The organism is Corynebacterium sp. LK10 (genome assembly GCF_008042455.1).
In the GTDB taxonomy this organism is placed as follows: domain Bacteria; phylum Actinomycetota; class Actinomycetes; order Mycobacteriales; family Mycobacteriaceae; genus Corynebacterium; species Corynebacterium jeikeium_D.
The window spans coordinates 230687-288357 of sequence record NZ_NOVT01000002.1; the positions used below are offsets into that span (position 1 = coordinate 230687).

Here is a 57671-nt window from a genome sequence, read left to right on the forward strand (position 1 = left end):
GAACCATCCGAACTCGATGGTCTGACCAGGTACGAGACTGAGGAAGTCCGCCAAAGCAGAACCACCGACACCCAAACCGGAGAGCACCGAGATACCCGACCAGATGGTGGCAACCCAGACGCCCAGGCGGTAGGTGTAATGCAGCTTGAAGGAGTAGGAAATGACCGGGTCGAGAAGAGTCAGTGCAATCAGCGTGATAGCCGGCGGGTAAATAAAGGTGATGATTGGCGCGGCAATCGCCAGTACCTGAGACAGCCCCTGTGTTGCCATTACGAAGGACATGACCGTGAAGATAATCGCCCATGCCTTGTAACTGATGCCCGGAAGTAGCAGGTTGAAGAACTCGCTGGTGGCGGCAATCAGGCCGACAGCCGTGGTCATACATGCGAGCAGAACGATGAGGCCGAAGACGATTTGTCCGACCTGGCCCATGGCCAGCTTGGAAGCCTCTGCGAGAATGCCCGAGCCGTTATCGAAGGAGGCGGCATTCGGCAGCACCTGGCCGACATAGCCCAGACCCAAGTAGATGATGGCCAGCAAAATGCCGGCGAACAGGCCTGAGATCATTGTGCCGCGAACCATACGCTTGCCCTCTGGGACACCGCTGACGCGGAGGGCAGAAATGACAATGATGCCGAATGCCAGGCCGGCGATGGAGTCCATTGTGAGGTAGCCCTCGACCAGGCCGGAGGCAAATGGGGTAGAGGAGTACTTCTCAATTGGCGCAGCCGGAGCGGCATCGAATTTGAATGCCGACATTCCAACCAATACAACCAAGAGAATTAGCAGAGCCGGGGTGAGGATCTTGCCCAGTTTGGACACAATTTCATTCGGATTCCACGCAAGTGCTAAGGCGATACCGAAGAAAACAAAGTAGAAGGCCGCAGCGACGGCCAGTGAATCACTGCCGAAAATCGGCTGGACACCGGTTTCGTACGACACGGCACCGGTACGCGGCAGAGCGTAGAAAGCACCGATGGAAAGGTATGCGATTACCGGGAAGCCTAAGGAAAAGATGCGGCCCGCGCGAAACGCTAGGTCACGCAGGTTGTTGCCTGAAATGGCGATGGCGATGATGGCCAGAACTGGCAACGCCACACCGGTGAGCAGGAAGCCGGTGATTGAGGGGCCAAAATTGGTACCGGAATCCACTCCGAGCTTCGGCGGGAAGATGAGGTTGCCCGCGCCGAAGAACATCGAAAACAGCATGAGAGCTGTAACAACGATAATGGAAGCGAAAGACTTCGGGGACTCCACTCCGCTCGACTTGGTCATGAGAATTGTGTTCTTTCTAAATTAGTGTCGCCCGTAAGGTCAAGGGCGATGCTGCAAGCTGCTGTGGCGACGCCGTTGTTGCCTGTGCTGCGGTGGCGCAAACGCCCGTTACAACAGCGCAATTGCAGTTCGTGTGCCCATGTAGATGAAAGGCCACGATGTCGAAAACTGACACTCTTAATGTGAAATTGTGAATTTTCACGGGCTGGGTGGAGCCTGATGCGTGAATTAAGTTGCGGCTTGTATGAGCCGTCTTTATTGGAATTATTAAGGGGCTTCGACGGCGTTGGTGGTGCCGACGAAGGCACTCTATTTATCCTAATGGGGCGTTCGAGAGAGAGAAAATCAAGAAATTTCCCAGAAAATTTGCTGCCTGTGATGGGGCAGCGAACATAAGAGAAAGAGCCTGGCGCACACGTTTACGCTGACAGCGTGTGTACGCCAGGCTTAGTGCTAATTCCGTCGCTCTACAGCAGATCCTTCACCTTCGGATCCACCAGCGCGGTCACTGCGGCCTTCGCATCGGCCGCAGTTTCGGCATCGACAGCGTATGCTGCCATCTGCTGGCAGGTAGCGCGGTCGTGGAGGCGGAGAGCGGCGCGGACGGCCGGCACCTTCTTGGAAGCCATGGACAGCGAGCTCACGCCGAGGCCCACCAGGACCAGTGCCAGCAGCGGGTCACCGCCGGCTTCACCGCAGACACTAATGGGCTTGCCGGTAGCATTGCCGCCCTTGCATGCGGACTTAATCATTTGCAGCACAGCCGGCTGCCATGGCGATAGGAGATCCGCCAGAGCCCCCTGCATACGGTCGGCCGCCATAGTGTACTGCGACAAGTCGTTAGTACCAATGGAGGCAAAGTCCACAATGGACAGCAGCTGCTTCGCGCGAATTGCTGCTGCGGGGACCTCAATCATGATGCCGACCTTCGGCAGGCCACGCTCCCGTGCCTTGTCTGCAAACCACTTTGTTTCTTCGACCGTTGCGATCATCGGAGCCATAACCCGCAGGTCAGCCTTACGGCCGGTGGCGTCAAACGCAGCGGCGAGTGCATCCAGCTGCGTATCCAGCAAATCTTCCCGAACCTGCGACAGGCGCAGTCCGCGGCGACCCAGCGCCGGGTTTTCTTCCTCGCCTAGGTCGGCAAAGCTCAGCGGCTTATCCGCACCCGCATCCAGCGTGCGCACAACCACGCGTCGCTCACCGAATGCCTTCAGCACACGAGTGTAGGTTTCCGTTTGTTCCTCCAAACTCGGAGCCTTGTCGCGGTCGAGGAAAAGGAACTCAGTACGGAACAGGCCGGTGCCCTCATTATCTTGCGCTGCTGCAGACTCACCATCTTCCGCCGTACCAATGTTGGCCAGCAGATTCACGGGGTACCCATCAGCGGTCTTGCCTGCGCCCACAGACTGTGCCAGGGCTGCTTCCCGGCGTCGAGCGCGCTCTTCTAACGCGGCGACCTCATCGGCGGTCGGATTCGCAATTACCTCACCGGCGCCGCCGTCAATGGCGACGAAGGTACCGGCCTCGAGTTCCATGACGCCCTTCGCCTTAACGACGGCTGGAATGCCCAGCTGTGCTGCGAGGATAGCCGTGTGACTGGTCGGCCCGCCACCGGCGGTGGCAATGCCTACGACAAACTCGGGGTCAAGACCCACGGTTTCGGCGGGCGCGAGATCGTCGGCAAGCAGAATAGTTGGGGTGGAAACATCCGGGACGCCCGGTTTTGGCAGGCCACGCAGCTCGCAAATTGTGCGGTCGCGAACATCGTAGAGGTCGGTGACACGTTCAGCCATGTAGCCACCGAGACTGGTTAGGAGCTGCGCGTAGTCTTCAACGGCATCGTGAACGGCCTGGGTGATGCCGGAGCCTGCCTTGAGTTTCTTCACCACGGCCTTGGCGAGCGCCCTATCGGAAGCCAGTTGCGCAGTGGCCTCCAGAATCGGGCGTGCCTGCGGGCTGGAGTGCTCAGCCTGCTTCTTCAGCGACTCTGCGACGTTGGCCATCGCCGCGCGGACGCGCTCACCATCGGCGACGGGATCGGTCGACGACGGCTCTTGAGTATCAACTCCCGGGGCGGGGAGTACCTTTACTACTTCAGCGCTGGCCGTACCGGTCGAGACACCGATGCCATAGATGACAGTGTGCTGCTCGTTCATTGCTTCCGATCTCCTTTTCGGGACCTCTGCGGGGATACTCGTCGGTCGTGGTGTGCCGTGGTGTTATCCAGGAGCGTTCTAGCTGGGCTTACTCGGCATCAAGGTCGCGCTCGAGCATGGCTGCAAGCTCGTCCAGAGCTGCAGCTGCGGAGTCGTCCTCGCAGCTCAGCGTGACTTCGTCGCCGTGCTTAGCGCCGAGGGTCATGACCTCCAGGATCGAGGCGGCATCGGCCTCTTCGTCGTCAAGGGAAATGACAATGTCGTAGTCGTACTCAGCAGCAGCCTGAGTGAACAGGGAAGCCGGGCGAGCGTGCAGGCCTACGGAGGAACCGATGGTAGCGGTACGAGTAATCATGGTTGAATCCTTTCGGGTCGAATATGTGAAATTTTCTGACTCAGGCACAGTGCCTGTACACCCCACCGCTGGTGCTTGCTTAGCATCAACGTCGCGCACGCTCCGGGAAACCCTGGAGGCGGTGGGAGATACAGCCGCTGCCTGCACAATGCGTGCAATGTGCAGGGTGAGGTAGGAAACTTCGTCTTCCGTCAGCCCCGACCCCAGACGCAGTTCAATGACTGCGGAGATACGCTGTGCGCAGCGAAACGCCTCTGGGGCGGAGTCACGGATGGCCTGGCCAATAGCGGAGGAGTGATCTTTCAACTGCTCATGCTTGGCAATCCGGACGAACAAGTAGCGCAGGTGCGTGATGAAGCGCCCTACATTGACAGTCTCTGGCTCCAGCGTGATACCAAAATCACTTTCAATGATTGTGAGCAGCTGCTGCAGCACGCCCGTCATGGTGTAGGTGAAGCTCAAATCACCCGTGGCAAACCCGGCGTTGACCAGGTGCAACGTAATAGCCACTGCTTCGGAACGGGGCAATGGTGCTATACGACGGTCATTGAGAGCGTGATTGATATGCGACAAAATCGCCTGCGCCTGCGCGTATTCTTCACTATAAAGTTGGCTGACTTCCGCGAGCAGCGGGTAATCTGCTCGCTGCCCGTTAGCTGCCCTCATGATGGCGAAACCAATGTGATCGGCTAACGCCACAAGGAGGGAAGCGTTCTTCGTCATCGATTCCGGCAGGCCGGCTGCGGTTACCGCATCGGTCACAAGAGTCATGTGAGCCAGCGGAATTTCTGTGAGCATCGTGGCAATATGGTCCGGATCACGGCCTTCCGCTGGGACAAAGATGCGAACAACTTTGCTCGAATCAACCGGCTGCCCCGGGCGGGCCTTGAAGCCAATGCCGCGGCCGGTGATGATTTTCTCGCCGGTCGCGTCCTTGGCCAGGACCACGTTGTTATTGAATACTCTCAGGATTTCCATGTCGGTAACCGTGAACTCCTCCATAAGTTGAGGGATTTCAGGCCGGTATGCCTTCTAGAAATCAATTATGGCTGAACTTCGATGACCGTGTCGCCGGCTTGGACGGAGATGCCGGTGACCGGGGAAACCTCGGTCAGCTTCTTGGTATTGGTGATGGTCATCAGTGTCGTGGTTGGGTAACCAGCTTCCTTGACCTTGTCGAAATCGACCTCGGCAAGTACATCGCCGGCCTCGACGTGCTGCTTCTTGGAAACCTGGACATCGAAGCCTTCACCGGCCATCTTGACTGTGTCGATACCGACGTGGACGAGTACCTCTACACCGTCATCGGTCTTAATACCGAAGGCGTGACCGGTCTTTGCCACAGTCATCAACGTGCCCGATACGGGTGCGACCACGGTAGAACTGGTTGGCTTGATACCGACACCGTCACCGAGAGCACCGGAGGCAAAGACCGCGTCGCCGGCCTCGGCAAGGCTGACAACCTCACCGGCAACCGGGGCCTGCACCTGTACAGGCTTGGTATCAACGGCAGTTGCGACACCACCGGCGCCAGCTGCCGCAGCAGCCGGTGCGGCAGCCTCGGCGTTGGTACCAGCGTCACCGGAAGCCTCAGCTGGAGCCGAATCGGAGCCACTGGTGGCAGCGTGTGGGGTGGCGTCGCTGGGTTCGTCGTCAAGCTCTGCGGCGCGTGCGGCCTCGGCCTCAGCCTTCTCTTCCGGCGTGCGGTAGTCGGTGAGAATGATGGCGAACATGGCGACGAAGAATGCCACGGCGACGGAAATCAGGTAGACCCACATCGGTTTGAACACGACAGTGGTGATGAGGGAGGTGAAGACGAAGGCGTTGGTTGTCACACCACCGAACGGAGCCGACAGGATGGCGATAGTCAGACCGCCGGCGAAACAGCCGAGCAGCATGCGCGGGTAGATCCGCTTGAAGCGCAGGTGAATACCGTAGAGGGACGGCTCGGAGATACCACCGAAGAGACCGGCAGCGAGTGCACCCGTTGCAGTTTGGCGCATCTGAGTGTCGTGGTCGCGCATGGAAAGAACCAGCACACCGGCAGTTGCTCCGAAGCAGGCGAAGTTCCAGGCACCCATCGGGCCTTGGATGAAGTCGTAGCCGAGAGTCTGGATATTGACCAGCATCAGCGCATTCAGTGGCCAGTGCAGACCCAGTGGCACCAGGAACGGGTAGAGCATCGGGATGAGAATTGCGAACACAAACGGTGCGTTCGAGTTCATCCATGCCAGGCCGGAGCCGATGCCGTTACCCAGCCAGATTCCCAGTGGGCCGATGAGGAAAGCGGTCAGCGGAATCATAATCAACATGGAGATAAACGGCACGAAGACCATCTGCACATTCTCCGGGAAGACCTTCTTCAAACCGTGGTAGACCACTGCCAGGATGGCGACCATGATCAGCGGTACAAAGACCTGTCCGCCGTAATCATTGAGCTGCATTGGCAGGCCGAAGATGTTGGCGGTGAAAGTTTCGGTACCGAGTTCCTCGTTGACTGTCTTGATGGTGTCCGAGAAGCGATCGGTATCCTGCAGACTCATAAACTCCGGCGTCATTAGGGCAGCCATGATGGCTGCGCCCAGCCATGGATCTACCCGCAGCTTCTTCGCTGCGTTGTAGGCGACCATGATTGGCAGGAAGTAGAAGACGCTGCGCCACATGGCATCGACGAAAATCCAAGTAGCGGACTTATCCTCAGCGCGGAAGTCGACGATGTTCAGACCGTCGAGAACCGCGGCAATAGCGATAATCAGCGATGCGCCCAACAGCACACCCAGGATTGGGCGGAACGAATCGGAGAGGTACTCGAAGAAGTTGTCCAACCAGGAGTACTTGCCGCGTGCCTTCGAGCGAGCTTCTGCCTTAACGTCTGCGTCGGACTTAGTGGCGACTGCGCCGGCGCCCTTCATTTCCGGTAGATGCTTAATTGCCGTGTACATCGATTCGACGCCACCGCCACAGATGACCTGGTAGCGGTTATCGCCCTGGTGAACGACACCGAGTACGCCCGGCACCTTGTCAATCTTGTCCTCGTTAATCTTGGAGACATCACCGAGTTCAAAACGCAGACGCGTCGCACAGTGCGTCATGCTTGTGATGTTTCCGGGTCCACCGAGGTTTTCAACTATTGCCCTCGCGCTGGAATCTTTTGACGACCCCATCGTGACCTTCCTTCACAGTAAGCAGGGCCGTTAAACGCAAAAAGACCCGAGGCACCACAAACTGTGGGCCTCAGGTCTTGCCTCAAAAGAGTAACAACCCTGGGTTGATATCTATTAACTTCGACCCTACTCCGCTTTACATAGTTTTGACAAGGTAGTAATTCAAGCTCAAATTTCACATTTGGGGATAGCCTGGATTGTCTGTGGACAACCGCATGCAACCTATTTCGCGCTCAGTGCGGAAGTCGTAAGGTGGCAGCTATGAGGATTGGAGTTTTAGGTGTAGGAGCTGTCGGCGGCTGGTTTGGCGGTCGCCTCGTGCAAGCGGGTTATGATGTCGTCTTTCTCGCCCGCGGCGAGACCCTGACACGTCTTCGTGAGGTGGGGCTCACGCTTATCGACGAGCACGGGGAACGCAGCATTATCCCCGTCAAAGCAGCCGACAATTGGGGTGAACTCACTGCCGATGGCGTCGACGTCGATGTTGTGATTGCGGCAACCAAGGCGCTGCCGGGCAACGATCCTTTCCCGCAAGTTCCGGCTGGTGCAGCAGTGGTGACCACCCATAACTCGGTGGAAATCCCTTATTTGGCAGCGGGGCGGTTCGGTGAAGACAAGGTGTTCCCGGGTGTTATCCGCGGTTTCTTTATCCACACTGGCCCGGCAGAAGTCACCTTCCGACCAGGACCGATGAGCCTGAACATCGGCACATTCGATGACTCCACTAATGACCTGGTCGGGGCAGTTATCGAGGCATTGCACATGGCTGGGCTCGGTGGCGAACAGCTCCCGGATATCTGGGTCGATATCTGGGCAAAAGCGATGTTCGTGGCTAACCTCGGTGCCCTAGGTGCCCTGGCTGATAGTCCGATTGGTTACTTGCGTTCGGAAATGCGCGACAGCTTGACGCGGATGTTTGAAGAAACCGAGGCAGTCGGTCGAGCCTGCGGCGTTGCGCTGCCAGAGGACATCGTGTCGCGGACCTTGGCCTTTACTGATGATCAAGGGTACGACAACACCTCGTCGATGCAGCGCGACTACACCGCGGGACTTACCAATGAGCTCGATGCCCAGATTGGCGCGATCCGCCGGATGGGGCAGAAGGCGAAAGTGGAAACGCCGACGCTGGATCTGGTGTATGGCGCTCTGGTTGGGCGTCAACACAAGCATATGAATTAAGAGCTGCGGTGCTCAGCTAAGTCAAACCGGAATTGGGGGATTGGAAAGACTGATGAAAATTGGATCGGACTACACGGAAAACAATGGGCTCATCATCGGTGAGGATGGATTGGCTCGACCGGCATGGGCTGCTCACAGTGAGCTGCTGAGAGAGTACTACGACACCGAGTGGGGGATGCCGGTGCGCGATGAGCAAGGACTATTCGAACGGCTCAGCCTGGAGGTATTTCAGGCGGGGTTGTCGTGGGAGACAGTGCTGAAGAAGCGGCCCGCGTTTCAGGAAGCCTTCGCGAACTTCGACCCCGATGCGGTTGCTGATTTCGATGACGAAGATGTCGAAAGATTGATGAATGATGAACGAATCATTCGGAATCACAGGAAGATTACCGCGGTAATCAATAACGCCGCCGCGACTATTGCCTTGCGTGAAAACGGCGGCTTAGCCGAGTTGATGTGGTCGTTTAAACCGGAGAAGTCTCCCGAGCCACGTTCAATCGAAGAGGTGCCCAGCTTCTCCGAGGAGTCCGAGGCGCTTGCCAAGGCATTGAAGAAAGCTGGTTTTAAGTTCGTAGGCCCCACCACGGTCTTTGCATCAATGGCTGCCGTGGGGATTGTCGATATCAACATTGTTGGCGCACATCGGCGCGGTGCCTCTGGCGTTTTTGACTAGGGGGGGGAAGAGGAGCTTGACTAGTTAGGGGGAAAGAAAAAGAGCGTGCCAACCGGCACGCTCAAAATCTTTCGGTTCGTGTCGAACTACTTGTTCTCGTAGGAGTCGGAGTAGTTCTGGCCGTCCTCAGAGGTCCACTTCATGGTGTCCTTAGTGAACGGCTGCTCCCAGCCGTTTTCAATCTCCGACTCCGGTGCGGTCGGCAGACCAATCTCGTTTTCCAGTGCACCGTTGGCAACCCAGGTCTCGCGAATCTTACCGATCAGCGGCTGTGCACCATTAGTCTCTGGGGACTCAACGAAGGTGACGTTCTCGTATTCAGCGGCAACCGCGTCGCCGACCTTCTTAGCGGACTTGAACTCGCCAGCCTCAGAATCGTACGGGGAGGTGAAGGAAGAAGCTGCCTCGGTGATGGACTCAGGCAGGTCAGCCTCTGCCACATCCTCGCCAGCAGCGTCGCCCAGCCCCAGACCGTTCATAGCCTCGTTAGCCTTGTCCTTAGCGCCATCAGCAGCCTCGCCAGCCTTGTCCTTAGCGCCATCAGCAGCCTCGCCAGCCTTGTCCTTAGCTCCGTCCATAGCGTCGCCAGCCTTATCAGTGGCGTCGGTTGCTACCTGGCCCGCCTGATCCTTGGCGTTGTTAGCAGCATCCTGTGCGTCATCGGAAGAACATGCAGCCAGGCCGCCGAGAAGAGCGGCGGAGCCAACGATTGCGGTAGCGATACGGGTCATCTTCTTGTTCTGCATTTCAAAACCACTTTCTTGAGAGCTAACTAAGTTACCTATTCAATTATTGGCATCTTCCACTATTTGTCCGAATTAAATTCAAAGAGAAATTGACAATTCTTTTGAATATCGGACATTCGAAGATGGTGTGGCTTCAAAGCCGTACAGAAAGAACACTAGGTAATTCTGGGGCCTGTGCAAGTCAAATGGCGCGAATCTGTGCGCTCTATGCTCTATTTGTTACCGAATTTGCGTGATTGCGAAATTGGAATAGTGCTGGTGAGGGCGTTGCGAGTAACGGAAAGGTATCAATCTTATTAAGCTTGACGTTTATTGCTTATTTTCTTTCCCTGCGGGGTTGGAGCCGCGAGCATCGTCGTCAAGCGTGTACTCGCCATCTGGCAGGACGAACCAGGCCAAGAGGTAAAGAGCTAGGAACCCAGCGCCAATCTTCCAGCCAATCATCGATCCAACGCAGGGAAGGATGATGTAGACCATTCGTGTGAAAGTGATATCCCAGCCTTGGCTTTCCGCGATTCCTGCGAGGACGCCACCGAGGAGGCGGTCATTACGCGAGCGGTAAATTTTCTTGGTGGGTTTTTCGGGAGCGGCGTCGCTCATTAGATAAATACTCCAAGGTATGGCTATTTAGGTATTTTTCGGTCGACCGCGCTTATACGTAAGTTTCCTTCGGCATGATGATCCATGCTGCGAGATAGAGAAGAAACTGCGGACCAGGCATCAGGAAAGACGCGACAAATATAACGCGCAGCAAAGTCGCATCCCAGTTGAAATACTCAGCGAACCCACCGAGCACACCGGCAACCATTTTGTTATTGGTGGAACGGGTCAGTGACTTGTTGTTCATAACAATCAAGGGTAGCCCCAATCCGTTTAGTTCGCAGTGGTGCTAGCTCTACTAAATGTGCCGACTAAAAACAGCGTGTCCCAGCTAAAAACACCGCTACCCCAATACGGTTAGGTGGGGTAGCGGTGTGGGCGTCGTTAAGCGAGCTTTACGGGGCGAATGCTAGCAGTCGTAGTAGAGCTCGAACTCCTGCGTCGTCGGGCGCAGACGTGCCGGCATAATCTCCTGATCGAACTTGTAGCGGATATGCGCGTCGATGAGATCCTGTGTGAAGACATCGCCGGCGAGCAGGAACTCGTGGTCCTCCTCCAGCGCCTTCAGCGCACCCTCCAGCGAATGCGGGACGGTGGGGACGTCCTTGAGTTCCTCTGGTGGCAGCTCGTAGAGATCCTTGTCAATCGGCTTGCCAGGCTCGATACGGTTCTTGATGCCGTCGAGACCAGCCATCATTGCGGCGGTGAAAGCCAAGTACGGGTTGCCCGACGGGTCCGGAGCGCGGAACTCGATGCGCTTGGCCTTCGGGTTTGCGCCGGTAATCGGGATTCGGATGGCGGCCGAGCGGTTCTCCTGGCTGTAGACCAAGTTGACGGGAGCCTCGAATCCCGGAACCAGGCGGTGGTAGCTGTTCATCGTCGGGTTGGTGAAAGCCAGGACTGCACCGGCGTGCTTCAGGATGCCGCCAATGTAGTAGCGCGCCATGTCGGACAGGCCACCGTAGCCGTTCTCATCGTGGAATAGTGGCTTGCCATCCTTCCACAGTGACTGGTGGATGTGCATACCAGAGCCGCCATCGCCGGCCAACGGCTTCGGCATGAAGGTAGCGGACTTCTGGTTGAACTTGGCGGTGTTCTTCACCACGTACTTGAAAGTCTGCATGTCATCGGCGGCGTGCAGCAGAGTATTGAAACGATAGTTAATCTCCTGCTGACCGCCCGAACCCATCTCGTGGTGGGAGCGCTCAACATGGAAGCCAACATCCTGCAGGTGCTCGCCGATTTCGTCACGAAGATCCTGCATGTGGTCATACGGAGCAGTAGGGAAGTAGCCGCCCTTGGTACGCACCTTGTGGCCGAGGTTGCGCGATCCGTCCGGGTTTACCTTCACCCCGGAGTTCCACCAGCCCTCAACCGAATCCACCTCGTGGAATGACTTGTTTGAACTGGAGTCGTAGCGGACGGAGTCGAAGATGTAGAACTCTGCCTCAGCGCCAAAATTACAGGTATCGGCGAAGCCCAGTTCGTTCAGGTAGTTCTCGGCCTTACGGGCAATATTGCGCGGGTCGCGGCTAAATGGCTCGCGGGTGTGCGGGTCATGGACGAAGAACTTCATGTTCAGCGTCTTCGATTTGCGGAACGGGTCGATGAAAGCCGTGTCCAGGTCGGGCAGCAGCATCATGTCGGAGTTATCCACCGAGGTGTAACCCGCAATGGACGATCCGTCGAAGGCAAGGCCCTCGTAAGCGGAGTCCTCATCAAACTCGGATACCGGAACGGTTAGGTGCTGTTCGATGCCGGGAACGTCGGTGAACTGGACGTCTACCCAGCGAATGTCATTGTCCCGGATGTATCGTTGGATTCCTTCCGGAGTTGTCTGGTCACTGCTGGGTTTGAACTTACCCATTGGTAAAACTCGCCTACTTCGCGTCTAGCTTGTTGAGCTTACTAATCGTGTTGTCGAACTTACTGGTCACTATTACTTCAGCAGCGGAACATCCCACAGGTTCAGCTTGGTGCCGATGCCCTTTGCCAGGGCGTTGTCGTAGACATCGGTGGCCCAGGCGACGTCCTCGACTGGCATGCCTCCGATGGAGTAGCAGAAGATTTCCTCGTCGTTCTGGCGACCCGGGGCCTTACCGGAAGCGATATCGCCGATGTTGACAAGCTTCTCGGCGGGAAGAGTGCCCTCTTCCTTCATGTCCCACCAGCGGTTACCCGGAATACCGAGCAAGCGCTCATAGGTCACGTCTGGGCCGTTCTCGTTGAACCACTCTTCGTACAGGCCGGTGTAGTCAACGACGAGGTTGCAGTCGTCGGAACGCACGAAGTCGTCGTCGAGGCGTGCAGCGGCTGGCATGAGCAGCAGCGCGCCGGGCTTCAGGTACTCCTTCTTGAAGTACGGGAAACCGGACGGGCCATCGGAGGAAGTCGAGGTGCCGGCGATGAGGATGTCGGAGTCGCGGATGGCCTCTTCTTCGGTCTCGACGATACGGACCTCTTCCAGCTGCGGGAACTCGTTCTTAATCCAATCCACAGCCTTCTGGGTCGAAGCCTGGGAGCGGCCCTTGACCTTAACCTTCTTAATGCTCGGACGCTGCGACATAGCGGAGCCGAGAATGGTGCGGCTCATAACACCCGGGCCAATGATGCCAACGACCTCGGCGTCTTCGACGGCAAGGTGCTTGACGCCGACACCCGGAACAGCGCCAGTGCGGTAGGCCGACAGGAGGTTTGCCGACATGACAGCCTTCGGGGCACCCGTAATTGCATCGTTGAGAATGAACAGGTGGATCGAACGTGGCAGGTCGTTCTGGCGGTTATCGGCATTGGAGCCGTACCACTTCACACCTGCGCCGTTGAAGCGACCACCGAGGTAAGCGGGCATTGCCATGAAACGACGGTCAGGGCCATTTGCCGGCATACCCTCATGGATTGGGTTATCCGGGAAGTTGATCTGGGCACCGTGGGAGTTAGCGGAAGCGCCGGCCATCCGGTAGTCGCCGTCGGCCAGCAGAATCAGGGTTTCTTCCATGGTCTCAACACACTTGGCGAAATCCGTGACACCAGCTTCAACCATGTCAGGTTCGCTGAGGTAGAGAAAATCAATGCGAGTTGAGTTTTCTGGGTTGGCAGCGTTTTCGTTAGTCAAGAATGCTCAAATCCTTCTTAATGTTCATCGGCCACCCTATGCGGCGGCTGGGCTTAAGTTATTCCAGATGCATGCTCTCCAGAATCAATCAAATCGCCTCGGCGTGGGCTCTCGAGTCGCCATTTCCGAGGGGTATGGCGTACCACCATACGGAAAAACCACAGCGTAGGGGCGTTTACGCAGTTTTCAGCACGACATTCCCGCTTTACGACGGTCACAGCGACAGAGCCCAACTTCCGTCAATAAGTTGCCCGTAATAACTACTTCGACATGCACAATTGATACTTTTTGAGAACGATTACAGATGAGTGAATTATCCTCCCACGCATCAATGTTTATGAACTTTGTCACATGTCATTAAGTTGCGACACATTTCTGGTTCAACGGGCGTGATTGCCTGGCGTCCTACCTTCGCAGCATGCCCCATCCGCTCTTGGTGTCCGCCCCCTTGCGGTGTCCCTCGCATCCGTCCCTCGTGTTGTCCCTAGCGCCCCTCGCACTTATGGCCAGTTTTCTGGCACTATCGATGATTTTCCTTGACTTATCGACGATTTTTCGTCACTTATCGACGGCTGTCCGGCACTTATGCGCACGGTATCCTCCCCACCCTGTCACTTGTCGATGCGCTGTTCACTTATGGCCACGCTATAGCGCATCGACAAGTGAATATTGCATCGATAAGACTGGGGCGGAGAGTGTGCAACTCTACTCGTGCAGGGGTCGCGGCCCTTTTGTGGTGGTGTATGACCCTGTTCAGGGGAGTGGCCCGGAACCGCGCACAAATTCGTGCTCACATACGCGCGCGTATGCGGGCCCAGGCGCCCGCAGCCAGCATGACCGCAATGAAAAACCGCCTGACCACATTAACTGTGGTCAGGCGGCATCTAACAAGCTCGTTGGGCGGCCATGAGGAGCAATGGGGGGGGGTGCTTGCTGTGGCCGTCGTGAAGCGAAAACTTTAGCAGTCGTAGTACATTTCGTATTCCTGCGGAGTCGGGCGCAGGCGAACCGGTTCGATCTCGTTTTCGTACTTGTAGTCGATGTAGGTCTGGATGAGGTCCTCGGTGAAGACATCGCCCTCGAGCAGGAACTCGTGGTCGTTGCGCAGGGCCTCGAGCGCGGCCTCGAGAGAGGTCGGAGCCTGTGGGATGTCGGCGGCTTCCTCCGGCGGGAGCTCGTAGAGGTCCTTGTCGACCGGAGCGTGCGGCTCGATGCGGTTCTTCACGCCGTCCAGTCCGGCCATCATCATGGCAGCGAAGCCAAGGTACGGGTTGCCCGACGGGTCCGGGGCGCGGAACTCGATGCGCTTTGCCTTCGGGTTGGAGCCGGTGATCGGAATGCGAACAGCGGCAGAGCGATTGCGCTGCGAGTAGACCAGGTTAATCGGAGCCTCGAAGCCCTTGACCAGGCGGTGGTAGGAGTTCAGGGTCGGGTTGGTGAAGGCCAGTACCGCACCTGCGTGGTGCAGGATGCCGCCGATGTACCAGCGAGCGATGTCCGACAGGCCTGCGTAACCGGCCTCATCGTGGAACAGCGGCTTGCCGTCCTTCCATAGCGACTGGTGAGCGTGCATGCCCGAGCCGTTGTCGCCAGCCAGCGGCTTCGGCATAAAGGTGACGGACTTGCCCTCTTCCCAGGCGGTGTTCTTGATGATGTACTTGAAGGTCTGCAGGTCGTCTGCAGCGTGCAACATCGTGTTGAACTTGTAGTTGATCTCCTGCTGGCCACCAGTGCCGACCTCGTGGTGGGCGCGCTCCAGGTCGAAGCCGGCGTCAGCGAGCTTCAGGCACATCTTGTCGCGCAGGTCCTGGTAGTGGTCGTACGGAGCGGTAGGGAAGTAGCCGCCCTTCAGACGGGTCTTGTAACCCAGGTTTGCAGAGCCGTCCGGGTTCTGGTCCTTGCCGCGGTTCCACCAGCCTTCGATGGAATCAACTTCGTAGAAGCCGCGGTTGGTGTCGGTCTCGAACTTGACGTTGTCGAAGATGTAAAACTCCGCCTCAGCGCCGAAGAAGCAGGTGTCGGCGATGCCGGTAGAGATGAGGTATTCCTCCGCCTTCTTCGCGACGTTACGCGGGTCGCGGGAGAACGGCTCGAGGGTAAACGGATCGTGGACGAAGAACTTGACGTTCAGAGTCTTTGCCTTGCGGAACGGGTCAATGCGCGCGGTGCTCAGGTCGGGCAGCAGTGCCATGTCGGACTCGTCGATGGAAGTGAAACCACGAATCGAGGAACCGTCGAATGCCAGGCCTTCGGCCATCGCGTCCTCGTCAAATGCGGATGCCGGGATGGTGAAGTGCTGCTCGATGCCGGGAACATCCGTGAAGCGGACGTCTACGAACTCGACGCCCTCTTCCTTGATATACGCGACTACTTCCTCGGGAGTTTTGAAGGACATGTGCGGTCTCCTTAGTTGGCCTTGTTTAGTACGCAGCAGGGAATTCTTGCACGCTGTTTCGTGCACCTGCCACGCTGTCAAGGACTGGCCGGTTGACGCCTTCAAGCTTAACGAACCACGCATTCATTCTGGAATTAGAACCACGAATTTCTGGCATGGCGCGTGAGGAATTCGCCAATACGGAATGGGTTACGCAAATAGGGAGCGGATTATCTGTTTATGGAAACACGGCAATATACTGCGCATTCATGTCACACACGCTTTACGACGAGCCTTTAGCTCCCATGCTGATAAGAAAATGGAAAAGGCGACGCAACATCGCCCCCGGATTACCCCCGCACGCGCTGAATGGCTGTCCCAGCCCGTGATTTGATAGCCGGATTGCTGCACTAGACTATGAACCCATGGAAGAAAAGCACAGTTGGCTAGATGGCCCTCAGATTCCGGGAGAGTTCGATAATCCGGACAAGCTCTCGGACTATCCCGGCCAGGCATTGGGTCTTGCCCCCGATGGCCCAGGATCGCAAGCGACGTTGATGCGTCGCGTCGGCGGCATTCTCATTGACTGGATTATTTCCTTGATGATTGCCGGCGCTTTTTCGATGTTCTTCGGCCCGAGCGAGGCGCAGATTGACCAGTTCGGGGATTCGTTTATCGCCTGGCAGTCATTCCTTGCGACCTATTCGCCAGTTGTCTTCCTCATTATTGGCACGGTGTCGGTTTGGCTGTTCGCCCGCACTCCGGGCCAGTGGATGATGAAGATGGGTGTCGCTCGCGTGGACAAGCCCGGCGAGCGAGTTGGCTTTGTTCGTGCCTTCTTCCGCAGCTTGCTTACTCTTTTCTTGCTGCCGCCAGCAATCACCGACTCGGATATGCGCGGCATGCACGACCGTGCCACTGGCACGGCCGTCATTTTGGGTTAGCGCTATAGCACCAACACAACCAGGACCTGGGCGAGAATAATCTTCATGATCATGGCCATTGGATACACCGTTGTGTATCCCATTGCCGGCAACTCGTTCTTGGCCTGGTCGTTGACGTATGAGAGCACTGCCGGGTGAGTCTGCAAGCCCGAGAGGATACCCGCAGTTTGGCCGAATGGAATCTTCAGCACACGGTGACCGACAATGAGGGTCAACAGTGCGGAGCTAAACGCGATGATGGCGGCAAGACCCAGAACTGTCAGTGATGCCGGGTCAGACAACGCAGCCTGGAATCCCTTACCGGCAGTGGTGCCGATACCTGCCAGGAACAGTGCTAGACCCATGGTGCGGAACGCCAGGTTGGCCGAGTAGGGGATAGGCCAGACCAACGGGCCAGTGCGACCGACAGCACCCAGAATCAGCGCCACAACCAGTGGACCACCAGCGGATCCCAGGGCGAGCGAGCTGCCGCCCGGAAGCGGAATCTTGATGAGACCCACCAAGACACCCAGCGTAAGCCCAAGGGTGAGGGGCAAGAGGTTGACGTCGGAAAGCTTCTTGTAGGAGTCGCCGAAGAACTTTGTTGCGTCCTTGATTTTCTCTGGCGGTGCAACTACGCGGACGCGATCACCAAGCTCTAGGCGCATGTTTGGCTCTGCGACGATGTCGTGGTCGCCGCGGCGAATACGCGTAATGATTATGCCGTCCATGCGAGTCTGAAGTTCCGCAATGGGTACACCGACCACGTCAGATGCAGAGACGAAGATGCGACGGAAGTCCAGGCGACCGTCGTGTGTCGGATCACCCGGCATAAGCTCGCCAATGTACTCGGCGGCACGAGCAATTTCTTCCTCTGTACCGACGACGGAAATAATATCGCCGACGGAGACAGTGTCACCCGGAGACGGAATGTAGAGGTGGCCCTTGTACTCAATGCGTGAAACCGTAATGTCCAAACCGAACTTCGACGGAAGGTCAGTGATGGAAGGCAGGTCGTCCTTGAGAATCTTGATGTCCCGAGTATGCAGCGGAAGCGCGGCAACACCTGCGTCAATAGCTTCCTGGTCGTGATCGACGCGGAAGACCTTCGACATAATACCGATAGAAGCAATCACTGCCAGCACGCCGATTGGGTAGGCCAGGGAGTAACCAATCACCGGCATATCGTGCGCAGCGGCCAGCTCGCCCTTATCCGAAATGAGGCTAGGAAGAGCATCGACGATTGCTGCCATAGCCGGGGTGTTGGTCAGGGCGCCTGTGAAGGCGCCTGCGCCTTCCACCGGATCGATAGGCAAAAACTTGATCAGCAGGAAAGACTCGATGGTGACAACTGCGAGCACACCAATGCCGAACAGGTTGTGCTTGATGCCGCGCGAGCGTAACGAGCTGAAGAACTCGGGGCCCGCCTCCAGCCCGATGGTGTAGACGAATAATGCCAGGCCCACGATGTAAATCAACGGGGAGATTTGAATTTCCGGCTCAATAGTCGCGAGGATAAGGCCGACGAAGAGGACGGCAGCCACGCCAAGCTTGAAGCCGAAGATCTTGATCTGGCCAATTGCCAGGCCAAGAAACAAAATCACTAGAAGCGCTAAGAGTTCATTTTCAGCCAAGAGTTGCACATATCCCATGGTGGCACAACTAGCAGTAATCTTCATTAAGCATTGTTTCCAGCAAGGATATGACCTTTGCTGACAGCGTGATAAGTGAGAGCAATCACTTCAACAAGACATCAATAACTGTGTTTGAAGTCATGGCTTTAGTCTTCGTTTTAAAGCTTTAAAGCACAAAAAAAGGGGGCCCGAAAGCCCCTTTTTTCTGCTTCAACCTAGATTGCCCCTCGGCGGGTTGCCCGAGCAACCGACCCTGGTGAAACCTAGCTAAAACCTCTAGTGCTTCTTGCCGCGATTGGCGGCACGGCGCGCACGACGGTTCATGCCGGCCTGTGGGTTAGCGCCCTTCGGCATTGGACCCTTGGGCATGTTCGCGCGCGCATCGCGAATACGGTCCATCGACTGGATGCGCTCATTCAGAGCGTTGGCCTGATCCTTATTCAGGTTGCGCGGCAAACGCATGAGTTCGCGCTGCAGCTTCTTCGGCGGGACCTGGCCCTCGTCGCTACCAGCAATCATGTCGTAAATCGGAGCTTCGCCCGCAATGCGTGCCAGCGACTTCTTCTCACGAGCAATCATCTGCTTGACGCGGTTCGGATCACCTTCACCGACCAGCACAACACCGGCGTTACCAATAACACGGTGAACAGCATCCATGTGCTGATTAGCGACAACACCGGTCTTGACGTGCCAGACATAGCCAACGCCCTGACGCATATTGTCCAGCGTCCACGCCGCAGCGCCGGCCTGGCCTTCCGCCTCTGTGTAGAAGGACGCCTCAAGACGCTTAGAGAAGATGTACATCGCGACCATAAAGCCGATCGAAATACCAATAATCGTCAGAATCCAGGGCCAGACTCCACCAATGAGCAGACCAATCAGTAACAGCAGGATGATCGGACCGAAGAAGCCCAGTGCCATGTAAGGCACGAGCTTGTTGTCCCGCGAGCGCTGCAGCTTAAACGCCTGCCACATCTGGCTACGAGTCTGCTTACGCTGAGCGCGCTTGGCGGCGCGGTTCGCCTTCTTCATTTCTTTCGCATCATTGGTCGCCATAATCACCAACTTTAGGGCATGCGATGTAGTTTTAGGCAATAGACCGCGCCGTAGCGCCGTTTCGCTTTACGACGGCGCTGCGGCCGTCAGCCTCTAGGAAGCCGGAATAGCCGAAGTGACTGGCGTATCCTCCGATGCGCCATAGCGGTCAAGCAGAGTCGAGGCTTCCTGAAGTGCGAGGTTGTTGTCGTTTTCGTCGGCAAGCGCGGACAGATGCGCAGGCAGCTCCTGACCGCGGTGCGCCAGTGCGCGGGCGTAGAGCCGTCCAGCGCGGTAGGAAGAGCGGACCAGCGGGCCGGACATGACGCCGGCAAAGCCCATCTCTTCAGCGGTCTTGGAGAGCTTGACGAACTCCTCTGGCTTAACCCAACGTTCAATTGGATGGTGCAGTGGAGTGGGGCGGAGGTATTGAGTAATCGTCAGAATATCGCAGCCGGCATCGTGCAAATCCTGCATAGCGGAGATGATCTCGTCATAGGTTTCGCCCATGCCCAGGATGAGGTTGGACTTGGTAACCAGTCCAGCTTCGCGAGCGCGAGTGATGAGTTCCAAGGAACGCTCGTAGCGGAATGCGGGACGGATGCGCTTGAAGATACGCGGCACCGTTTCCACGTTGTGGGCGAAAACCTCGGGCTTGGCGTCGAATACCTGCTGTGCTGCAGATTCGTCGCCACGGAAGTCATCGACAAGGAGCTCGACTCCGGTATTCGGGTTGAGTTCGTGGATCTGACGGCAGGTCTCAGCGTAGAGCCAGGATGCACCGTCGGGCAGATCGTCGCGGGCGACACCGGTGATAGTGGCGTAACGAAGACCCATCTCGCGGACGGATTCCGCAACACGACGTGGCTCATCCTTATCCAATGGGTCGGGCTTGGCTGAGTTAATCTGGCAGAAGTCGCAGCGGCGGGTGCACTTATCGCCGCCGATGAGGAAGGTGGCCTCGCGGTCTTCCCAACATTCGTGAATGTTCGGGCAGCCAGCCTCCTGACAGACCGTGTGCAAAGAGGCACCCGAGACACGGTTTTTCATGTCCTTGTAGCTGGGGCCCGGACGAACCTGGTTGCGAATCCACCGGGGCTTGTTCTCGATAGGGGTCTCGGCATTTCGTGCCTCGACGCGCAGTAACTTACGTCCTTCTGGCTTAACAGTCACAGTTTCATCCTACTCTTTTGTTGATGAGTACTCGAATATGCCGGTGGTGGAGTTGTGCTTCACCCGGTGTGGCAGGTCCTTCGTGGGGTCGGGCGCGGAGCCGAAGGAATGGTCGGCAACGGTCAAACGGCCTTCCAAAGCATCTTGCAAATCTGCCAGAAGCGACTCTGTCATCTCTGACACGCTAACATCTCGGTCAAGCTCCCGGGATAGGGTGGTCACTCCAGCGTCGGAGATGCCACACGGGATGATGTAGTTGTAGAACTCCATAGAGTTGTCGCAGTTCAGACTGAGTCCGTGCATGGTTACACCATGGGTCACGCGGATTCCCAGTGCCGCAATCTTTCGGTCGCTCAGTCCGTTTGATGCGGGAACCCATACCCCCGAGCGGCCATCGATGCGGCCAGCAGCCGCGATGCCGGCTCGGCGAACGGTTTGAATGAGGGCTTCTTCCAGTCTGCGGACGTAGTCCACCACATCGACCGGCTGAGCGAGCTTGATGATGGGATACATCACAAGCTGGCCCGGGCCGTGCCAGGTGATGCGGCCACCGCGGTCGACATCGACGACCGGCAACCCATTGGTAGGACGGTCCTCCGGCTGGGTGCGCTTTCCTGCTGTGTAAAGACTCGGGTGCTCAAGCACGAGAACCTGATCTGGAATTAGGTCTTTCGCACGCTTGGCAGCAAGGTCTGCCTGTAGGTGCCAGGTCTCTTCGTAGTCGACAAGGCCGAGATGTTGAATCTCGATGTCGGAGCTTGATTCCCGAATGGATTTATCTGCGCGAGTAAAAGGTTTTCTTGGGGCAGTCATGGTGGCCTATAGGATACGCCGAAATTCTGTAGGCCTCAGATTACTTGTTACTTGGATAGCGCCAAACTTACTTGGATAGCGCCAGACGTAAAAATACCCCGGTGGTCACTAGAAAGTGACCACCGGGGTAAAAGTGGCGTGCTTTTGTGGGCTTAGCCGAAGACGACGCGGAGGATGGAAACGGTGATTGCCGAGATACCTGCAGCGGCCGGAAGGGTAATAACCCAGGCCAAACCAATCGGCTTCATCAGGTTCCAGTTAGCGGCACGGTTAACGATACCGACACCGAGAACGGCACCAATCAGAATGTGGGTGGAGGAAACCGGCAGACCCAGCAGGGAAGCAATCATAACGACCACAGCAGCGGAAAGCTCTGCGGCAAAACCCGATGCTGGGTGGATCTCAGTCAGGCCGGATCCGACGGTCTTGATAACGAAGCGGCCGATAAACCACAGACCGGAGATGAGAGCGACACCCATGGTGGTCATGACTGCCAGCGGGACGCCGGACTCGGAAGAGATCTCGTTGGTACGGAGAACATCCAGAATTGCCACGAACGGGCCAAGCGCGTTAGCGATGTCGTTCGAGCCGTGGGAGAAAGCGAACGCAGCAGCGGTGAAGACCTGCATCCAGCTGAACAGCAGGAAGGTGGAACGATCCAAATCCTGACGCTTCAAAGTACGCGCGAAGATGTAAACGGCAAGCCACACTGCGGTGGCGATCATGCCCATAATCAGGAAGTTGTCCAGGCTGGAAAGCCCTAGGTGAAGGTTCTTCAGACCCTTGAACAGCATCATCGCGGAGATGACAATAGAGCCCAGGGCTGCTAGACCCGGAACCCAAGCTTCCAGCGCACGGTGAGCGCGGACATCATCAACCTTGGATTCGATGTGGACGAGCTTGCGGAAGTACTCAGACTCCAGGTCATCCGGAGTCCAGTCGTTGTCACGCATCGTCGTCGCGTCGCGAAGCATCGCGTTGGTGTACGAGATCTGATCGTGCTCAGGGAGCTTTTCGAAGTCGTCGCGGTGCTGCGCCTTGAGGTCCGCCTTTTCCTGGTGGATGGCCTGCAGCTGCTTGGAAGCCTTGTCGTTGTAGACGAGAATCGAGTTCTTAATGCCGCCGAACAGGAGGAACGCGACCAAACCGCCGAGGAGCGGAGAGAGGACCCAAGAAACGGCGATCTGACCGATCTGATCCCACTGGACCATGCTCCAGCCACCCTTGCCGGTGATAAAACCGACCGTCAGTGCGGCACCGACGATACCGCCGACGATGGAGTGGGTAGTGGAAACTGGCCAACCCATGCGGGTGGCAACGAGGAGCCACACTGCCGCGCCGAGAAGCGCGGACATCATGATGAAGGCGAACTCCATCGGGTCCAAACCGTGGATTGCGTTCAGGTCCACAATGCCGGAACGGACGGTGTCAGTAACCTCGCCACCAGCGAGGACGGCGCCCGAAACCTCAAAGACTGAAGCGACAACAAGCGCCTGCTTCATGCTCAGGGTGCCGGCACCGACTGAAGTACCGAAGGAGTTAGCAACGTCGTTACCGCCGATGTTGAACGCCATGAAGACGGCGAACGCGATGGTAATCAGAAGGATTGCCGTATTTGCCTGCGGGCCCACAAAGTCATAAGCCCAGAAGACAAAAATTACGATGTTGATTGCGAGAAGCCCGCCGAAGAAGAGGTGCCACCACTTATCTGAGGAGCTCGATTGCTCAGATGATGTGGTCCCGGTCGACGAACTAGTATTCGCTGGAGCCGAGGACATGCTCCACCTTTCTAAGTTACGTACAGAGAGCAAAAATAGGCACGCCAAAGAAGCCTGCTGTCTAATGATTTCTTAGATTGGTAAAGGCTAATTGCTAACTAGGTGACGGCGAGGTTAACAAATAATGAATTTAATTATCGCTATCTTCAGCTCTCGTCGGTGTAGCTGAAAGCGATAGCCGGAACTGTGTGCGGGGGTGTGTGGTGTTCTCGCATTTCGGCAGGACAAAAAGTATGCGCATTTGCTACTTGCAGCTTTGCTTTCGGTTCGACCCTCCCGCTGTCTGCTAATGGCTTAACGGCGCAATAACAGCACGTTAATTCTTTGTGCCGATGGAGCCTTTGCTAGCTATGTGTGGCTACGTGAAATCTGAGCACTAGCCAAGAATAGGGGGCCTGCGCATTTGAAGGAATCGCTGATTAGGTTCAACTGCGGGACGAATGCGGCAAAAGAAATACCCGCGTCAGCCGCAAAGTGCGACTAACGCGGGCAGGGAAGAGGCAGAACCTCCTGCTAGCAAGCCAGCTAGATTCCCGCGGCGCTACTACCCCAGGAAGGGAGCAAGCTGCTTAGAGCTGCAGATCCGATTCGAAGTTAGCAACCTCGAGGCGGTCAACAACGGTCGTCATAAAGCGACCTGCATCAGCGCCGTCGATCAGGCGGTGATCGTAGGTAATTGGCAGGAAGACCATGGCGCGAATACCAATGGCATCTGCCTCATTCTCGGTGACGACTACTGCGCGCTTCTTAATCGCGCCGGTGCCGACCATTGCGGCCTGCGGCGGAACCAGAATCGGAGTGTCGGTCAGAGCGCCCTCGGAGCCGATGTTGGTAATGGTGAAGGTGCCGCCGGACAGGTCGTTCGGGGTCAGCTTGTTGTTGCGAGCGCGGTCTGCGATGTCCGCAATAGCAGCAGCCAGCTCCGGCAGGGACATATCCTGAGCGTTGTGGATGACCGGGGAGAGCAAACCCCGCTCGGTATCGACAGCGATACCCAGGTTGACCTGCTCGTGGTAGGTAATCTCCTTGGTCTCTTCGTTCCAGGAAGCGTTGACGTTCGGGTGGCTGACCAGAGCCTCAACGATTGCCTTTGCAAAGAATGGCAGGAAGGTCAGCTTCGCGCCGTGCTTCTTCTCGAACTCAGCCTTCTTAGTAGCGCGCAGATCCCAGATGGCAGTCATATCGGCCTCGTGGACCTGGGTCAGCTGTGCGGAAGTCTGCAGAGACTCGAGGGTCTTGGCAGCGGTAATCTCGCGGATGCGGTTGACACGCTGGGTGGTGCCGCGCAGCTCAGCGAGCTCAGGGCGAACGCCCTTGGTGGACCAGTTGGAGCCGGACTCAGCAGTAGTCTCCTGGCCGCCCTCGGCAGCGCGCAGAACATCCTGCTTACGAATGCGGCCGCCGATTCCAGAGCCCTCGACCTTAGTCAGGTCAACGCCGTGCTTGTCAGCCAGCTTGCGGACCAGCGGGGTGACGTAAGGAACGTCCTTGTTAGCGGAAGGCTTGGATTCAGCCTTCGGAGCCTCAGCCTTCGGAGTCTCCTTCTTCGGCTCTTCCTTCTTCGGCTCCGGCTTGGACTCTGCCTTCGGCTCTTCCTTCTTTGGCTCCGGCTTGGATTCAGCCTTTGGAGCTTCCTTCTTCGGTGCAGCCTTCTTTGGCTGGCCACTGCCAACGCGAGCGATGACCTCGCCGACGTCAACGGTGTCGTCTTCGTCGTAGAGGACCTCGAGCAGGGTGCCTGCGACCGGGGAAGGAATTTCGGTGTCGACCTTGTCGGTGGAAACCTCGAGCAGTGGCTCGTCGACCTCGACGGTGTCGCCGACCTTCTTCAGCCAGGTGGTGATGGTGCCTTCGGTGACGGATTCGCCGAGCTCCGGCATCTCAACGTCAGTAGCGTCGCCAGCGTCAACGTCAGTGGAGTCTTCCTCAGTCTCCTCGTTAGCCTTTACTGGCTCCTCGTCCTTCTCGACTGCGGCAGATGCCTCCTCGGCCTCTTCCTTGGCGGCCGGAGCAGCGTCTGCATCGCCAACGCGAGCGATGACTTCGCCGACGTCAACGGTGTCGTCTTCGTCGTAGAGGACCTCGAGCAGGGTGCCTGCGACCGGGGAAGGAATTTCGGTGTCGACCTTGTCGGTGGAAACCTCGAGCAACGGTTCGTCGACCTCGACGGTGTCGCCGACCTTCTTCAGCCAAGTGGTAATCGTGCCTTCGGTGACGGACTCGCCGAGCTCCGGCATCTCAACATCAGTAGCGGAACCGGAGGCAGCCTTCGGTGCTTCCTTCTTTGGCTCTTCAGCGTCTTCCTTCGGAGCCTCTTCCTCGGTCTCCTCAGCGGAATCGTCAGTGCCTTCCGGCTCTTCGCCCGGCTCGCCGACCTTTGCGATGACCTCGCCAACATCGACGGTGTCGTCTTCTTCAAAGAGAATCTCGGTGAGAACACCGGCGACCGGAGATGGAATTTCGGTGTCGACCTTGTCGGTGGAAACCTCGAGCAACGGTTCGTCGACCTCGACGGTGTCGCCGACCTTCTTCAGCCAGGTGGTAATGGTGCCTTCGGTAACTGATTCACCGAGCTCCGGCATCTCAATAGAGGTCGCCATGTTTGTGCACTCCTCGAAAAGTTAAGAAATCTCGTTTTAAGACGGTTATTACAAATTAGCTTACAGGTTGAAAACTCTGCTTGCCCCGTGGGCTGCGCCCGCTTTCGACTGGTGCTTGGAATAGCTCATTCCAGCCATGATTCCAGCCGGGCGGGACGCAGTCGGATGACCGGCTACTTCGTTGCCAAATCCTCAATCACAGAGAACATCGTCCGAACCGGAACACCAGTGCCCCGCTTCGGGGTATAACCATACTCCCCGGTGGTGTTGAAGGCCGGACCGGCAACGTCGATGTGAACCCATTCAACATCCTCGCCAACGAATTCGCGCAGGTATGCAGCTGCAACGCTCATGCCACCAAAGCGAGAGTTCGTGACATTCCGCAGGTCAGCTACCGGCGACTTCAGGGCCTCTGCTAGCTCAACTGGAATCGGCATTGCCCAACCATTTTCACCAATGCTCTGAGACAGCTCTGCAACACGGTCACGGAACTCGTCGTTACCCAGGATGCCCGGGGTGCGCTCGCCAAGAGCGACTAGCTGCGCACCGGTCAGGGTAGCGGTGTCAATCAGGTGAGTCGGCTTGTCTTCGCAGGCGCGGACAATGGCGTCTGCGAGTACGAGGCGGCCCTCAGCGTCGGTATTCAGAATCTCAATGGTCTTACCGCCGTACTGCGTAATGACATCGCCCGGACGGTACGCCTTACCACCCGGCATGTTCTCCGCCATTGGAACAGTTGCGGTCACCGGGGTGGATACGCCTAGGCGAGCAGCCAGGACGACTGTGGCAATAACAGCCGCAGCGCCGCCCATATCGGAGATCATGTTCTCCATGCTGGCGCCCGGCTTCAGCGAAATACCGCCGGTATCAAAGGTGATGCCCTTACCGACCAGTCCCAGCGAATTCTCTGCCGACTCATCGCCCTTCCAAATCAGGCGCACCAGGCGCGGCCCGCGCGAGGATCCACCACCCACGGCATTGAGGCCTCCGAAACCGCCGGCGCGCAGAGCGTCGTCGTCAAGCACCTCGACCTCGAGCCCCGCGTCACGGCCTAGCGCTGCAGCAGCGTCAGCAAACGTCTCGGGGTAGAGGTGCGACGATGCTGTATTGACGAAGTCACGCGCGGTGGCAACGGCATCCACAATCGCTGCAGCGCGCTTTACGACGTCGTCATCAGCGCCCAACACAACCACCTTCTGGGTGGCCTCGTTGCTTTCTTCGTCGCTCTTCTGACCGGAGTAAGCGTAAGCGCCCAGCGCAAAGCCCTCGGCTGCAGCCTGCGGATCGATGGCGCCGAGAGTGTTAAAGACCACCTTGGCCTTGGTCATACGGCGCGCAGCGGCGCCGCAGGCACGGCGGATGTCCTCGGCATCCAGATCCTCAGAACCCACGCCAACGCCCGTGACACTGTCGACATCCAGGCCAGCAGGAGCCGGGATGGTGGTCACGGACTCGGACTTAGCGCTGGCGGAGACTGCCTCAAAGGAGGCGAGCAGCTGCTCTGCAACCGAACCGATGGCCTCGGGTGCGACCAGCTCGAGGCCATCCTCGCCGTCGATAAGCGCGACGAGAACCGCGTCGGCGTCCGCGGGCAGAGAGTTGTCGGCAGCGATGACCACGCGAGTGCCGATAGCCGGCAGGTAATTGGACAAAACAGCGGCGTTGCGAGAGGCGCCGAGCTGTGCCGAATCATTGTTAGCGGGGACTGACATGTAGTTGCATCTCCTTGTAGTCGTACTATGTGGTACACCACCGTATCCCTATTTGCCGGTTCGTGTCCTTCACCCCTGGACAGCGGACTGACGAGCCAGCGCCACGACTATTGGAATGTACCCGCGCCTAGTGCCCGCGACGCTGACATTGCCCTGACTAACACGGTCTTTCGGGGGCGAGTATTGATACGACTCGATCCTCGACGGTTTAGGATGAAAGACATGTCTGCTTTGGAATTTGCAATCGAACGTAACCCGAATCCACTCTCTGATGCCGAGCGCGAGGAGATTTTGGCCAACCCTGGTTTCGGTAAGCACTTCACCGACCACATGGTCCGAATTGACTGGACTGCAGACAAAGGCTGGCATGGCGCCAAGCTGCAGGCATACGGTTCGATTGAAATGCAGCCGTCTTCTTCGGTCCTGCATTACGGGCAGTCGATTTTTGAGGGACTGAAGGCGTATCGCATGCCGGATGGTTCCATTGTTACTTTCCGCCCGGAGCAGAACGCTCGTCGCTTCCAGCGCTCCGCTGACCGCATTGCAATGCCGCAGCTGCCGGAGGAGACCTTCCTCGAGGCAATCCGCCTGCTGGTTGAAGCCGATGCAGCATGGGTGCCGCCAGCTGGTGGCGAAGAATCCCTGTACCTGCGTCCAATCATGTTCTCCACCGAGAGCACCCTGGGCGTGCACCCGTCGAACTCTTACACCTTCCTGCTCATCGCTTCACCTGCCGGCGCGTACTTCTCCGGTGGCATTAACCCGGTGACCGTGTGGATCTCCCACGAGTACGTGCGTGCCGCGCCGGGCGGCACCGGTGCTGCGAAGTTCGCAGGTAACTATGCAGCTTCGCTGGCGGCTCAGCAGCAGGCAGAGGAAAAGGGCTGCGACCAGGTTGTGTGGCTGGACGCTGTCGAGCGCAAGTACATCGAGGAGATGGGCGGCATGAACCTGGCGTTTATCTACCCGGATGAGAATGCTGACGCTGGTGTTCGGCTGGTGACTCCAGAGCTGTCTGGTTCGCTGCTGCCGGGCATTACTCGGGCATCGCTGCTGCAGGCTGCTCAGGATCTGGGCATGAATGTCGAGGAGCGTCGCATTTCCACCGAGGAATGGAAGAATGATGCCACCTCCGGTGTTATGAGCGAGGCATTCGCCTGCGGTACTGCTGCAGTCATCACCCCGGTCGGTTTTGTGAAGTCCGCTGAGGGCGAGTTCGAGATCAACGGCGGCGAGACCGGTGAGTGGACTATGAAGCTGCGCGAGCGGCTGACCGGTATCCAGCACGGCGAGGTTGAGGATACCCACGGTTGGATTTACAAGCTCGTTGAGGCTTAGTTTCGGCGTAGGTCGGCTAAGAAAAATTTAATAGTGGTTACTAGAATTAGTACTTTCGCAGCCCCTGTTCAGTATTCGCTGTTCAGGGGCTGCGTTTTTGCTTTGCTGGCTCCCCAACGGCTGTGCGATTTTCTCATGGTTCATGAATTGTTCAGGCGGCATTTGTTTAGCCGTTAAAAACACCTCTAGCGTGACCGGGGTCACTGTGAAAAACTACCAACACGATTGATTTTTGTAGTTGGGAAAACAGTTTGAGGCGCTGTGATGGTGGTAGTTCAAGACTTTTTTAAAGATAGTTTTTCGTCAAGTAGTTCAAAGCGCCTAAGGGTAACCATCGTCGTCACTCTGTTGTTGGCTGCGTGGACGATTGGGTTTAGTGCGATTCCGGCTCCGGTGGCGGCAGCCCAAGATTCGCCGCCACCGTCCGGGGTGGAACAGCCCGCTCCTACGGGCGAAGGGGGTACGGGCGAAGCAAAAGCAGAGCTAATCATGGATCTGTCTGGTTCGATGCTTGCCGACGACGCCGGAGGCACCCGCCTCGATGCGGCAAAGCGCGCATCCACGGAGCTGATTGACTCCCTCCCGGATGATGCGCTGCTTGGCATGCTGGTTTATGGCCAGCGCGAATCCAGTGATGAATCCAACCGCGAACGTGGTTGCCAGGACATCGAGGTGCTGTCGCCTGTCCAAAAGGTCGACAAAGAAGGCCTGAAGAGCAGGATTGCCGGGTTGGAAGCTCAGGGCTACACGCCGATCGGCAATGCACTGCGTAAGGCGGCTGATGAGCTTGGCCCAGACGGTGAGCGGTCAATTATTTTGGTCTCTGACGGTATCGACACCTGCGCGCCGCCACCGGTGTGTGAGGTTGCGAAGGAACTGGCAGGGCAGGGTGTTGGCCTGACGATTCACACAGTGGGCTTCAAGGTCGATGAAGAAGCTCGCGCTGAGCTGGAGTGTGTTGCGCAGGTATCCGGTGGACAGAGCATGACTGCGGACGATGCTACCCAGCTTGCAGACCACATGAAGTTCTTGACTCAGCGGTCAGTGCAGGGCTACGAAACCACGGGTACTCCTTTCGAGTTCTCCGAGACTAAGGAAGGCGCGAAATGGCTCGGCGAGGGCAAGTACCAGACGACGCTGGTGCCAGAGGTTGCCCAGCACGATCGCACCCCGCTCTACTACCGAATCGCAGTGCCGAAGGGACACAACGCGATTGTTACCTCAAAGGTGTTAGCGAATATCGATGCTGAGGGTAAAGGCCAGCAGGATGTCCGAACTGAAGTTGACGAAATCATCAATGAAACTGGCGGAAAATGCCAGGACGACGGTCGTATGGGGTCGCTGACTGGCGCCGAAGCTAGTGCCGATTCGTGGACTCCAACTTCGGCTGATGCAAGCATTCTTGCATGGGATAGTGACCGCATCGAATCCAGTTGCGATCAAACCAAGTGGCTCGTCGCAAATAACGTGTGGGTCTATGACGGTGATTCAGTAGCGGACTATCGTGATGAACCGGTGAAGGTCGAGGTTAGCGTCCAGTTTGAGCCAGTCCTGAAGAAGCAGGATGCTGGCAAGCTAAATGAGGGGCGGTCTTCTTCGACCGGCGACAAAGCCTACAAAAAGGCCACTTTTGGAGAGGCCAAGCCCGTAAACGGTGGCAATAACGCAGCCCAAGCGCCGGAAGTTAAATCTGGGGATACCATCTCTGACACAATCGTGCCCGGTGAACAGAAGTTCTACAAGATCCCTGTCGAGTGGGGTCAGCGACCAGTGATTGCTGCCCGCACTGGAAATTCGGAGCGCGATAATGCCGATTCCATGGGAGTTGCCCTGCTGAATCCGTTCGAGGTTTCCGTTGCGGATGGAACAATGCACTTTTATCAGGATTCCGAGGACCTGAACTTGTCAACAGATCGTCCGGTCGAATACAACAACCGAGAATCTAATGTTGGAGGACGACCTGTAGCCAACGCCGGCTACTACTACGCGACTGTCCGAATGGCTAACTATCGCCCGGATGAAGAGGTCAGTGGCATCGATCAGCCGTTCCAGCTCGCATTCCTCCTGGACAACAAGCCAACTAAGGGGCCTGACTGGCGACCGACTGACAAGAACGGCCCGACTCCATCCGATAAGCCGATTCTGGCCAAGGGAGAGTCGGAACAGGAAACGTCAAAGGACTCGTCAGAAGATGCGTCGAATGAATCTGACTCCTCGGATACGGATTCTCAGGCATCCGCATCCTCGTCGGACATGGAAGATGAGGGCATGAGCCCGTTGGTCATTGGCACCGTTGTAGCAGTGGTCGCCGTGTTTATCGGCATTGCCGGCGCAATCGTCTACCAGAACAAGAAGCGCAAGGAGTAGACAAACCGTAAGATCAGGAAGTTCCTGAGCAGGGGGGGCAGGGTGGGGAAGGCAGCAAAATTGTGTCCGCTTGGCGTATCGCTGGCGGGCACATTTTTTGCTACTTAGCCGCAAGAACTGACAACTCCAAGAATTATGGGCTGCAGATGTGAAACTGTGTGAGTTTATGACACTTTCAAGCCATTTTTCGGACCATTTTTGACATAAACGCAGTCAGTAACTCGCATTGGCCCGCTGTCGCTAACATAACCGCAGTCACTAGCCCCCACTGAACCCAAACCCCACTGAACCTAAACCCCGGGAGTGTCACCCCAACAAAGAAAAGCGCGTCCCGTGCATCGCTGCGGCGGGACGCGCTTTTTTAATTAGCTGGGAGGCTAGAAGGTGTGCTCGTTCTTGGCGCCCCGGCAAACGGTCGGCGCAAAATAATTTGGGCGAGCCCCGAAACGAGCCTCCTGTACTCCGCCTTCCCGGCGGTGTGCCCTCAGAATACGTCCGCGTCAAAGCGACCGTCAATAGTTCTTTTTAAAGAAAACCCCAACGGGGGCAATGCGCGCATTTTCCCTGCTAGAACCCTATGGCAAGTGCCACGGCACAGACAGCGCACGCTATCTCAATGACTGCACCAAACACGTCGCCGTTGACTCCGCCAAACCTCTTCACGCAATGCCGCGTCAGCAGCAGTGTAACGCCAAAGCTCAGTGCACAAGCGACTACGCCCACGAGCCCAACCACCCAGCCCGACACAGCGAGCAGCAGTATCCACCAGCAGGTCACCGTGACTGTGGACTGAGTACCGGCAGTCAGAGAGCCGAAGCCGCTGTTCGAAAAAGGCGGAAAGCCGCGCCAGCAGGCAGTCGTTGCTGCCGCGCGAGAGGCTACAAAAGGCAAGCACAGCGCAACCACACCAGGCCACATCTGACCAGCAGACCACTGCGACAGCACACTAGCCACAATCACGGCAAAAGCAGTCGTCGTCGTCAACATCGTCAGCACGATGGAGCCCACGCCCATTGGGCCGGTGCTCGGATCGCGCAGCACCTCCCGCGCCCCCTCCGGCGGCTTATACGAGCCGAGGGCATCCGCCACATCCGCCAGCCCATCCAGGTGCATCGCGCGGGTCAACATCTGTGCCGCCACCATAATCAGGGCGCCGCCGAGGATCGGGGTGACGTCGTAAAGCGTGGGCGTGCCTGACGACGACGTTGCGAACAGCGCCGCCGTGATGAGAACTGCACCCGCGGCAGGAACGAGCCCAGCTACTGGCAGTGCGGCGATGGCGCGACGGCCGGTGATGCGGTCGAACACGCTCGCGCCTTTGAAAGGCAGGATGGTGAGCCAGGACAGGGCAGTGGTGATGGCCTCAGCGACGGCATTGCCGTGAGCAGAGGGATCGCCGTCGAGGTTGTCCTGGCGAGACGGGCCGGCTTTGTCGGACAAGTCGATTAGTCCTTGGTGCTTACGCCTGCGTCGGCGAAAGTAGCCATGTTGCGCAGGACCGATACGCCGGACTTGACCAGCGGTAGGGCAGCGACGGCGCCGGAGCCTTCGCCAAGACGCATCCCGTATTCGAGAAGTGGTTCCTTATCCAGGTGTCGAAGGGCAAGCGCGTGCGCGGGCTCTGCCGACTTGTGGCCGGCGACCCACCAATCGCGGGCGCCCGGAGCGAGCTGGTCAGCCAGCAGAGCAGCGGATGTGACAACCACTCCGTCCAAAATCACAGGAGTGCGACGAACCGCTGCTTGCGCCAAGAACGCGGCCATCACGGTCATATCCGGCGAGGAAATACGACGGAGCACCTCAACCGGGTCATTGCGCAGGCGACGCACGCGGAACATGGCATCGCGTACGGCAGCGACCTTGAGCTTCCACCCCTCGTCATCAATGCCAGTGCCTCGGCCGACGACGACCACCGGTTCGGAGTTGGTCACGGCACCAATCAGCGCCGCGGCTGGAGTGGTGTTTCCGATGCCCAGGTCGCCGGCAATGAGCAGGTCAGCGCCTTCATCAACGGCGGCGTCGGCAATCGCGATGCCCGTGCGGATGGCCTTATCGACCTCCTCCTCGCTCATCGCATCCTCGCGGTCGATAGAACCACAGCTGCGACGGATACGGTATGGCCCTTCGGCATCGTGGTCGAGGGAAATGTCCACACCGGTAACAGTGGCTCCCGCGATGTCAGCGATAGCGTTCACGCCGGCACCCTTTGCCTCGATATTGGCAAGCATCTGAATAGACACCTCGGACGGGTACGCGGACACCCCGCCCTGGGCAACACCGTGGTCACCAGCGAAGACATAAACACGACAATCGTCCAGGTCACGCGGAGGGCATTCTCCCTGACACGCCGAAATCCAAATGCCGAGTTCTTCCAACCGGCCAAGTGAGCCTGCGGGTTTAGTCAACTGCTCATGGCGCGCGCGGGCGGCCTGTTCAGTCTCTTCGTCAGGGCGTGCTACCGGTCCAAAATAATCCGCGTTCATACTCTCAAACGCTACCCGAAAACGATTTGTCTACCGACCATTGGTGCACAGTTATTCGCATTGCTAGGCAGACCGTCATAGGGGAAGCGGCGTGGAGTGAATCTAGTTCGCCGCCTTGACTTCCATGGGGCAGCCAGCCACAACTAGGACAACACGATCACAGACAGCTGCGAGCTGTTGGTTGAGAAGGCCAATTTCATCACGGAAAAGCCGCCCTGAGCGGTGTTCGGGAATGACACCGAAGCCCACTTCGGGCGACACAATGAACAGGTCGGAATCTGCGGGGAAGTTGCGCACGGCGTCGACAAGCGAGTGCGTCCACGGCGAGACGCTGCCCCTCGGCGCCTCCCACAGCCCCTGCACGTCGATGATGTGCGTCAGCCAGGTGCCGACATCGTCCAGCAGCATGCGCCGCTCCGGCGACGCGAGAGCTTCCACCGCATCGACGTCATCAACCGTGTGCCAGGCCACTCCGTGCTCTTTTGCCTGTGCTTGACGACGAATGCGGTGCTCCTCAACCCTGGAGTGAAAATCGCTATCACCGGGCCAGGGCCGTGCTGTTGCGATGTAGTGCAACACCGTTGAGGCTGCAGCATCTGAGGCATCGCCGGTTGAGGCTGCGGCGGTGGCCAGCAGCTCGTGCTCAGCCCATGAGGACTTGCCTGAGCGGGCGCCACCGAGAACCAGAGTGCGCATGGCAGATGAGGCTACTTGATCTCGTCGCCGATGTTGACCTGCGGACGCGGAGTACGCAGACGACGCGGCTGAGAAGCGCGGGAGTAAGCGTAGAAGCCCAGTCCCCAGGCTCCTTCGGTGGTCTTCGGGAAGCGCTCGCGCATCAGCTTGATGGCACGGCGGCCGATGTAGATGCCCTCGATGATCAGGGCAATGATGAGAACCATAGCGATGAGAGATGCGATGTTGGCCAGCTTCGGCAGGGAAGTGCCAATCATCATAATCAGCAGCAGAATCAGCGCGAACGGGAGGAACACGTTAGCGAGGAAGCGACGGGAATCAACCCAGTCGCGGACAAACTTGCGCTCAGCGCCCTGGTCGCGTGGCAGCATGTAGCGCGGATCGCCGGCGGCCATGCGCTCGTCGGCAATGCGACGCTGCTCACGTCGCTCTGCTCGCTCGCGTGCCTTGGCGGCCTTGAGCTCTTCCTTGGACATGGAGGCCTTGAGCTCCTTGCGGCGCTGGCGAGCTTCCTTAGCGGTCAGCGGCGCCTCGACCGGGCCACGGCGGATGCCGCGTTCGCGCTCAACCTCGTTGCGCTTCGGAGTGGGGCGCCCCTTCTTGGGAGTAAAAGCACCGCTGTGCTTCTTCTCGGGCTGCTGAGACTCCGAAGCGGTGCCCTTGGCCCCGCTGGATGCGGTCGCGTCGGTGGCTACGTCTCCGGCGTTGGTTGCGTCAGCGTTAGCTGCGTCAGCTGCCTTGGACTTTTTGTCATTCTTTTTCCACGGTAGATTCACGACCCCAGATTATAAGGTCTCCAAGGTGCTTCCCTAATTAGGTTGCAGGTTGAGGGTCAGGGGCGGGGCAAGGGCGAGGTTTTGGGGATGACCGCCGCGGGGCAGGCGGGAAGAGTGCGCTTGTGGCGTGGGAAGCCGTGGTGTGGTTGCGATGTGGCGGCAAAAAGACTTTCGATAAAGAGAAAGAAAAAGAGAACCCAGAATTGGGAATTAAAGACTGGCCGGTAAGGTTGTGATAAATAATGACGTAGCCGACCTTGGGGTCGACTCGCATTCTTAAACACTTCAACAAGGAGGACACGCGCTATGACTACTGCTCAGAGCACTGGCGTTACCCTGACCGAAGCTGCGGCTGCCAAGGCAAAGGCACTTCTGGACCAAGAAGGTGCCACCGACCTGGCACTGCGTATTTCCGTGGCTCCGGGCGGCTGTGCCGGCCTGCGCTACCAGCTCTACTTCGATGACCGCAGCCTCGACGGCGATGTCGCCGAAGTTTTCGGTGGCGTCAAGCTGGTCGTTGATCGCCAGTCGGTTCCGTACCTGTCCGGTGCCACCATCGACTTTGCTGACACCATTGAACAGCAGGGCTTCACAATCGATAACCCGAATGCCACTGGCTCCTGTGCTTGCGGTGACTCCTTCAACTAAGTCATTAGCTGAGCAGAGCTGTCAGCAGACGCTGTGAAAAGCGTCGGATAGTAAAAAGGCTCGGACCTCACTCTTGTTAACTGAGTGAGGTCCGAGCCTTTTCTATTGGTTGCCCCAGCGATGGTGACAGCCTGCCGGGGCAGGATGGGGCTGAATCGCGGGGACCGTCGTAAAGCGAGCTAGAGCTCGACGGGGTAGTCGCGCTGCTCGATGTCCGGAGTAATGCGGTCTTCGATGAAGATGCCGTGCCAGACCATGAAGGCCAGGATGGTCCAGAGGCGGCGGGAGTGGTCGCGCTCGGTTGGGTGGTGCTCGGCGAGCATCTTGAGCACGGCGTCCTTATTAATGAACTCTTCGGTCTGGGACTCGCGGATGATGTCCTCGGCCCAGCCGTGCAACTCGTCGCCTGCCAGCCAGTGGCGAATCGGCACCGGGAAGCCCAGTTTGCGGCGGTTGAGCACGTGCTCCGGAACAATCTGCTCCATGGCGCGACGCAGTGCGTACTTGGTGGTGCCGTGAGAAACACGCATGTCCACCGGCAGCGTCTGTGCAACGTCGAAGACCACACGGTCGAGGAACGGCACGCGCAGCTCCAGGGAGTTAGCCATGGTGATCTTGTCCGCCTTGACCAGAATGTCGCCACGCAACCAGGTGAACAGATCCAAGTGCTGCATCCGAGTCACCGGGTCCCAGCCTTCAGACTGCGCGTAAATCGGCGCAGTGACATCGCTGTGGTCCCATTCCTTCTTGGCCCACGGCAGCACTTCCTGCAGCTGCTCAAAGTTAAAGGAACGAGCATTGCCGTAGTAGCGCTGTTCCAGCGGAGTAGTGCCTCGCTGCAGGAGCGACTTGCCGCGCATGCCCTCTGGCAGAGCTTCGCCGACCCTAGCCAGACCGCGCAGCAGGGGAGATGGAACCTTGTCGAACGGCTTCAGCGACAGCGGCTCCTTATAAATGGTGTAACCACCAAAGAGCTCGTCTGCGCCCTCACCGGACAGTACGACCTTAACGTGCTTACGAGCCTCTGCGGCCACGAAGTACAGCGGCACCAGTGCAGGGTCAGCTACCGGGTCATCGAGGTACCACATAATCTTCGGAATCGCCCCGGCGAACTCCTCCGGCGAGACGACCTTCACAATGTGCTCGACGCCAATGGCGGCGGCGGACTCGGCAGCCACATCGACCTCGGAGAAGCCCTCGCGCTCGAAGCCAGTGGTAAACGTCAGCAGGTTCGGGTTGTGGCGCTTAGCCAAAGTTGCAATCGCAGTGGAGTCGATACCGCCCGACAGGAACGAGCCCACCGTGACGTCGGCACGCATATGCTTCTCGACGCTGTCCTCCAGCGCACGGGCAATGCGGTCAAAAACATCCTGTTCAGCGCCCTTAGCCACTGGCTGAATCGGGAAATTCGGCTTGAAGTAGCGGGTCTGCTTAACTTCGCCACCAGGCGTAACGATGGCAGTGCAACCCGACTCCAGACGAACAATGTCAGTGTGCAGCGACTCCGGCTCCGGAACGTACTGCAGATCGACGTAGTGCTCCAGTGCGCGCTTATTCAGCTTCTTCGCATCGATGCCCATCTCCGGCGCAGCTTCGAGCAGGGACTTCTTCTCAGAACCGAAAATTGTGCCACGCTCTGTGGTGGCGTAGTAGAGCGGCTTAATGCCGAACGGATCGCGCGCCAGGAAAAGCTTGCGCTCGACGCTGTCCCAAATGGCAATGCCGAACATGCCGCGCAAGTGCTTTACGACGTCCGCTCCCCAGTGGTGGAACCCAACGACGATAGGTTCACCATCGCCGGAGGTATTAAAGGCATAGCCTTTCTTCTCCAGCTGCTCGCGAAGTTCGACGAAATTGTAGATTTCGCCGTTGAAGGTCATGGAGTAACGATTCGGCTGATTCTCTGGTCCCCACTGCAGCGGTTGGTGGCTGTGGGCAATATCAATAATGGATAGGCGGTTGAAGCCGAAAACTGCGTCCTCATCGTGCCACGTGCCTGCATCGTCAGGGCCGCGGTGCCGCATGCAGGGCAGGGCCCTTTCGACAACGGGAACGAGCTCCGCTGCGTCAGAATTTGCAGCCAGGATTCCGAGAAGACCACACATGCTTCGTGCGCGCACCTTTCGCTTAGTGTCACTTAATGGATTTTCGACGGCTCCGTAGCTAGCGGCTCAGCGCGACTGGTTGTCGCCTTAACCGGTGGCCGTGAAGGACCGCCGCGTGGCTGAGTAGCTGGGTTGAACCCCAGATTGGCGCCACATAGAAATGCTGCACCTACTTTAATGCCTTTTGGGGAAAAGCGAGAATGTCTGAGTTTGCCGTGTCTAGGGCTCGGGGCAAGGTTGCGCGGGACGGTGTGTGCGTCAGCGCGTGGCACAAACACTAAAAAATTCATAGACTTAGGAGCGTCAACAGGGTGTAACTGGTGAGAATGCCACCCCCGATAGGCGGGTCTTTCTCAGTATTTTATTAGGGCAGATATACTCAAAGGCACCCCACAGCCATATTTATTGTGGAGAAAGCTTAAGAATCGACTACTCTGCTTGGGTAGGACGAAACCTTAATCGGTTATCGAAAATTGTGTGGATCAGGAAGGCAGACACACGTGAATCAGCGTAGAAAGTTCGGAGTCGCCCGTAAGCTCGGCGTCCTCGGCGTTGCCACCGGTAGCGCAGCCTTGCTTGCCGGCTGCGATGTTAATCCTCCGGAGAACGGCTTCTTCAAGCTGCTCCGCTTTGGTTGGCCGGAAGGTGTGACCCCGGAAGCACAGTCCATGGGTAACTTCTGGGTTTGGACCTGGGTTGCAGCTTGGATTATCGGCATCATCGTTTGGGGCGTTACCCTTTACTCGATGGCAAACTTCACAGCTAAGAAGGCTGAAAAGAAGGGCAAGGGCGAGTTCCCGCGCCAGACTGCATACAACGTTCCGGTTGAGTTGTCTCTGACCATTCTCCCGATTCTGATCGTGATGACTCTGTTCTTCTTCACGGTTCAGACTCAGGACAAGGTCACTGCCCTGGATAAGGATCCGGAAGTTACCGTCGACGTCACCGGTTTCCAGTGGAACTGGAAGTTCGGTTACGCCAACATTTCCGCTGACCTGATGGGCGGCGAGGAATACAACGGCCGTATTGAGAAGCCGGCTGATGAGCAGTTCTTCACCGAGGGCGGCCACGAGGTTCCGTCCGCTGAGGATCGCGCAAAGCAGAAGGAGCACCCGGTTCACGGACGCTCCAAGGAGAGCCTCGACTACCTGCACTACGACGAGATTGAGACCCTCGGTACCACCGAAGAGGTTCCGGTCCTCGTTGTTCCGGAAGACACTGCAATCCAGTTCGACCTCGCGTCCGCTGACGTGATTCACTCCTTCTGGGTTCCGGAGTTCCTCTTCAAGCGCGACGTGTTCCCGCACCCGGAGGCTAACAAGTCCAACCGTGTCTTCCAGATCGAAAAGATTGACTCGGACAAGATTGCCAACCGACCAGAGGACAACCCGAGCGACAAGGTCAAGAACGCATTCGTTGGCCGTTGTGCCGAGATGTGTGGTACCTACCACGCAATGATGAACTTCGAGATTCGTGCTGTCTCCCGTGAGGCATTCACCGAGTACATCAAGTTCCGCCAGGAGAACCCAGAAGCTACTAACGCTGATGCTCTGAAGCACATCGGTGAGCCGGCATTCGCAGTCTCCACTTCGCCGTTCAACTCCGGTCGTGTCGACACCCGCGACATGGGTGATCGTGGTGCTAACACCATTGACCTGAACGCGACCGCCAAGTAAACCCAGCAAGATTCTTACTTAAAGGAAGTTCTCAAATGAAGTCTGCAGCAAAGCTCTTCTACGGACTTACCGTGTTCCTGGGGTTCATGGCTGTCGTCTACATCTTCGGCACTCAGTACCTCCAGGACACCGGTAACGTCATCAACGAAAGCCAGGGTCGCCTCGAGTGGGCTGGCGCAACCGGCCTGGTCCTCGCAGCTCTGATGACTCTGATGCTCGGTGGATACTTCCACTTCACTGAGCGCCGCTCCGACATCACCCCGGCCGACTTCGAAGAGGCAGAGATTGCCGACGGTGCAGGTACCCTCGGTTTCTTCTCCGCTAGCTCGATTTGGCCGTTCGTGATGACCATGGGCATCCTCCTCATGGGCTACGGCATCGCATTCATGGCCTACTGGCTGATTGTCCTTGGCGCGGTAATTCTGATCGTCTCCGGCACCAAGCTCAACACTCAGTACATCACTCCGCCGGAGAAGCACTAGTCCGAGTGCAATCAGACTGAACCACAGTCGTAGATAACCGAAAAGTCTCTCCCACTAACAAGGGCGTTAGTGGGAGAGACTTTTTTGTTTGGGCGAGTGGGAGGGGATTCCTAACTGGTGTTACCTCGTCGGTTAGGATCTGTAGTCAATATATGATTCCGCATCAAGCGAATTCGACGGGTTTCTGCCCCTTAGGTAGTTCGATGACCTCACCGTCAGTCACCTGCAGATGACGCGCTTCGAGCGAGTTGATCATGCGGTGATCGTGGGTAATCACAATAATTGTGCCCTCTGCAGATGCGATCGCGTCTTGGACCTGCTCGATTAGATCCACACTCAGATGGTTCGTAGGCTCATCGAGCAGCAAGATCTCCGGCGGATTGGCTACGACCAACGCTAACGCCACCCGGCGCTGCTGGCCGATGGAGAGGCTTCCTACCGGTCGATTGGCATCCTCAGGGCTAAGCAATCCAAAGTCGTCGAGAGGCACGCGGGCATTGGGCGCAAGGTCGTACAACTCACGGGCGGACTTCTTTGGGTTTTCCCAGTCTTGTTCCTGAGCCAGCATGGCTACTCGACAGTTCTCGCCGATACGCACCTCGCCAGCCTGCGTCTCAACTTGCCCCATGATCGTCTTAAACAAAGTAGATTTGCCGGCCCCATTAGGGCCGGTGATCACGACCTTGTCGCCGGGACGAATAGTCAGTGAACCAACCCGAATTCGATCTGGGACGACCACACCGCGCATCTTGATGTGAAAATCTTCATCGCTGCCCGAAGCAGCGCGCTTGGTCGGTAGGGGTGCGGTCAACGGGGCATCAAAGCCCAGTAGTGCCGGTGGACGCTCCACACCTTCCTCAATGAGTTCCTCCAGCCGCTGCTTAGCCGAACGCACGCGGCGGGCGATTTGCCGCTCTACACGACCGCCACGGCGGTCATAAGCCATCTTGTTATTGTCCGTCATTTCCCGACCCGGTGAGATCTCACGAGCGCCATTCTCGATGGTGTCTTCCAACCGATTGCGTTCATGCTCCTCCGAGCGCCACTGGTGCTCCCATAGCTCACGCTGGTGGCGACGGTGCTTCGCGTAGTCGGAGTAATTACCACGGAACAGCCCAATACCAGGGCGCCCCGGCACCAAGTCTCCAATTACAGTACAAACGGCATCCAGGAAGTCGCGGTCATGTGTTGCCACCACAACCACTCCAGGGTGGTTCTGGATGGTGTCAATCACGAGCTGGCGACCGCGTTCATCGAGATGGTTGGTGGGCTCGTCGAGAAGCAGAATCTCTGGCTTTCGAATGAGCGTAATCGCGAGCCCCAACCGCGCCCGCTGCCCGCCGGAAATCTCCGTGGTTAGTTGCTCTGTCAGGGGAGCGCCGTCCGGAGCAGAACCGGTCAGGCCGAGATGGTCGAGCACAATCTCCGCATTATGTTCGGCGTTCCAGTCATCGTGAGCCATGACGTCCGAGAAGGCCTTCGAATACGCCTTCTCTGCCGCCTTAGACTCATCTGGGGTCTCTGCTAAGGCCATCGCCTCAGCTGCCTCTTCTAACTCCGCTAAACGACGTTTCGAGGGGCCGAGGGCTTCATCGATAAGCATTTGCACCGTGGAGTCGAAAGGAGCTTCCAGTTCCTGAGAGCCGAGTACACGCGTGCCAATATGAGTCACCGTACCGCTCGTGGGCCGACGACGACCCGACAGCAGCCAAAGAAGAGTGGACTTGCCGGCTCCGTTGTCTCCAACCAGACCGAGGACATCGCCGTCGGAAAGCGTGAGCGAGACATCGCGCAAAACAGGCGTGGCCTCGTAGTCGAAGTTGACACCGTTGGCGACAAGCTGTGTGGCGTTGCTCGAAAGATCGGTGGTGGGGGAGGGACTGGTAGACATATGTCCATTTTAGTACTGGTAAACAGTAGATTTGGTATCCGACATATGTGGGGTCAAGGCGAAATCGGAAGAATCTGGGTAACAAAAACCACCCCGGTCGACATCCGAAGTGGATGCGGACCGGGGTGGTCTTATTTGAGCGCAGTAGAAAACCTACCGCGGAACTTTACTGCTCGAGCTGGCGACGCTCTTCAGCGTTTTGAGCTTCGAGGTCACGGAACATCTGAGCCTGCTGCTCGTGGTTCTCGTGCTCGATACGAGCTGCCTCTTCGGCGATCTCCGGGGAGTCCGGGCTGAAGAAGCTACCGCGACCCGGGCTACCAGCGGCGCCCAGTTCGTTCATGGTCTTCGGGACGTAAGCACCCTGGTACTCGAGCGGAACGGCGTGGCCGTGCTCGTCGACCGGACCCAGTGGCTGGTGGACCTCGATGAAGGAACCATCAGGTAGCTGGTTGATGATGCCCGTCTCGATGCCGTGCTCCAGGACAGCGCGGTCAGAGCGCTGCAGGCCGATGCAGATTCGGTAAGTGACGAAGTAAGCGATCGGAGGCAGGATGATCAGACCGATACGGCCAACCCAGGTCATCACGTTCAGCGAGATCTGGAAGTGGTATGCGATCAGGTCGTTACCACCGGACAGAGTCAGCAGGGTGTAGAAGACCAAAGCCATGGCACCCAGGCCGGAGCGAACCGGCACGTCGCGCGGACGCTGCAGCAGGTTGTGGTGGGCGTTGTCGCCGGTGATCTTCGCCTCGATGAACGGGTAAGCGAAGAGCAGGACAACCAGAACACCACAGAGCAGGGCGACCCAGAAGACTGCCGGGATCGTGTAAGAGCCCAAGTAAAGCTCCCACGGCGGCATGACACGGGCAGCACCGTCAGTCCACAGCATGTAGATATCCGGCTGGGAACCAGCGGAAACCTGCGCCGGGTTGTACGGGCCAAGGTTCCAAATTGCGTTGATCTGGAAGATACCAGCGAATAGCGCCAGGAAGCCGAACGTAATCAGGCCGAAGGAAACGGACTTGACTGCGAAGATCGGGAGAATACGAACGCCGACGACGTTGTTCTCGGTACGACCTGCGCCAGGGAACTGGGTGTGCTTCTGGTACCAGACCAGAGCCAGGTGAGCGGCAATCAGACCCAGCAGCAGGGCCGGGAGAATCAGCACGTGTGCAATGTACAGGCGCGGGATAATCATGTCACCCGGGAAGTCGCCGTTGAACATCATCCAGTGCAGCCAGGTGCCGATAATCGGCAGACCGATGATGATTGCGGACATAATACGCAGACCAACACCGGAAAGCAGGTCGTCCGGCAGGGAGTAACCCATGAAGCCCTCTGCCACGGACAGCAGCAGGAGGATGGAACCGATGACCCAGTTAGCCTCACGCGGCTTGCGGAATGCGCCGGTGAAGAAGATGCGGAACATGTGCGCCATGATGGACACGGCGAACAGCAGAGCACCCCAGTGGTGAATCTGGCGAATGAACAGGCCACCGCGAACCTCGAAGGAGATCTGCAGGGCGGTCTCGTAGGCGCGAGACATCTCGACACCGTTGAGCGGCGCGTAGGCACCGTCGTAAATGACCTTCGACATCGACGGGTCGAAGAACAGAGTCAGGTAAACACCCGAGAAGAGCAGGACTACGAAGGAGTAGAGTGCAATCTCGCCCAGCAGGAAGGACCAGTGGGTAGGGAATACCTTATTGAGCTGCTTACGCATGCCGCCAGACAGGGTGTAGCGGTCATCCATATTCTTAGCAGCGGTTGCTAGTTTCGTTGGATTACTCATGACTGACGCTCCCAGAATGCCGGACCGACGGGCTCAATGAAGTTGCCCTCTGCGTACATGTAGCCTTCTTCGTCAACGCTGATCGGCAGCTCTGGAAGAGCGCGAGCAGCTGGACCGAAGACCGGCTTGCCGTAGTGCAGTGCATCGAACTGCGACTGGTGGCATGGGCAGAGAATACGGTTCGTCTGCTGTTCGTACAGAGAAGTCGGGCAACCGATGTGTGTACAAATCTTCGAGTAGGCGAAGTAGTCGCCGTAGTGGAAGTCTTCCTGACCCTTGCGCAGGATTGCCTTTTCAGCGTCCTGGGAACGCAGACGGATCAGCATGACCGAGTTGCGGGAGCCGTGAATCGAGTGCATGTGTGCCTCGTAGACATCAGCATCCTTGGAGTACTTGTCGCCGTCGTTGACGTCCTCCTCCGGAAGAGGGAAGACGGTCTCCATGGAACCTGCGGACAGGTCCTCTGGGCGGAGGCGAACCAGGCGGGAAACGCCCTTAGTGGTGTAGCCGTGTACGCCCTCTTCAGCGATAGCGCCGGTGTCGCGACCCAGGTAAACCTTGTGGCCCTTCTCGACGAGAGTCCAGCCAGTGGTCCACAGGGTGCCGTCACCAGTGACGTCAACGTCGTGGCGTGGCTTCCACGGGTTCTTAATCATGCCGCCAAGCGGAAGGATCATGCCGATACCAGCCAGGACGGCGCCGGTACCAAGGAGGCCCTTGATAGCGGAGCGACGACCCAGGGTGGAGGTCTGCCAAGAATCGTTCAGCAGGGCAACGATGGTCTTCTGGTCGACCTCTTCGGACGGACCATCGTGGCGGCGCTGAACCGAAATCTCTTCCGGAATGAAGCGCTTGGTGAACTTAACTGCACCAATACCCAGGGTGACGATGCAGCCACCGATGGTGATACCCAGCAGCGGGGTGTACATAGTGTACAGCCACAGACCCTCTTCGCCGTGCCCCTTGTAGTGCCACGGGTAGAACAGGTAGATGGCGATGAATGCCAGGCCAAGAATGACCGACAGTGCCAGCCAGATGGTGACACCACGAGCCGCGCGCTTTTCAGCCGGGTCGTTGGCAATCGGGAAGCGTTCCTTGCGGTAAGCAATGGTCACGTCATCGAGTTCAGCACCCAGACGAGCGAGATCCGCATTGCTCATCTTCGACAGCTCTTCGGAGCTGTACTTCTTGTTTTCGTTATTACTCATCGGCGGGATCCAATCCAAAGAGCGGCCGCTACGAGAGCGACAATGCCTACAATCCACATGACAAGGCCCTCAGCAACTGGGCCGATGCCACCAATGCCCCAACCACCCGGGGTCGGAGTTTCCTTGGCGTTCTTGATGTAGGCGATGATGTCCTTCTTCTCGTCAGCAGACAGCTGGCGGTCAGAGAACTTCGGCATATTCTGCGGGCCGGTCAGCATGGCCTGGTAGATTTCCTGCTCATTTGCAGGATCCAGGACCGGTGCGTACTTACCGCTGGACAGTGCGCCGCCACGACCGGTGAAGTTGTGGCAGGATGCACAGTTCAGGCGGAACAGCTCGGAACCGCGAGCAACGTCAGCCTTGTCAAGCTCACCGTTCGGGCCGGCGTTCTTACCGCGCAGCGACTCCATAGCGATGGAGCCGTCCTCGTCGCGGACGATGCCGGCGCCGCCACCATTAGCCTGGACGTAGGCTGCGATAGCCAGCGTCTGCTCTTCGGAGTAACGCGGGGTCTTACGTGCTGCCTGAGCCTCGTTGCGGAGCATCGGCATACGACCGGAGTGAACCTGGAAGTAAACCGAGCCTTCGCCGACGCCAATCAGCGACTTGCCGCGGTCCTTAACGCCCTGAAGGTTGGCGCCGTGGCAAGTAATACAAGCAACGTCGTAAAGCTCCTTGCCCTGCTGAATCATTGCGGCTTCATCCTGCTGAGCAGTAGCCGTCTGTGCATCAGGGGTCAGAGCATTAGCGAGGAAGCCCGCGCCGGTGAGGGCGAGAGCCATAGCCATAATGCCGGAGGCAGTACGGCGCATCTTGCGGCGGCCCTTTGACTTCGGGGCCGCAGCCAAGGACGTGGTGTCCTTGGTTTCGGAGGTAGTGTTTTCCATCTTTTTCCCTTTAAGACTGTTCGTGGAAAGTGGATGGGCTGTAGGCCGTACTAAACAAAGGACGGCCAATACGGCCTACTGGATGAAGTAGATGGTGATGAACAGGCCAATCCACACGACGTCGACGAAGTGCCAGTAGTACGAGACCACGATGGCAGCAGTGGCCTGTGCCGGGGTGAACTTCGCCTTGGAGGTACGGATAAGCACCACAACGAAAGCCAGCACACCCGCGAGGACGTGGGCTGCGTGGAATCCGGTGGTGATGAAGAAGACCGAACCGTAAATGGAGTTCTGAATGGTCAGACCGTGGCTAACCAGGGTGAAGTACTCGTAAGCCTGGCCGACGAGGAAGATTGCACCCAGGGCGGTAGACAGTGCGTACCACTTACGGAGTGCGAAAACGTCGCCACGCTCGGCCGCGAACACGCCCCACTGGGCAGTGAACGAAGACGACACTAGGATCACGGTGATCAATAGTGCGTACGGGACATTGAGGTGGCCGGTACCCCAATCCCACGAATCGCCCTGGCCGTTCGCGCGTGACACGAAGTACATCGCGAACAGACCGGCGAAGAACATTAATTCCTGAGACAGGAACACAATCGTGCCGACACTGACCATATTCGGTCGGTTCAGTGTCGCAGCACGACGTGGTGCTGTCATACCTTGATTTTCAACTGCGCTCGTCACAACTAACAGTATGTACTGTTCTTAAGGAGTAGTCACGTTGCAACCCCCGTTTTTGTATAAAAATTCCTAAAATCCCAGGTCGCGAGGAAAGGTTTCTGAGAATTTCACTAATTTTTCCCCCTGTTGGGAACTTTCCAGTGTCCTTATCCGACGCGGGTGAATTCGAGGGTTTTGTTGTGCCGAGGTGCGTGGTGTCCATCCCCCTGGACTGCCAAGTTCGCCTCCGGTGAACCTGGGTTAGCGATACTGCGGCATCGGCTGTCGGTTAGTTTATCGCAGGTTCGGCTCTGTTTAATATCGTATTTTTCCAGTTGCCCCAATGGGGGTGAGATTTTCGGTGAACGCAAAAGGTGGACCTGGTGATGCGCTGGATATATTGGGGGAGGTATCTTGTCTTATTACGTACATCACGGTGGGATTTTTTCAACAGCCCTGTGATGTGGTGCACCTGGTGGGCGGGATAGCCAGCAGTACCTAGGTGCAGTTGTATTAATAAAGTACGAATACAGACTTGACTATCTAGTGGAAGGGAGTGGCGATGAGCGAGATCGGCGATAAGAGGGCGGTCGAAAACTGGCGCCATGTTCTCTCCACGATTGGCGCTGGCCGCGAAGTTTCCGGTGAGGGCATTCGATTCGCCATGGATCAGATCATGTCCGGTGCTTCCGGAGACGTGCAGACCGCAACGTTTGCTTTCGGTCTCCTCGCCAAGGGGATTACGGCTGCCGAGCTCGATGCCGCGGCTGAGGGCATGCTTTCATTTGCCCGCCCAGTTCATGATCCACAGCTCGCCGGTGTTATTGAGCGCGGAGCAGTCGATATCGTCGGCACCGGTGGTGATGGCGCAAATACCGTCAACATCTCCACGATGTCCATGATTGTTATCGCGGCCAGTGGTGTGCCGGTGCTCAAGCACGGTAACCGCGCGGCTTCCTCGAAGTCGGGCGGAGCTGACATGCTGGAGGCCTTTGGCATCGACATTGAGAACGGTCTCGTTACTTCTCCGGAACATCCGGATTTCTACGTGCGCTTCCTCTTTGCCGCTCGCTTTCATCCGGCCATGCGCTTCGCTGGACCGGTGCGTAAGGGGCTAGCGGTTCCGACAGTCTTCAACCTGCTGGGGCCGCTGACGAATCCAGCACGCCCGCAGGCGAGCTTGATTGGCTGTGCCTTCGAAGATCAGATGGAGACGATGGCGAACACCTTCGCCCGCCGTGGTCAGCGCGCGCTGGTGGTTCGCGGAAGCGATGGCCTCGACGAGATTACCGTTACTGGTCCCACCAAGGTCTTTATTGTGGAAAACGGTGAAGTTGCCGAAGATGTCATCGATCCACATGACTATGGCATGGAGTACTCCGAAATTGACGCGCTGCGTGGCGGTGACCCTGCTTACAACGCTGATGTTGCACGTCGCATTTGGGCTGGCGAGCTCGAAGGTCCGATTCGCGATGCAGTCATCCTTAACTCCGCCGCCGCAATCGCCATTTCGCGTGGTCTGAGTGGCCGTCCACTAAAGGAAGCTATGGCCGACTCCATTGAAGAGGTCAAGGAAACGCTCCAGTCGGGGCTGTGCTTGGATATCCTTACCGCGGCGATGAGGGGTTAAGGTTCGCGTCGCGCTTCACGACGTGCTTGCTGCGCGTCAATTGCCCACTGAAGGTATTTTCCTGCGCCCAGCCTAGGGTAGGAAAACTCGCCTCCGGTGGGCTTTATTCGTACCTCCGGGCGCTGCAGCCATTTCCAGATAATACTGAGTTCATCAATTGATGCTCCTTTATATAAGGAGTCATCTGGAGTGACTGTTTGGGCCGAACTCTCCATGAGGTCGATGATGTAGTTCATATCCGCGCCACGTGGTGCGGTGCTGGCGCCGGCCAACCTGCCGTAGCGAATTTCCGCTAGGTGCCAGCCTCCATTGCCATCGGGGAAAGCGGCTTGCAGAGATGGGATGGCGGCAAGCATGCTCAGGCGCTGCTGCTTGTCCAAGCTGATAATGAACTCCGCAGTGCGGTCACGCTGCACTGCCGCGCGTTGGAAGCGGTGTGCTTCGGCAAGTGCTGATATCTCTGCAATCATGTCTGCGATCTCGTCGGCGCCGGTGGTGGAGATCTGGGCGGTTGTCATCGCAAAGTCGTCGTTAAGCGCGGAGAACCTGTCGCGGATGGCAGTAGCGGTGTCGCGCGTGCGGAACGGACCTAGGCTGCGGGCGTCGGTGACTGTCCGGCTAATTTTGGCAGGCCGACCGGGGCTAGTGGGGACGATGTACCAGCCGCGGGTTGGTTCGGTGCGTTGTCGGTTGTAGGGCGGACGGAGTGCAGAAATCAGACGAGCCTCGCGGATTTCTGCAGCGAAGCCGTGCGGGCACTCGATGATCTCGACGCGTTCGGCTAGAGAGACCATTTCCGTAATCTTGCGACGAGAATCAGTGCCGTTGAAATACTGCAGAAGTCTACGTCGCAAATCGAGAGCTGTACCTATATATAAGGGGTCGTCATTTCTTGACCGAAAAACATAGACACCAGGGGTGTGCGGAGCTCCATCGGCAAGGTGCCGTTTAGCACGAACCTCTGGAGCGACGGTGGGCGAGTAGTGCACTAGCTCGGACGCTGTTTGTACTTCATCGCCAGCTAGTCTCTCCACGAGGTAGTGAAGGACGTCGACGGTTGCGATTGCGTCGTCAAGCGCCCGGTGGGTGGGGCGATTCGGAGAACCGACGTACCGTGCGAGCTGTGAGAGCTTGAAACTGCCAACTTGTGAGCGGTCGAGGACGCGACGCGCCAACGTGAGAGTGTCTACGACACTGGGGCTCGGCCAATCTAGGCCCAAATCTGTGCAAGCCTGGCGGAGGAATCCAATATCGAACTTGGCATTATGCGCAACCCAGACGCTTCCCCGGGCAAATTCGAGGAACTGAGTAATAACTGTGCCGAGCTGTGGGGCGGTTTCAACATCGGCGGTAGTGATGCCGGTCAGAGATGTGATGTGGTCGGGGATCTCCATACCGGGGTCGATGAAGCTGGAAAAGGTGCCAATTGTCTTACCGCCACGGGTTTTGATGGCCCCAATTTCAATGATGTGGTCGTTTTTGGCCTTCAATCCGGTCGTTTCCAGGTCTACGACGACAAAGGTGGTGTTGAAAAGAGAATCATCGACGGTGCCTTCGAGAGGGAAGTGCTGTTGTCCTGAATCCACGTCAATAATCCTATTCTGAGCGCTCCTAGTGGTGTTAAAACTGTGAAACTTGAGCAAATTGAGCTGTTGCAAGCTGGGGTGTGACATAAAACACGTTTTGAGCCCGCGATAAAAATGTGTCGACTTTAAGGCATTAAGTGTAAAGTTCTCGGCGGACTTCAAAATGCCAGGTAGTGACACGTTTATCAAACTGTTATTATTCCGCTATAGGGGGAGTGTTTAGTTGTAACAGCTTGGTAACGGTTTAGTTCTATCGATGGTAACAACCGGGCCTCGAGCGGTTTTCTGGACAAACGGCTAGACAAAACTTGATGCCATTTCGTAACCTTATCGAGACATTGAAACGGGGCCACTGAGTTGGTGCCGGTCATTGATAAGAAAACACAGAGCCTTATCGAAGGTCCTGAGGGTCTAAGTAGTGAGAGCCTCAGGGGATTCGAGCCGGGGACCCACCTCGAACCATGGGGTGAATCCCAAAGGGAAATCCCGGAGGGTAGGAAGTCTTCCATTCTTCCGAACCCGTCAGCTAACCCGGTCGGCTAAACAGGAAGATTTTGGAGTTTCAAAACAATGGGCAAGCACCACCGCCGTTCTAACTTTGCACGCAACGCAGTCGCATTTGGCGCAACTGTCGCCGGCGTTACCGCTCTCGCAGTTCCGACCGCTAACGCTAACCCGCTGAACGACATCCAGGGCGCACTGAACGGCTTCGATACCCCGCAGGTTGCAGGTATGCAGGATGTTGTTGGCAAGTTCAACGACATCGCAGGTGAGGTTACCTCCGGCAGCGTTGCAAACGTTGCAGCACCGTCCACTGGTTCGGCTATCGTCTCCGCTGCACGTTCCAAGATCGGTTCCCCGTATGTGTGGGGCGCTACCGGTCCGAACTCTTTCGACTGCTCCGGTCTGACCTCCTGGGCATACCAGCAGGTCGGTAAGTCGATCCCGCGTACCTCCCAGGCGCAGGCTTCCCAGGGTACCGCGGTCTCCAGCCCGGCACTGGGTGACATCGTTTCCTTCTACTCTGGCGCTACCCACGTCGGCATCTTCTCCGGCAACGGCAACGTGATTCACGCTCCGCAGTCCGGCGATGTCGTCAAGGAAGCTCCGATGAACTACATGCCGGTTCACAACTTCGTCCGCTTCTAATCTGTTTGAACGGATGACAACCTGCGGGGCCTTGATACCCCGCAGAGCCTTGGCTCTCTTTTTACCGAGGGGGCACTGAGGCGAGCGCCCGGGTGCTGACGCTATGCGCGTCGTAAAGCACTATAGGGGCGCTCGCCTCATTTTTTGTTTTTCTACTGCGGTTACGCAATGCGTGGAGTCGAAGGGCTGTCCTGGTTACTCCCTTTGGATACCCCTTTGTGCTGGCGGTTTGTCGGTGTGTTGTTCCGCGGCAAGGCTGCTACAATTTGCTCGAATGTGTCAAGTGGTTTGATGTTTTGTTTTTCGGGGAAGAAATTTGAATACACAACTTGAAAAGGGTTTGGATTTGTCGCGTCACCGTGCCTCTCGCCGTCGCCACAACTCTCGTCGCGGTGTAGTCGGGCTTACGGTCGTGACTGGGCTAACCTTTGGCTCCGTAGGTTTGGCGCCGATTGCCTCTGCACAGGATGAACAGCCAGCCCCGGATCTGGCTACTGCAGACGGCATTATTGCAGAGCTGGAGAAGATTTCTCGGGATGCCGAAGCGGTTTCTGAGGAAGTTACCGAGCTGGATTCCCAGGTTCAGGCCAAGGAAGAGGAACTCCGGCACGCCGAGGGGGAGCTGAAGCACTCTGAGGATCAGGTTCTCCGAGCACAGGATGACCTCAAGGCGCTCTCTGGTGAGATTTCTTACTTCGCGAAGAAGCGGATGCGTGGTGAAATCGTCGACCCATTGTCGGCCGCCCTGGGATCTGCCAGTGCTCAGGACGCTATCGACCGTGCCGGTTACATCAACAAGATGTTCCGCGACAACGATGAAGTCGTCAGCCGTGCGGTGCAAGCCCGCAAGGATGCTGAGGATGGTAAGGCCAATGCGCTGCGTCTGCAGGGCGATATCCGCAAGCAGCTCGATGACCTGGCTAAGCGTCGCGATGATTTGGACAAGCGCAGTGCCGAATTTGATGAGCGCGCCGAGCATGTCAAGTCCATGGTTGAATCGCTGAGCCCCGAACAGCGGGAAATCTGGATTTCCAAGAACAACCCAATTACCGAAGGGTTGGACAAACTGCTCGGATCTTCCGCCGCAGTTGATGCCGCGATGTCGAAGCTGGGTTCCCCGTACTCGTGGGGAGCTGCTGGTCCCTCCGCATTCGACTGCTCCGGCCTGATGTACTGGGCGTACCAGCAGATTGGTAAGTCCATCCCGCGGACCTCGCAGGCACAGCTCGCCGGTGGTACTCCGGTGAGCCGCGACCAGCTGCAGCCGGGCGACATCATCGGTTACTACCCGGGAATCACGCACGTGGGCATGTACATCGGCAATGGTCAGATTGTCCATGCTTCCGACTACGGTATTCCAGTCCAGGTCGTTTCCATCGACCAGGGGGGCCCGTACCAAGGCGCTGTCCGCTTCTAACTAGCGGCAGGTGACCTCGCGTCCTTTTAGTCAAGGTAGATAAACTCGGCTCCATGTCTGCGCGCGTACTGCTCATTACGAATGACTTCCCGCCTCGCGATGGTGGAATCGAGTCCTACCTGCGTGATTTCTGTGCTCGTTTGGATCCGGAGAACCTCGTAGTCCTCGCGTCCTCGCGAGCCCCCGAAGAAAAGCTCCGCGCCTACGACGAGTCGCTACCGTACCGTGTTTATCGCATGCGTGATTCCGTGCTGCTGCCACTGCCGCACGTAGCTCGTCGCGCCGCTCAGATTATTCGCACCGAACGCATTGACACCGTATGGTTTGGTGCCGCCGCGCCACTTGGTTTGCTTGCCGACGCATGCCGTCGCGCAGGTGCCACCCGCATCGTTGCTACCACTCACGGACATGAAGTGGGCTGGTCGATGCTGCCATTGGCCCGCCAGATGCTGAGGCGCATTGGTAAGAGCTCCGATGTTGTGACCTATATTTCCCGCTACACCCGTGGTCGATTTGCGGCAGCCTTTGGTCCGCAAACAGCATTTGAACGCCTGCCTTCCGGTGTCGATATCGAGCGATTTTCTCCGGACCCCGAGGCGGGACAGAAGATCCGGCAGCACCACGGAATCGGTGAGTCTCAGCCGCTTATCGTCTGTATTTCTCGGCTAGTGCGCCGAAAAGGCCAAGATATGCTGATTCGCAGCATGCCTAAGGTTCTTGAGCAGCACCCGGATGCCAGGTTGCTGATCGTGGGTGTTGGTCCGTTGAACCGAGAATTGAAAAAGCTGGCAGTAAAGCTCGGGGTCTCCGAGCAGGTCATTTTTGCCGGCAAGGTCTCTTATGATGACCTCCCCGCCTATTACAATGCGGCCAGCATTTTTGCCATGCCCGCCCGAACCCGCGGACGTGGCCTCGATGTAGAAGGCCTCGGCATTGTCTACTTGGAAGCACAGGCCTGCGGTGTCCCTGTCATAGCTGGCAAGTCTGGTGGCGCCCCGGAGACAGTTATCGATGGCGAAACTGGCATCGTTGTCGACGGGGCCTCGAAGCGCAGCGTCGCCACCGGGCTGGTTGAGATTTTGGATAATCCGGAGCGCGCGGCGGCGATGGGAGCCTGTGGTCGGGAGCATGTTGTGCAGTCGTGGACCTGGGAGGTCATGGCTGCTCGGGCTCGCCGAATTCTCCGAACCTGCGCAATCCCTTTATAATCAACTGTTATGTCCACCGATATTCCGATTCATCCGAACTCAGACGAGTCCGACGCCGCTGATCGCCCGGCTATCGGTTTTGATATTGGTGGAACAAACCTGCGCGCTGCAGTGGTCAGCGCTGATGGGCAGGTGTTGTATCGAGTTCAGACCAGTTCTGATGGCAGTGTGGATGCCATTGAACGTGGCATTGTCCAGACATCCGAGCGCTTGGTTGAACGCTTTCCAGATGTCAGCGCCATCGGTTTAGCTGTAGCTGGTTTTTTGGATTCTGACCGCCAGACGGTTCGTTTTGCCCCGCATCTGCCGTGGCGCGATGCGAACGTCGTCAAGCGTTTATCCTTGCTTCTCCCATGTCCGCTGCAGCTTGAGCACGATGCCAACTCGGCCGCCTGGGGTGAGTATCGCTTTGGTGCGGCTCGCGGTGCGGATAATTGGGTGCTGTTTGCGCTGGGTACGGGAATCGGCGGCGCGATGATGCAGGGTGGTGAGATTTACCGTGGCGCGTACGGCACGGCGCCGGAATTCGGCCACCTCACCGTTGTGCCGGATGGTCGTCCCTGCTCCTGCGGAAAGCGTGGTTGCTTGGAGCGTTACTGCTCGGGTACGGCGTTGGTTACCACCGCTCAGGAACTCTCTGAATCCGGTCGCTACTTCTCGCGGCTTACCGACGGACTCGTGGCCGGCTCGGTAACTGGTACCGATGTCGTCTCGGCTGCTCGCCAGGGGGATGAATTGGCTCTAGCTGCGATTGATGACTTTGCTACCTGGCTGGGGCGTGGCCTGTCGATGGTGGGCGATGTCTTTGATCCGGAATTGATTGTTATCGGTGGCGGTGTTGCCTCGGCGTCTGATCTATACCTGGACAAGGCCAAGGCCGAGTTTGCCCGCAATCTCACCGGTACTGGCTATCGTCCGGTAGCGGATGTGCGGGTCGCTGAACTAGGTGCGGATGCTGGGTTGATCGGTGCGGCGGATATTGCGCGCAGCGTTGTGGCTGCCGAGGGTGCGGCATCGTCGTAAAGCGTCAATTGGGGAATGTAGGGGAATTCGCCCGCGAAAAGGTGGGGGAATGGCTGCGGAGATGGATCGTCGGACCACCTGAACCTGTATAGTTTTAAACTGTGAATAATCGCTGGTACAAGTTCTTTAAGTACATCCTCATTGGCCCTTGGCTGCGGATCTATAATCGCCCGTACTACATCGGTGGTGAGAAGATTCCTCAGGAAGGTCCAGCGCTGATGGCGTCGAACCACCTTGCTGTGATGGATCACTTTTTCTTCCCACTGGTCTGCCGTCGTCAGCTGACGTTCCTGGCGAAGGCGGAGTACTTCACCACGCCGGGCTTTGTCGGCGGTATCCAGAAGTTCTTCTTCTCCTCGGTGGGGCAGGTGCCGATTGACCGTACCTCTGGTGATGCAGCTCGCGATGCGCTGAACGCCGGCTTGAAGGTGCTGTCACGCGGTGACCTGCTGGGCATTTCCTTGGAAGGCACCCGTAGTCCGGATGGTCGACTGTACCGCGGTAAAACCGGTGCGGCACGTGTCGCGCTGGAGGCCGGTGTGCCGGTGTTCCCAATGGCGATGATTGATACGGAGAAGGCCAACCCGATTGGTTCGTGGATTCCTCGTCCGGTGAAGGTCGGCACGATTATCGGCGATCCGATTGATCCGTCGGAGTACAAAGCCAAGTACAGCGATGAGTATGAAGCGGCCAGGGCACTGACGGATGACCTGATCAAGGAAATTCAGAAGCTTTCTGGTCAGGAATATGTCGATGCTTATGCGACTGATGTGAAGAAGTCCTTGGAGGCCGGCACCGGCTATCCAGCGGGAACCGAGCCGGGTGGAGAGCTGACCACTCCGGCTCCGGGGCCGAAGCCGACCCCTCGTCGCTGGTTCCGACGCGCTCGCTAGAATAATTAGGCGCAGATAGTTTTCGCGACAGTGGGGCTGCACACTTCCTATGGCGATTCGGTGCATGGGTAAGATTTGCTCGGTAGGGCTCCACGGTCTTTTGGTCGCGAGGTAGCCGACGCGAGGCCGAGGCTGGAGAGGATTCCACACCGTGCGTTATTTTTATGACACCGAGTTTATTGAAGACGGCAAGACTATTGATCTTGTCTCCATCGGTGTCGTAGCTGAGGATGGCCGCGAGTACTACGCGGTGTCTACCGAGTTCAATGAGAGCAAAGCCGGGCCGTGGGTTCGGACCAATGTGCTCAATCAGCTGCCCAACCCCTCATCTCCGCTGTGGAAGAACCGGGACACAATCCGCGAGGAACTGCTGGCATTTTTCACCGAACCCGGTACAGGCAGCCCAGAACTGTGGGCCTGGGTAGGCGCCTACGACCACATTGCGTTGGTGCAGCTTTGGGGTGATATGACCAAGCTGCCGCAGTTTATGCCGCGCTATACCCGTGAACTCAAGCAGTACTGGGAGATGGCGGGCAAGCCACGGTTGCCAAAACAGACTGCAGGTAAGCACGACGCGCTGGCAGATGCCCAGCACAATCTGCTGAAGTTTCAAAAGATTGCCCAGAAGTTGCCGCTTGATTAAGCGGCGGAGTTCGAATATTTGGTGACCTGACTAACACCCTTCTGGCAGGGGCATTACAATGAACTTCTGTGAGTTGGACTATTGATCTCCCTGTAGATGACCTGCCCGATCTGCCACCGCTTCCCGGCGACATGGCTGAGCGTTTTGCTGATGTCGTATCCCGCCAAGCCCTACAGCAGCCAAGCTGGGATGCCCGCGCCGCTGCAAATGTGCGTCGCATTCTCGAATCGGTGCCGCCAATTGTGGTCGCGCCTGAGGTTCGTAAGCTTCGTCAGGAGCTTGCCGACGTCGCTAATGGTAAGGCCTTCCTGTTGCAGGGCGGTGATTGTGCGGAGACCTTTGAGTCCAATACTGAGCCGCACATTCGCGCCAATGTGAAGACCTTGCTGCAGATGGCCGTTGTGCTGACCTACGGCGCATCCACCCCGGTCGTAAAGATGGCTCGTATCGCTGGTCAGTACGCCAAGCCGCGCTCGAAGGATATCGACGGCGACGGTTTGCTTAGCTACCGCGGTGACATGGTCAACGGCGTTGAGCCGACCGAAGAAGCTCGAGTTCACGACCCAGCTCGAATGGTGCGTGCTTACGCCAATGCCTCTGCGGCGATGAACCTGGTACGTGCACTGACAGGTTCGGGCACCGCTGACCTGCACCGTCTGCACGAGTGGAACCGTGAGTTCGTCAGCAACTCGCCGGCTGGCGCCCGCTACGAGGACCTGGCACGCGAGATTGATCACGCACTGCAGTTCATGGCTGCCTGTGGTGTTGCGGACTCGAACCTGCAGACCGCGCAGATTTACTGCTCGCATGAGGCGCTGGTTGTTGACTACGAGCGCGCTATGCTGCGCCTTTCTGAAAACGATGGCAGCCAGGAGCTGTTCAACCTCTCCGCGCATCAGCTGTGGATTGGTGAGCGCACCCGTGGCATTGAGGATTTCCACATCAACCTGGCTGCCATGATTGGCAACCCCGTCGGTGTGAAGATTGGCCCGACCACCACGCCGGAGGAGGCTGTCACTTACGCCGACAAGCTCGACCCGTTCTTCCAGCCTGGTCGCCTGACCCTGACTTCGCGTCTGGGCAATGACAAGGTTCGCTCCGTGCTGCCTCCCATCGTTGAGGCTGTGGAAGCTTCTGGTCACAAGGTCATTTGGCAGTGCGACCCGATGCATGGCAACACTTACTCGGCCTCCAATGGGTACAAGACCCGCCACTTCGACCGCATCGTCGACGAGGTTCAGGGCTTCTTCGAGGTGCACCGCTCGATCGGTTCACACCCGGGCGGTATCCACGTGGAGCTGACCGGCGAAGATGTCACTGAGTGCCTCGGTGGCGCGCAGGACATTTCCGATGTCGACCTGCCAGGCCGTTACGCATCCGCCTGTGACCCGCGTTTGAACACTCAGCAGTCGCTGGAGCTGGCCTTCCTGGTTGCCGAGATGCTGCGCAACTAGTTGCAACCAGCTCAGCTAGGTACAACTAGCCCAGCTGGTGCAGCGCCGCGTTCAGTGGAGCGCTGCACTTTTTACAGAGTGCTGACCGAAATGCGGTCGCCCGCCGTGGCCTTGGCGCCCGGTCGGGGTGACTGCAATACGATGCGATCCTCCTCGTTCGCAGAGACGTCGATGTCGAGCTGAAGATGCTGTTTCTCCGCTTCACGACGTGCCTGCGCAACAGTTTTACCCAGCAGCTGCGGAACCTTCACTGCTCTGGACACCGTCAGCGTGACAGTCGCATCATTGGGGTTAACCAAACGACCTGCACTCGGTGAGACTGCGTCGACACGGCCGTAGTCGCGCGAG

45 protein-coding genes, 1 pseudogene and 1 riboswitch (2 of these 47 running past the window's edge) are annotated in these 57671 nt (G+C 57.6%); of the genes and pseudogenes, 16 read left to right on the forward strand and 30 right to left on the reverse strand.

What is annotated here, in order from left to right:
• From brnQ to CHU70_RS01080, 5 genes and pseudogenes are all read right to left on the reverse strand, one after another.
• A protein-coding gene (gene brnQ / locus CHU70_RS01065) for a branched-chain amino acid transport system II carrier protein (protein ID WP_147719371.1) crosses the window boundary here: on the reverse strand, window positions 1–1275 show its 5' portion. It extends 129 nt beyond the left edge of the window; the window shows 1275 of its 1404 coding nt (coding positions 1–1275); it begins with the start codon at window positions 1273–1275; the stop codon falls past the left edge of the window.
• Between the two features lie 467 nt (window positions 1276–1742).
• A complete protein-coding gene (gene ptsP, locus CHU70_RS01070; protein WP_070862918.1) occupies window positions 1743–3434 on the reverse strand; it encodes a phosphoenolpyruvate--protein phosphotransferase in 1692 nt (563 codons plus the stop codon).
• Window positions 3435–3522: 88 nt separating this feature from the next.
• The gene (locus tag CHU70_RS11325) at window positions 3523–3789 is read right to left on the reverse strand and encodes an HPr family phosphocarrier protein (RefSeq protein ID WP_224433282.1); all 267 of its coding nucleotides are present in this window, start codon (window positions 3787–3789) and stop codon (window positions 3523–3525) included.
• A 162-nt stretch (window positions 3790–3951) separates the two neighbouring features.
• Window positions 3952–4791 (reverse strand): annotated as a pseudogene (locus CHU70_RS11330) (PRD domain-containing protein); the annotation flags it as partial.
• 41 nt (window positions 4792–4832) lie between these two features.
• Window positions 4833–6953, reverse strand: a complete 2121-nt coding sequence (locus CHU70_RS01080) for a glucose PTS transporter subunit IIA (RefSeq protein WP_147719373.1) — start codon at window positions 6951–6953, stop codon at window positions 4833–4835.
• Between the two features lie 261 nt (window positions 6954–7214).
• Here CHU70_RS01080 and CHU70_RS01085 point away from each other — a divergent pair, with 261 nt between their 5' ends.
• The gene (locus CHU70_RS01085) at window positions 7215–8132 is read left to right on the forward strand and encodes a 2-dehydropantoate 2-reductase (protein WP_049192897.1); all 918 of its coding nucleotides are present in this window, start codon (window positions 7215–7217) and stop codon (window positions 8130–8132) included.
• A gap of 52 nt (window positions 8133–8184) precedes the next feature.
• A complete protein-coding gene (locus tag CHU70_RS01090; protein WP_049192898.1) occupies window positions 8185–8802 on the forward strand; it encodes a DNA-3-methyladenine glycosylase I in 618 nt (205 codons plus the stop codon).
• Between the two features lie 86 nt (window positions 8803–8888).
• Here the strand turns inward: CHU70_RS01090 and CHU70_RS01095 are convergent, their stop codons facing one another.
• The 6 genes from CHU70_RS01095 to glnA (CHU70_RS01120) all read right to left on the reverse strand — a co-directional run bounded on the left by CHU70_RS01095 (window position 8889) and on the right by glnA (CHU70_RS01120) (window position 15655).
• Complete coding sequence (locus CHU70_RS01095) at window positions 8889–9548, reverse strand: hypothetical protein (protein WP_069359206.1); 660 nt, start codon at window positions 9546–9548, stop codon at window positions 8889–8891.
• A 309-nt stretch (window positions 9549–9857) separates the two neighbouring features.
• The gene (locus CHU70_RS01100; RefSeq protein WP_016423051.1) at window positions 9858–10148 is read right to left on the reverse strand and encodes a PspC domain-containing protein; all 291 of its coding nucleotides are present in this window, start codon (window positions 10146–10148) and stop codon (window positions 9858–9860) included.
• 52 nt (window positions 10149–10200) lie between these two features.
• Window positions 10201–10395: a PspC domain-containing protein gene (locus CHU70_RS01105; RefSeq protein WP_048732581.1), complete on the reverse strand. Its 195-nt coding sequence runs from the start codon at window positions 10393–10395 to the stop codon at window positions 10201–10203.
• A gap of 162 nt (window positions 10396–10557) precedes the next feature.
• The gene (glnA, locus tag CHU70_RS01110) at window positions 10558–12015 is read right to left on the reverse strand and encodes a type I glutamate--ammonia ligase (protein ID WP_049170204.1); all 1458 of its coding nucleotides are present in this window, start codon (window positions 12013–12015) and stop codon (window positions 10558–10560) included.
• 72 nt (window positions 12016–12087) lie between these two features.
• A complete protein-coding gene (locus CHU70_RS01115; RefSeq protein WP_049170206.1) occupies window positions 12088–13260 on the reverse strand; it encodes a tyramine oxidase subunit B in 1173 nt (390 codons plus the stop codon).
• A gap of 958 nt (window positions 13261–14218) precedes the next feature.
• Complete coding sequence (glnA, locus tag CHU70_RS01120) at window positions 14219–15655, reverse strand: type I glutamate--ammonia ligase (protein WP_048732575.1); 1437 nt, start codon at window positions 15653–15655, stop codon at window positions 14219–14221.
• Window positions 15656–16059: 404 nt separating this feature from the next.
• Between glnA (CHU70_RS01120) and CHU70_RS01125 the strand changes: the two genes are divergently transcribed.
• Complete coding sequence (locus CHU70_RS01125; protein ID WP_016423046.1) at window positions 16060–16578, forward strand: RDD family protein; 519 nt, start codon at window positions 16060–16062, stop codon at window positions 16576–16578.
• A 2-nt stretch (window positions 16579–16580) separates the two neighbouring features.
• Here CHU70_RS01125 and CHU70_RS01130 read toward each other — a convergent pair whose 3' ends face one another.
• From CHU70_RS01130 to CHU70_RS01160, 7 genes are all read right to left on the reverse strand, one after another.
• Window positions 16581–18200: an aspartate:alanine exchanger family transporter gene (locus tag CHU70_RS01130; RefSeq protein ID WP_172954657.1), complete on the reverse strand. Its 1620-nt coding sequence runs from the start codon at window positions 18198–18200 to the stop codon at window positions 16581–16583.
• Between the two features lie 267 nt (window positions 18201–18467).
• Complete coding sequence (locus tag CHU70_RS01135; RefSeq protein WP_049170211.1) at window positions 18468–19247, reverse strand: DUF4191 domain-containing protein; 780 nt, start codon at window positions 19245–19247, stop codon at window positions 18468–18470.
• A gap of 93 nt (window positions 19248–19340) precedes the next feature.
• The gene (lipA, locus tag CHU70_RS01140) at window positions 19341–20399 is read right to left on the reverse strand and encodes a lipoyl synthase (protein WP_088611599.1); all 1059 of its coding nucleotides are present in this window, start codon (window positions 20397–20399) and stop codon (window positions 19341–19343) included.
• Window positions 20400–20408: 9 nt separating this feature from the next.
• Entirely contained in the window at window positions 20409–21212 is an 804-nt protein-coding gene (gene lipB, locus CHU70_RS01145; protein WP_048732570.1) for a lipoyl(octanoyl) transferase LipB, read from the reverse strand.
• A gap of 152 nt (window positions 21213–21364) precedes the next feature.
• Complete coding sequence (locus tag CHU70_RS01150; RefSeq protein ID WP_016423042.1) at window positions 21365–22990, reverse strand: inorganic phosphate transporter; 1626 nt, start codon at window positions 22988–22990, stop codon at window positions 21365–21367.
• A gap of 569 nt (window positions 22991–23559) precedes the next feature.
• On the reverse strand, window positions 23560–25590 hold the full coding sequence (gene sucB / locus CHU70_RS01155; protein ID WP_147719374.1) for a 2-oxoglutarate dehydrogenase, E2 component, dihydrolipoamide succinyltransferase: 2031 nt from the start codon (window positions 25588–25590) through the stop codon (window positions 23560–23562).
• Between the two features lie 173 nt (window positions 25591–25763).
• Window positions 25764–27302, reverse strand: coding sequence for a leucyl aminopeptidase (locus CHU70_RS01160; protein WP_080985624.1), 1539 nt, complete (start codon window positions 27300–27302; stop codon window positions 25764–25766).
• A 222-nt stretch (window positions 27303–27524) separates the two neighbouring features.
• On the opposite strand from CHU70_RS01160, the gene CHU70_RS01165 reads away from it, so the two are divergent.
• On the forward strand, window positions 27525–28640 hold the full coding sequence (locus tag CHU70_RS01165) for a branched-chain amino acid aminotransferase (RefSeq protein ID WP_016423039.1): 1116 nt from the start codon (window positions 27525–27527) through the stop codon (window positions 28638–28640).
• Between the two features lie 489 nt (window positions 28641–29129).
• Window positions 29130–31007, forward strand: a complete 1878-nt coding sequence (locus CHU70_RS01170) for a VWA domain-containing protein (RefSeq protein WP_070566889.1) — start codon at window positions 29130–29132, stop codon at window positions 31005–31007.
• Window positions 31008–31574: 567 nt separating this feature from the next.
• Here CHU70_RS01170 and CHU70_RS01175 read toward each other — a convergent pair.
• The 4 genes from CHU70_RS01175 to CHU70_RS01190 form a co-directional block, all read right to left on the reverse strand.
• Window positions 31575–32447 carry an adenosylcobinamide-GDP ribazoletransferase gene (locus CHU70_RS01175; protein ID WP_147719376.1) on the reverse strand — a complete coding sequence of 291 codons (873 nt, stop codon included), beginning with the start codon at window positions 32445–32447 and terminating at the stop codon, window positions 31575–31577.
• A 5-nt stretch (window positions 32448–32452) separates the two neighbouring features.
• Complete coding sequence (gene cobT, locus CHU70_RS01180) at window positions 32453–33490, reverse strand: nicotinate-nucleotide--dimethylbenzimidazole phosphoribosyltransferase (RefSeq protein ID WP_049190512.1); 1038 nt, start codon at window positions 33488–33490, stop codon at window positions 32453–32455.
• 102 nt (window positions 33491–33592) lie between these two features.
• Window positions 33593–34186, reverse strand: a complete 594-nt coding sequence (locus CHU70_RS01185; RefSeq protein ID WP_070566886.1) for a bifunctional adenosylcobinamide kinase/adenosylcobinamide-phosphate guanylyltransferase — start codon at window positions 34184–34186, stop codon at window positions 33593–33595.
• 11 nt (window positions 34187–34197) lie between these two features.
• Window positions 34198–34962: a DUF3043 domain-containing protein gene (locus CHU70_RS01190; RefSeq protein WP_147719377.1), complete on the reverse strand. Its 765-nt coding sequence runs from the start codon at window positions 34960–34962 to the stop codon at window positions 34198–34200.
• Window positions 34963–35268: 306 nt separating this feature from the next.
• Here CHU70_RS01190 and CHU70_RS01195 point away from each other — a divergent pair, with 306 nt between their 5' ends.
• On the forward strand, window positions 35269–35610 hold the full coding sequence (locus tag CHU70_RS01195) for an iron-sulfur cluster assembly accessory protein (RefSeq protein ID WP_005512007.1): 342 nt from the start codon (window positions 35269–35271) through the stop codon (window positions 35608–35610).
• A 179-nt stretch (window positions 35611–35789) separates the two neighbouring features.
• On the opposite strand, the gene asnB is transcribed toward CHU70_RS01195, so the two are convergent.
• Window positions 35790–37715, reverse strand: coding sequence for an asparagine synthase (glutamine-hydrolyzing) (gene asnB / locus CHU70_RS01200; RefSeq protein WP_147719378.1), 1926 nt, complete (start codon window positions 37713–37715; stop codon window positions 35790–35792).
• A 500-nt stretch (window positions 37716–38215) separates the two neighbouring features.
• Between asnB and CHU70_RS01205 the strand changes: the two genes are divergently transcribed.
• Both CHU70_RS01205 and CHU70_RS01210 read left to right on the forward strand, forming a co-directional pair.
• Window positions 38216–39391 (forward strand): cytochrome c oxidase subunit II, encoded by a 1176-nt coding sequence (locus tag CHU70_RS01205; protein ID WP_049190506.1) that lies wholly within the window; start codon window positions 38216–38218, stop codon window positions 39389–39391.
• A gap of 35 nt (window positions 39392–39426) precedes the next feature.
• Complete coding sequence (locus CHU70_RS01210) at window positions 39427–39873, forward strand: cytochrome c oxidase subunit 4 (protein ID WP_016423031.1); 447 nt, start codon at window positions 39427–39429, stop codon at window positions 39871–39873.
• 163 nt (window positions 39874–40036) lie between these two features.
• Here CHU70_RS01210 and CHU70_RS01215 read toward each other — a convergent pair whose 3' ends face one another.
• The 5 genes from CHU70_RS01215 to CHU70_RS01235 all read right to left on the reverse strand — a co-directional run bounded on the left by CHU70_RS01215 (window position 40037) and on the right by CHU70_RS01235 (window position 46344).
• Window positions 40037–41764, reverse strand: a complete 1728-nt coding sequence (locus CHU70_RS01215) for an ABC-F family ATP-binding cassette domain-containing protein (protein WP_049192933.1) — start codon at window positions 41762–41764, stop codon at window positions 40037–40039.
• A gap of 166 nt (window positions 41765–41930) precedes the next feature.
• The gene (locus CHU70_RS01220) at window positions 41931–43559 is read right to left on the reverse strand and encodes a cytochrome bc complex cytochrome b subunit (RefSeq protein ID WP_016423029.1); all 1629 of its coding nucleotides are present in this window, start codon (window positions 43557–43559) and stop codon (window positions 41931–41933) included.
• Window positions 43556–44767, reverse strand: a complete 1212-nt coding sequence (locus CHU70_RS01225; protein ID WP_049170241.1) for a ubiquinol-cytochrome c reductase iron-sulfur subunit — start codon at window positions 44765–44767, stop codon at window positions 43556–43558. The genes CHU70_RS01220 and CHU70_RS01225 overlap by 4 nt, the downstream gene beginning before the upstream one ends.
• On the reverse strand, window positions 44764–45654 hold the full coding sequence (locus CHU70_RS01230) for a c-type cytochrome (protein WP_016423027.1): 891 nt from the start codon (window positions 45652–45654) through the stop codon (window positions 44764–44766). Before CHU70_RS01230 ends, CHU70_RS01225 begins: the two co-directional genes overlap by 4 nt.
• 75 nt (window positions 45655–45729) lie before the next feature.
• Window positions 45730–46344 (reverse strand): heme-copper oxidase subunit III, encoded by a 615-nt coding sequence (locus CHU70_RS01235; protein ID WP_088611596.1) that lies wholly within the window; start codon window positions 46342–46344, stop codon window positions 45730–45732.
• A gap of 538 nt (window positions 46345–46882) precedes the next feature.
• Between CHU70_RS01235 and trpD the strand changes: the two genes are divergently transcribed.
• Window positions 46883–47950: an anthranilate phosphoribosyltransferase gene (trpD, locus tag CHU70_RS01240; RefSeq protein ID WP_070767288.1), complete on the forward strand. Its 1068-nt coding sequence runs from the start codon at window positions 46883–46885 to the stop codon at window positions 47948–47950.
• Here trpD and CHU70_RS01245 read toward each other — a convergent pair.
• Window positions 47947–49536, reverse strand: a complete 1590-nt coding sequence (locus tag CHU70_RS01245; protein ID WP_070767287.1) for a DEDD exonuclease domain-containing protein — start codon at window positions 49534–49536, stop codon at window positions 47947–47949. The two genes, trpD and CHU70_RS01245, sit on opposite strands and share 4 nt — an antisense overlap.
• A 413-nt stretch (window positions 49537–49949) precedes the next feature.
• A riboswitch (cyclic di-AMP (ydaO/yuaA leader) is annotated at window positions 49950–50092 on the forward strand.
• Between the two features lie 14 nt (window positions 50093–50106).
• Between CHU70_RS01245 and CHU70_RS01250 the strand changes: the two genes are divergently transcribed.
• The 7 genes from CHU70_RS01250 to CHU70_RS01280 all read left to right on the forward strand — a co-directional run bounded on the left by CHU70_RS01250 (window position 50107) and on the right by CHU70_RS01280 (window position 57323).
• Window positions 50107–50685 carry a C40 family peptidase gene (locus CHU70_RS01250; RefSeq protein ID WP_048731217.1) on the forward strand — a complete coding sequence of 193 codons (579 nt, stop codon included), beginning with the start codon at window positions 50107–50109 and terminating at the stop codon, window positions 50683–50685.
• Between the two features lie 346 nt (window positions 50686–51031).
• Window positions 51032–52102: an NlpC/P60 family protein gene (locus CHU70_RS01255; RefSeq protein WP_370449646.1), complete on the forward strand. Its 1071-nt coding sequence runs from the start codon at window positions 51032–51034 to the stop codon at window positions 52100–52102.
• 53 nt (window positions 52103–52155) lie between these two features.
• On the forward strand, window positions 52156–53310 hold the full coding sequence (locus tag CHU70_RS01260; protein WP_049190492.1) for a glycosyltransferase family 4 protein: 1155 nt from the start codon (window positions 52156–52158) through the stop codon (window positions 53308–53310).
• A 9-nt stretch (window positions 53311–53319) separates the two neighbouring features.
• Window positions 53320–54333 carry an ROK family glucokinase gene (locus tag CHU70_RS01265; RefSeq protein WP_147719380.1) on the forward strand — a complete coding sequence of 338 codons (1014 nt, stop codon included), beginning with the start codon at window positions 53320–53322 and terminating at the stop codon, window positions 54331–54333.
• 101 nt (window positions 54334–54434) lie between these two features.
• Window positions 54435–55226, forward strand: coding sequence for a 1-acyl-sn-glycerol-3-phosphate acyltransferase (locus tag CHU70_RS01270; RefSeq protein WP_049170252.1), 792 nt, complete (start codon window positions 54435–54437; stop codon window positions 55224–55226).
• A gap of 151 nt (window positions 55227–55377) precedes the next feature.
• On the forward strand, window positions 55378–55869 hold the full coding sequence (locus CHU70_RS01275) for a polyadenylate-specific 3'-exoribonuclease AS (protein WP_048731205.1): 492 nt from the start codon (window positions 55378–55380) through the stop codon (window positions 55867–55869).
• A 68-nt stretch (window positions 55870–55937) separates the two neighbouring features.
• The gene (locus tag CHU70_RS01280; protein WP_070429538.1) at window positions 55938–57323 is read left to right on the forward strand and encodes a class II 3-deoxy-7-phosphoheptulonate synthase; all 1386 of its coding nucleotides are present in this window, start codon (window positions 55938–55940) and stop codon (window positions 57321–57323) included.
• Between the two features lie 71 nt (window positions 57324–57394).
• Here CHU70_RS01280 and CHU70_RS01285 read toward each other — a convergent pair whose 3' ends face one another.
• A protein-coding gene (locus tag CHU70_RS01285) for a PASTA domain-containing protein (protein ID WP_070429539.1) crosses the window boundary here: on the reverse strand, window positions 57395–57671 show its end. Its footprint extends 2096 nt past the window's final position; only the last 277 of its 2373 coding nucleotides appear in the window; its start codon lies off the right edge, out of view; the stop codon is at window positions 57395–57397.

Bases quoted from the DNA above. Each gene is read 5' to 3' on its own strand.
- ptsP (WP_070862918.1), bottom strand. From the start codon at position 3,434: ATGAACGAGCAGCACACTGTCATCTATGGCATCGGTGTCTCGACCGGT.
- CHU70_RS11325 (WP_224433282.1), bottom strand. From the start codon at position 3,789: ATGATTACTCGTACCGCTACCATCGGTTCCTCCGTAGGCCTGCACGCT.
- CHU70_RS01080 (WP_147719373.1), bottom strand. From the start codon at position 6,953: ATGGGGTCGTCAAAAGATTCCAGCGCGAGGGCAATAGTTGAAAACCTC.
- CHU70_RS01085 (WP_049192897.1), top strand. From the start codon at position 7,215: ATGAGGATTGGAGTTTTAGGTGTAGGAGCTGTCGGCGGCTGGTTTGGC.
- CHU70_RS01090 (WP_049192898.1), top strand. From the start codon at position 8,185: ATGAAAATTGGATCGGACTACACGGAAAACAATGGGCTCATCATCGGT.
- CHU70_RS01095 (WP_069359206.1), bottom strand. From the start codon at position 9,548: ATGCAGAACAAGAAGATGACCCGTATCGCTACCGCAATCGTTGGCTCC.
- CHU70_RS01100 (WP_016423051.1), bottom strand. From the start codon at position 10,148: ATGAGCGACGCCGCTCCCGAAAAACCCACCAAGAAAATTTACCGCTCG.
- CHU70_RS01105 (WP_048732581.1), bottom strand. From the start codon at position 10,395: ATGAACAACAAGTCACTGACCCGTTCCACCAATAACAAAATGGTTGCC.
- glnA (WP_049170204.1), bottom strand. From the start codon at position 12,015: ATGGGTAAGTTCAAACCCAGCAGTGACCAGACAACTCCGGAAGGAATC.
- glnA (WP_048732575.1), bottom strand. From the start codon at position 15,655: ATGTCCTTCAAAACTCCCGAGGAAGTAGTCGCGTATATCAAGGAAGAG.
- CHU70_RS01125 (WP_016423046.1), top strand. From the start codon at position 16,060: ATGGAAGAAAAGCACAGTTGGCTAGATGGCCCTCAGATTCCGGGAGAG.
- CHU70_RS01135 (WP_049170211.1), bottom strand. From the start codon at position 19,247: ATGGCGACCAATGATGCGAAAGAAATGAAGAAGGCGAACCGCGCCGCC.
- lipB (WP_048732570.1), bottom strand. From the start codon at position 21,212: ATGACTGCCCCAAGAAAACCTTTTACTCGCGCAGATAAATCCATTCGG.
- CHU70_RS01150 (WP_016423042.1), bottom strand. From the start codon at position 22,990: ATGTCCTCGGCTCCAGCGAATACTAGTTCGTCGACCGGGACCACATCA.
- sucB (WP_147719374.1), bottom strand. From the start codon at position 25,590: ATGGCGACCTCTATTGAGATGCCGGAGCTCGGTGAATCAGTTACCGAA.
- CHU70_RS01160 (WP_080985624.1), bottom strand. From the start codon at position 27,302: ATGTCAGTCCCCGCTAACAATGATTCGGCACAGCTCGGCGCCTCTCGC.
- CHU70_RS01165 (WP_016423039.1), top strand. From the start codon at position 27,525: ATGTCTGCTTTGGAATTTGCAATCGAACGTAACCCGAATCCACTCTCT.
- CHU70_RS01170 (WP_070566889.1), top strand. From the start codon at position 29,130: ATGGATCTGTCTGGTTCGATGCTTGCCGACGACGCCGGAGGCACCCGC.
- cobT (WP_049190512.1), bottom strand. From the start codon at position 33,490: ATGAACGCGGATTATTTTGGACCGGTAGCACGCCCTGACGAAGAGACT.
- CHU70_RS01185 (WP_070566886.1), bottom strand. From the start codon at position 34,186: ATGCGCACTCTGGTTCTCGGTGGCGCCCGCTCAGGCAAGTCCTCATGG.
- CHU70_RS01195 (WP_005512007.1), top strand. From the start codon at position 35,269: ATGACTACTGCTCAGAGCACTGGCGTTACCCTGACCGAAGCTGCGGCT.
- asnB (WP_147719378.1), bottom strand. From the start codon at position 37,715: ATGTGTGGTCTTCTCGGAATCCTGGCTGCAAATTCTGACGCAGCGGAG.
- CHU70_RS01210 (WP_016423031.1), top strand. From the start codon at position 39,427: ATGAAGTCTGCAGCAAAGCTCTTCTACGGACTTACCGTGTTCCTGGGG.
- CHU70_RS01215 (WP_049192933.1), bottom strand. From the start codon at position 41,764: ATGTCTACCAGTCCCTCCCCCACCACCGATCTTTCGAGCAACGCCACA.
- CHU70_RS01220 (WP_016423029.1), bottom strand. From the start codon at position 43,559: ATGAGTAATCCAACGAAACTAGCAACCGCTGCTAAGAATATGGATGAC.
- CHU70_RS01225 (WP_049170241.1), bottom strand. From the start codon at position 44,767: ATGAGTAATAACGAAAACAAGAAGTACAGCTCCGAAGAGCTGTCGAAG.
- CHU70_RS01230 (WP_016423027.1), bottom strand. From the start codon at position 45,654: ATGGAAAACACTACCTCCGAAACCAAGGACACCACGTCCTTGGCTGCG.
- trpD (WP_070767288.1), top strand. From the start codon at position 46,883: ATGAGCGAGATCGGCGATAAGAGGGCGGTCGAAAACTGGCGCCATGTT.
- CHU70_RS01250 (WP_048731217.1), top strand. From the start codon at position 50,107: ATGGGCAAGCACCACCGCCGTTCTAACTTTGCACGCAACGCAGTCGCA.
- CHU70_RS01260 (WP_049190492.1), top strand. From the start codon at position 52,156: ATGTCTGCGCGCGTACTGCTCATTACGAATGACTTCCCGCCTCGCGAT.
- CHU70_RS01265 (WP_147719380.1), top strand. From the start codon at position 53,320: ATGTCCACCGATATTCCGATTCATCCGAACTCAGACGAGTCCGACGCC.